The sequence below is a fragment of the Gammaproteobacteria bacterium genome (assembly GCA_013003425.1).
Lineage (GTDB): Bacteria > Pseudomonadota > Gammaproteobacteria > Steroidobacterales > JABDKV01 > JABDJB01.
This window is the reverse complement of the sequence record JABDJB010000017.1, coordinates 1-56,161: the sequence shown is the minus strand read 5'-3', so window position 1 is coordinate 56,161 and position 56,161 is coordinate 1. Positions and strand designations below refer to the sequence as shown.

General features: G+C 60.1%; 58 protein-coding genes (1 of these 58 cut by a window edge). 27 read left to right on the top strand and 31 right to left on the bottom strand.

Features of this window, described 5'->3' with window-relative positions; all coding sequences use genetic code 11:
- The 3 genes in view from HKN06_03460 to HKN06_03450 are tightly spaced (each overlapping or abutting the next) and all read right to left on the bottom strand, a layout consistent with a single transcriptional unit that may run on beyond the window.
- Nucleotides 1-125 carry the 5' portion of an NUDIX hydrolase gene (locus HKN06_03460; protein NNF60371.1) on the bottom strand. 397 nt of this gene lie to the left of the window's left edge, so the window shows 125 of its 522 coding nt (coding positions 1-125); the start codon lies at nucleotides 123-125; the stop codon falls past the left edge of the window.
- Nucleotides 122-1,006 (bottom strand): fused MFS/spermidine synthase, encoded by an 885-nt coding sequence (locus HKN06_03455; GenBank protein ID NNF60370.1) that lies wholly within the window; start codon nucleotides 1,004-1,006, stop codon nucleotides 122-124. The genes HKN06_03460 and HKN06_03455 overlap by 4 nt, the downstream gene beginning before the upstream one ends.
- The gene (locus HKN06_03450) at nucleotides 1,003-1,605 is read right to left on the bottom strand and encodes a fused MFS/spermidine synthase (protein NNF60369.1); all 603 of its coding nucleotides are present in this window, start codon (nucleotides 1,603-1,605) and stop codon (nucleotides 1,003-1,005) included. The genes HKN06_03455 and HKN06_03450 overlap by 4 nt, the downstream gene beginning before the upstream one ends.
- Before the next feature lie 526 nt (nucleotides 1,606-2,131).
- Between HKN06_03450 and HKN06_03445 the strand changes: the two genes are divergently transcribed.
- Nucleotides 2,132-2,656 carry a gamma carbonic anhydrase family protein gene (locus tag HKN06_03445; GenBank protein ID NNF60368.1) on the top strand — a complete coding sequence of 175 codons (525 nt, stop codon included), beginning with the start codon at nucleotides 2,132-2,134 and terminating at the stop codon, nucleotides 2,654-2,656.
- A gap of 195 nt (nucleotides 2,657-2,851) precedes the next feature.
- Here the strand turns inward: HKN06_03445 and aroE are convergent, their stop codons facing one another.
- Both aroE and hemB read right to left on the bottom strand, forming a co-directional pair.
- Entirely contained in the window at nucleotides 2,852-3,661 is an 810-nt protein-coding gene (gene aroE, locus HKN06_03440) for a shikimate dehydrogenase (protein ID NNF60367.1), read from the bottom strand.
- 2 nt (nucleotides 3,662-3,663) lie between these two features.
- Complete coding sequence (hemB, locus tag HKN06_03435; GenBank protein ID NNF60366.1) at nucleotides 3,664-4,665, bottom strand: porphobilinogen synthase; 1,002 nt, start codon at nucleotides 4,663-4,665, stop codon at nucleotides 3,664-3,666.
- A 98-nt stretch (nucleotides 4,666-4,763) separates the two neighbouring features.
- Between hemB and HKN06_03430 the strand changes: the two genes are divergently transcribed.
- Genes HKN06_03430 through HKN06_03420 form a run of 3 tightly spaced genes read left to right on the top strand, consistent with a single transcriptional unit; the run spans nucleotide 4,764 to nucleotide 6,424 of the window.
- On the top strand, nucleotides 4,764-5,267 hold the full coding sequence (locus HKN06_03430) for a sigma-70 family RNA polymerase sigma factor (protein NNF60365.1): 504 nt from the start codon (nucleotides 4,764-4,766) through the stop codon (nucleotides 5,265-5,267).
- Complete coding sequence (locus tag HKN06_03425; protein NNF60364.1) at nucleotides 5,264-5,956, top strand: DUF3379 family protein; 693 nt, start codon at nucleotides 5,264-5,266, stop codon at nucleotides 5,954-5,956. Before HKN06_03430 ends, HKN06_03425 begins: the two co-directional genes overlap by 4 nt.
- A 54-nt stretch (nucleotides 5,957-6,010) precedes the next feature.
- The gene (locus tag HKN06_03420; protein NNF60363.1) at nucleotides 6,011-6,424 is read left to right on the top strand and encodes a hypothetical protein; all 414 of its coding nucleotides are present in this window, start codon (nucleotides 6,011-6,013) and stop codon (nucleotides 6,422-6,424) included.
- A gap of 128 nt (nucleotides 6,425-6,552) precedes the next feature.
- On the opposite strand, the gene HKN06_03415 is transcribed toward HKN06_03420, so the two are convergent.
- The 8 genes from HKN06_03415 to dprA form a co-directional block, all read right to left on the bottom strand.
- Nucleotides 6,553-7,137 (bottom strand): DNA-3-methyladenine glycosylase I, encoded by a 585-nt coding sequence (locus tag HKN06_03415; GenBank protein NNF60362.1) that lies wholly within the window; start codon nucleotides 7,135-7,137, stop codon nucleotides 6,553-6,555.
- 561 nt (nucleotides 7,138-7,698) lie between these two features.
- Complete coding sequence (locus HKN06_03410) at nucleotides 7,699-8,253, bottom strand: peroxidase-related enzyme (GenBank protein ID NNF60361.1); 555 nt, start codon at nucleotides 8,251-8,253, stop codon at nucleotides 7,699-7,701.
- Nucleotides 8,254-8,257: 4 nt separating this feature from the next.
- Complete coding sequence (locus HKN06_03405; protein NNF60360.1) at nucleotides 8,258-8,698, bottom strand: VOC family protein; 441 nt, start codon at nucleotides 8,696-8,698, stop codon at nucleotides 8,258-8,260.
- Nucleotides 8,680-9,603, bottom strand: coding sequence for an oxygen-dependent coproporphyrinogen oxidase (gene hemF, locus HKN06_03400; protein ID NNF60359.1), 924 nt, complete (start codon nucleotides 9,601-9,603; stop codon nucleotides 8,680-8,682). Before hemF ends, HKN06_03405 begins: the two co-directional genes overlap by 19 nt.
- The gene (locus tag HKN06_03395; GenBank protein ID NNF60358.1) at nucleotides 9,604-10,161 is read right to left on the bottom strand and encodes a threonylcarbamoyl-AMP synthase; all 558 of its coding nucleotides are present in this window, start codon (nucleotides 10,159-10,161) and stop codon (nucleotides 9,604-9,606) included. It abuts the gene before it with no gap.
- 19 nt (nucleotides 10,162-10,180) lie between these two features.
- Nucleotides 10,181-12,706 (bottom strand): DNA topoisomerase I, encoded by a 2,526-nt coding sequence (locus HKN06_03390; protein NNF60357.1) that lies wholly within the window; start codon nucleotides 12,704-12,706, stop codon nucleotides 10,181-10,183.
- Between the two features lie 27 nt (nucleotides 12,707-12,733).
- Entirely contained in the window at nucleotides 12,734-13,201 is a 468-nt protein-coding gene (locus tag HKN06_03385; GenBank protein ID NNF60356.1) for a DUF494 domain-containing protein, read from the bottom strand.
- Nucleotides 13,198-14,313, bottom strand: a complete 1,116-nt coding sequence (gene dprA, locus HKN06_03380; protein NNF60355.1) for a DNA-protecting protein DprA — start codon at nucleotides 14,311-14,313, stop codon at nucleotides 13,198-13,200. Before dprA ends, HKN06_03385 begins: the two co-directional genes overlap by 4 nt.
- Nucleotides 14,314-14,495: 182 nt before the next feature.
- Between dprA and HKN06_03375 the strand changes: the two genes are divergently transcribed.
- Nucleotides 14,496-15,047, top strand: coding sequence for a class I SAM-dependent methyltransferase (locus HKN06_03375; protein NNF60354.1), 552 nt, complete (start codon nucleotides 14,496-14,498; stop codon nucleotides 15,045-15,047).
- Nucleotides 15,048-15,051: 4 nt separating this feature from the next.
- The gene (locus HKN06_03370; GenBank protein NNF60353.1) at nucleotides 15,052-15,429 is read left to right on the top strand and encodes a hypothetical protein; all 378 of its coding nucleotides are present in this window, start codon (nucleotides 15,052-15,054) and stop codon (nucleotides 15,427-15,429) included.
- Nucleotides 15,430-15,437: 8 nt separating this feature from the next.
- Here HKN06_03370 and HKN06_03365 read toward each other — a convergent pair whose 3' ends face one another.
- Complete coding sequence (locus HKN06_03365) at nucleotides 15,438-16,670, bottom strand: LysM peptidoglycan-binding domain-containing protein (protein ID NNF60352.1); 1,233 nt, start codon at nucleotides 16,668-16,670, stop codon at nucleotides 15,438-15,440.
- 218 nt (nucleotides 16,671-16,888) lie between these two features.
- Between HKN06_03365 and def the strand changes: the two genes are divergently transcribed.
- Genes def through HKN06_03335 form a run of 6 tightly spaced genes read left to right on the top strand, consistent with a single transcriptional unit; the run spans nucleotide 16,889 to nucleotide 23,859 of the window.
- Nucleotides 16,889-17,425, top strand: a complete 537-nt coding sequence (def, locus tag HKN06_03360; protein NNF60351.1) for a peptide deformylase — start codon at nucleotides 16,889-16,891, stop codon at nucleotides 17,423-17,425.
- Nucleotides 17,422-18,402: a methionyl-tRNA formyltransferase gene (locus HKN06_03355; protein NNF60350.1), complete on the top strand. Its 981-nt coding sequence runs from the start codon at nucleotides 17,422-17,424 to the stop codon at nucleotides 18,400-18,402. The genes def and HKN06_03355 overlap by 4 nt, the downstream gene beginning before the upstream one ends.
- Nucleotides 18,395-19,684 (top strand): 16S rRNA (cytosine(967)-C(5))-methyltransferase RsmB, encoded by a 1,290-nt coding sequence (gene rsmB / locus HKN06_03350; protein ID NNF60349.1) that lies wholly within the window; start codon nucleotides 18,395-18,397, stop codon nucleotides 19,682-19,684. Before HKN06_03355 ends, rsmB begins: the two co-directional genes overlap by 8 nt.
- A gap of 16 nt (nucleotides 19,685-19,700) precedes the next feature.
- Nucleotides 19,701-20,297, top strand: a complete 597-nt coding sequence (locus HKN06_03345; GenBank protein ID NNF60348.1) for a DUF4390 domain-containing protein — start codon at nucleotides 19,701-19,703, stop codon at nucleotides 20,295-20,297.
- Nucleotides 20,270-22,501: a HAMP domain-containing protein gene (locus tag HKN06_03340; protein ID NNF60347.1), complete on the top strand. Its 2,232-nt coding sequence runs from the start codon at nucleotides 20,270-20,272 to the stop codon at nucleotides 22,499-22,501. Before HKN06_03345 ends, HKN06_03340 begins: the two co-directional genes overlap by 28 nt.
- The gene (locus tag HKN06_03335) at nucleotides 22,498-23,859 is read left to right on the top strand and encodes a sigma-54-dependent Fis family transcriptional regulator (GenBank protein NNF60346.1); all 1,362 of its coding nucleotides are present in this window, start codon (nucleotides 22,498-22,500) and stop codon (nucleotides 23,857-23,859) included. Before HKN06_03340 ends, HKN06_03335 begins: the two co-directional genes overlap by 4 nt.
- 8 nt (nucleotides 23,860-23,867) lie before the next feature.
- Here the strand turns inward: HKN06_03335 and HKN06_03330 are convergent, their stop codons facing one another.
- From HKN06_03330 to HKN06_03315, 4 genes are read right to left on the bottom strand one after another with little or no spacing between them, the layout of a single operon-like run.
- Nucleotides 23,868-24,674 carry an alpha/beta hydrolase gene (locus HKN06_03330; GenBank protein NNF60345.1) on the bottom strand — a complete coding sequence of 269 codons (807 nt, stop codon included), beginning with the start codon at nucleotides 24,672-24,674 and terminating at the stop codon, nucleotides 23,868-23,870.
- On the bottom strand, nucleotides 24,674-25,231 hold the full coding sequence (locus tag HKN06_03325) for an SPOR domain-containing protein (protein ID NNF60344.1): 558 nt from the start codon (nucleotides 25,229-25,231) through the stop codon (nucleotides 24,674-24,676). Before HKN06_03325 ends, HKN06_03330 begins: the two co-directional genes overlap by 1 nt.
- Before the next feature lie 2 nt (nucleotides 25,232-25,233).
- A complete protein-coding gene (locus tag HKN06_03320; protein NNF60343.1) occupies nucleotides 25,234-26,994 on the bottom strand; it encodes an arginine--tRNA ligase in 1,761 nt (586 codons plus the stop codon).
- A gap of 56 nt (nucleotides 26,995-27,050) precedes the next feature.
- Nucleotides 27,051-29,246 carry a primosomal protein N' gene (locus tag HKN06_03315; protein ID NNF60342.1) on the bottom strand — a complete coding sequence of 732 codons (2,196 nt, stop codon included), beginning with the start codon at nucleotides 29,244-29,246 and terminating at the stop codon, nucleotides 27,051-27,053.
- Nucleotides 29,247-29,531: 285 nt separating this feature from the next.
- Between HKN06_03315 and HKN06_03310 the strand changes: the two genes are divergently transcribed.
- The 8 genes from HKN06_03310 (at nucleotide 29,532) to HKN06_03275 (ending at nucleotide 34,140) form a co-directional block, all read left to right on the top strand.
- Nucleotides 29,532-29,897, top strand: a complete 366-nt coding sequence (locus HKN06_03310; GenBank protein NNF60341.1) for a hypothetical protein — start codon at nucleotides 29,532-29,534, stop codon at nucleotides 29,895-29,897.
- Between the two features lie 54 nt (nucleotides 29,898-29,951).
- The gene (locus tag HKN06_03305; GenBank protein NNF60340.1) at nucleotides 29,952-30,491 is read left to right on the top strand and encodes an RNA polymerase sigma factor; all 540 of its coding nucleotides are present in this window, start codon (nucleotides 29,952-29,954) and stop codon (nucleotides 30,489-30,491) included.
- Complete coding sequence (locus HKN06_03300) at nucleotides 30,488-30,832, top strand: hypothetical protein (GenBank protein ID NNF60339.1); 345 nt, start codon at nucleotides 30,488-30,490, stop codon at nucleotides 30,830-30,832. Before HKN06_03305 ends, HKN06_03300 begins: the two co-directional genes overlap by 4 nt.
- Nucleotides 30,819-31,046: a hypothetical protein gene (locus tag HKN06_03295; GenBank protein NNF60338.1), complete on the top strand. Its 228-nt coding sequence runs from the start codon at nucleotides 30,819-30,821 to the stop codon at nucleotides 31,044-31,046. The genes HKN06_03300 and HKN06_03295 overlap by 14 nt, the downstream gene beginning before the upstream one ends.
- Entirely contained in the window at nucleotides 31,036-31,632 is a 597-nt protein-coding gene (locus HKN06_03290) for a DUF3106 domain-containing protein (protein ID NNF60337.1), read from the top strand. The genes HKN06_03295 and HKN06_03290 overlap by 11 nt, the downstream gene beginning before the upstream one ends.
- A gap of 115 nt (nucleotides 31,633-31,747) precedes the next feature.
- Nucleotides 31,748-32,356, top strand: a complete 609-nt coding sequence (locus HKN06_03285) for an HNH endonuclease (protein ID NNF60336.1) — start codon at nucleotides 31,748-31,750, stop codon at nucleotides 32,354-32,356.
- A 19-nt stretch (nucleotides 32,357-32,375) separates the two neighbouring features.
- On the top strand, nucleotides 32,376-33,275 hold the full coding sequence (locus tag HKN06_03280; GenBank protein ID NNF60335.1) for an exodeoxyribonuclease IX: 900 nt from the start codon (nucleotides 32,376-32,378) through the stop codon (nucleotides 33,273-33,275).
- Between the two features lie 13 nt (nucleotides 33,276-33,288).
- Nucleotides 33,289-34,140: a phosphotransferase gene (locus HKN06_03275; GenBank protein NNF60334.1), complete on the top strand. Its 852-nt coding sequence runs from the start codon at nucleotides 33,289-33,291 to the stop codon at nucleotides 34,138-34,140.
- On the opposite strand, the gene HKN06_03270 is transcribed toward HKN06_03275, so the two are convergent.
- A complete protein-coding gene (locus HKN06_03270) occupies nucleotides 34,137-34,376 on the bottom strand; it encodes an EF-hand domain-containing protein (protein NNF60333.1) in 240 nt (79 codons plus the stop codon). The genes HKN06_03275 and HKN06_03270 overlap by 4 nt on opposite strands.
- Between HKN06_03270 and HKN06_03265 the strand changes: the two genes are divergently transcribed.
- The 4 genes from HKN06_03265 to HKN06_03250 are packed head-to-tail and all read left to right on the top strand — an operon-like array spanning nucleotide 34,375 to nucleotide 39,123.
- Nucleotides 34,375-35,433 carry an ATP-binding cassette domain-containing protein gene (locus tag HKN06_03265; protein NNF60332.1) on the top strand — a complete coding sequence of 353 codons (1,059 nt, stop codon included), beginning with the start codon at nucleotides 34,375-34,377 and terminating at the stop codon, nucleotides 35,431-35,433. The two genes, HKN06_03270 and HKN06_03265, sit on opposite strands and share 2 nt — an antisense overlap.
- Nucleotides 35,430-36,164: an ABC transporter permease subunit gene (locus HKN06_03260; protein ID NNF60331.1), complete on the top strand. Its 735-nt coding sequence runs from the start codon at nucleotides 35,430-35,432 to the stop codon at nucleotides 36,162-36,164. The genes HKN06_03265 and HKN06_03260 overlap by 4 nt, the downstream gene beginning before the upstream one ends.
- Nucleotides 36,164-38,035: a hypothetical protein gene (locus HKN06_03255; GenBank protein ID NNF60330.1), complete on the top strand. Its 1,872-nt coding sequence runs from the start codon at nucleotides 36,164-36,166 to the stop codon at nucleotides 38,033-38,035. Before HKN06_03260 ends, HKN06_03255 begins: the two co-directional genes overlap by 1 nt.
- The gene (locus tag HKN06_03250) at nucleotides 38,032-39,123 is read left to right on the top strand and encodes a DUF4340 domain-containing protein (GenBank protein ID NNF60329.1); all 1,092 of its coding nucleotides are present in this window, start codon (nucleotides 38,032-38,034) and stop codon (nucleotides 39,121-39,123) included. Before HKN06_03255 ends, HKN06_03250 begins: the two co-directional genes overlap by 4 nt.
- Nucleotides 39,124-39,142: 19 nt before the next feature.
- On the opposite strand, the gene HKN06_03245 is transcribed toward HKN06_03250, so the two are convergent.
- The 12 genes from HKN06_03245 to HKN06_03190 form a co-directional block, all read right to left on the bottom strand.
- The gene (locus HKN06_03245; protein NNF60328.1) at nucleotides 39,143-39,754 is read right to left on the bottom strand and encodes a DUF2238 domain-containing protein; all 612 of its coding nucleotides are present in this window, start codon (nucleotides 39,752-39,754) and stop codon (nucleotides 39,143-39,145) included.
- Nucleotides 39,755-39,780: 26 nt separating this feature from the next.
- The gene (locus HKN06_03240; GenBank protein NNF60327.1) at nucleotides 39,781-40,476 is read right to left on the bottom strand and encodes a hypothetical protein; all 696 of its coding nucleotides are present in this window, start codon (nucleotides 40,474-40,476) and stop codon (nucleotides 39,781-39,783) included.
- Complete coding sequence (gene hemH, locus HKN06_03235) at nucleotides 40,473-41,549, bottom strand: ferrochelatase (GenBank protein ID NNF60326.1); 1,077 nt, start codon at nucleotides 41,547-41,549, stop codon at nucleotides 40,473-40,475. The genes HKN06_03240 and hemH overlap by 4 nt, the downstream gene beginning before the upstream one ends.
- Nucleotides 41,550-41,553: 4 nt before the next feature.
- Nucleotides 41,554-41,979, bottom strand: coding sequence for a nuclear transport factor 2 family protein (locus HKN06_03230; GenBank protein NNF60325.1), 426 nt, complete (start codon nucleotides 41,977-41,979; stop codon nucleotides 41,554-41,556).
- Nucleotides 41,980-42,014: 35 nt separating this feature from the next.
- The gene (locus HKN06_03225; GenBank protein NNF60324.1) at nucleotides 42,015-42,458 is read right to left on the bottom strand and encodes a DUF3291 domain-containing protein; all 444 of its coding nucleotides are present in this window, start codon (nucleotides 42,456-42,458) and stop codon (nucleotides 42,015-42,017) included.
- Nucleotides 42,451-43,785, bottom strand: a complete 1,335-nt coding sequence (locus HKN06_03220) for a hypothetical protein (GenBank protein ID NNF60323.1) — start codon at nucleotides 43,783-43,785, stop codon at nucleotides 42,451-42,453. The genes HKN06_03225 and HKN06_03220 overlap by 8 nt, the downstream gene beginning before the upstream one ends.
- A gap of 235 nt (nucleotides 43,786-44,020) precedes the next feature.
- The gene (locus tag HKN06_03215) at nucleotides 44,021-45,226 is read right to left on the bottom strand and encodes a hypothetical protein (GenBank protein NNF60322.1); all 1,206 of its coding nucleotides are present in this window, start codon (nucleotides 45,224-45,226) and stop codon (nucleotides 44,021-44,023) included.
- A 12-nt stretch (nucleotides 45,227-45,238) separates the two neighbouring features.
- The gene (locus HKN06_03210) at nucleotides 45,239-46,042 is read right to left on the bottom strand and encodes an outer membrane lipoprotein-sorting protein (protein ID NNF60321.1); all 804 of its coding nucleotides are present in this window, start codon (nucleotides 46,040-46,042) and stop codon (nucleotides 45,239-45,241) included.
- The gene (locus HKN06_03205) at nucleotides 46,032-48,401 is read right to left on the bottom strand and encodes an MMPL family transporter (protein NNF60320.1); all 2,370 of its coding nucleotides are present in this window, start codon (nucleotides 48,399-48,401) and stop codon (nucleotides 46,032-46,034) included. Before HKN06_03205 ends, HKN06_03210 begins: the two co-directional genes overlap by 11 nt.
- On the bottom strand, nucleotides 48,398-49,006 hold the full coding sequence (locus HKN06_03200) for a TetR/AcrR family transcriptional regulator (GenBank protein ID NNF60319.1): 609 nt from the start codon (nucleotides 49,004-49,006) through the stop codon (nucleotides 48,398-48,400). Before HKN06_03200 ends, HKN06_03205 begins: the two co-directional genes overlap by 4 nt.
- Before the next feature lie 233 nt (nucleotides 49,007-49,239).
- Nucleotides 49,240-50,967, bottom strand: a complete 1,728-nt coding sequence (locus tag HKN06_03195; protein NNF60318.1) for an alanine:cation symporter family protein — start codon at nucleotides 50,965-50,967, stop codon at nucleotides 49,240-49,242.
- A 105-nt stretch (nucleotides 50,968-51,072) separates the two neighbouring features.
- On the bottom strand, nucleotides 51,073-52,350 hold the full coding sequence (locus HKN06_03190) for an acetyl-CoA C-acetyltransferase (GenBank protein ID NNF60317.1): 1,278 nt from the start codon (nucleotides 52,348-52,350) through the stop codon (nucleotides 51,073-51,075).
- 60 nt (nucleotides 52,351-52,410) lie between these two features.
- Between HKN06_03190 and HKN06_03185 the strand changes: the two genes are divergently transcribed.
- The 3 genes from HKN06_03185 to HKN06_03175 form a co-directional block, all read left to right on the top strand.
- A complete protein-coding gene (locus HKN06_03185) occupies nucleotides 52,411-53,784 on the top strand; it encodes an MATE family efflux transporter (protein NNF60316.1) in 1,374 nt (457 codons plus the stop codon).
- Between the two features lie 561 nt (nucleotides 53,785-54,345).
- On the top strand, nucleotides 54,346-55,677 hold the full coding sequence (locus tag HKN06_03180) for an insulinase family protein (GenBank protein NNF60315.1): 1,332 nt from the start codon (nucleotides 54,346-54,348) through the stop codon (nucleotides 55,675-55,677).
- On the top strand, nucleotides 55,674-56,161 hold a 488-nt coding region (locus HKN06_03175), incomplete at its 3' end, for an insulinase family protein (protein NNF60314.1). The genes HKN06_03180 and HKN06_03175, both read left to right, overlap by 4 nt.

Here is a 56,161-nt window from a genome sequence, read left to right as displayed (position 1 = left end):
ACCGCGGCCCCGCCGGGGTGGCTGACGATCTCCATTTCCAGTTCGGTGCCATTAGGCAGCGTTACGCTTTCGACATCCAGCCCAATAATGCGGCCGCGGAATATTTTGCGTTTCCTGTCACTCATCGCGCTGCGTCCCGCATCAGGTTGGCCGGAGCGTACTGGTCGGTAAGTATCCGCGCCTTGCGGCGCCAGTCGATCCCGCGGTCCAGTGAAAGTAGTCGTGGCAGATCGATGCCAAAGCGTGCCAGGTCGGCATCGACGCGATTGATATTCAGACGCAACCAGTCCGCCGGCGGGAGGCCGTCGCGCCCGGCTACGATCACGCGGTTTCCGTGCGGCCGACGCAGGTTCAGGTACTCGCCAAACACGCTGGCGTAGGTCGCCGACTCGCTGTTGTACAGTCGGCTCGACGAAAAAGTGTTGGCAACCAATACGCCCTTTTCGGCCAGCAACTCCTTGCATTCCAGCAGAAACTCACGCGTCATCAGGTGCTCGGGAATATAGTCACCGTTAAAGGCGTCGATGATGATGTAATCGTAGCGCTCGCCGCGTCGATTTGCCCGCCGTGCGAATACCCTGCCGTCACGCACATGAACGGCCGTGCCGGCTGGGTCGCTGTAGCTGAAGTATTTACGGGCAACATCGACAACTGCAGGATCGATCTCGACGGCGTCAATCTCGATGCCCGGAAATAACCCGGTAAACACCTCAACCAGCGTGCCGCCACCCAGACCGATCAGCAGCACTCGCTGTGGCGCCGGGTTTACCAGCAGGCCGCCAAACATCAGGTGCGTGTAGGGCAGCACCAGCCGATCCGGATTATTTACGTCAATACACGACTGCCGGCTGTTGCGTCTTTTTACCGTAAAGCGCAGGCATCGAACGCCGTCTTCCTCCACAACAGAAATATTCTGGTACAGCGATTTTTCCGTGTGGAGCGTCACTTCGGCGGCCGCGACGGCGCCGCCGAAAAGTGAAAGAAGAGTAATAGCGATGATTCTCATGCCGTGGCCCGTGTGCGCTGGTCACTGCCAAGGGCGATCAGCCCACAAAGAATCAGGGCGGCAACCACAGCAATCAGTATCTGGTTTACCTCGAAGTGCAACACCAGGTAAAACGAGGTCAGTAATGTGCCAAGCGCGCTGCCGATAGTTGAAACAAAGTACAGTTTGCCGGCAATGTGACCGCTGTGTTCGCGATGCTCCACCAATAGCCGTACCGCGTACGGAGAAATCATTCCCAGGGCAATAGTTGGCAGGAAAAACAGCATCATCGAAGCCGCCAGTGAACCGTAACGTGGATCTTCGATGTATTCGAACACAAAATCCATCAGCTGGTTCCCGACCAGCAGCAACGGCATGACGGCTGCCGCAGCCACCAGGAACAGCGCGCCAAAGCGCGTTACGCTGGGGTTATTGAGTGAGAAGCGTCCGCCCAGCAGGTAGCCGATGGACAAGGCCAGCATGAATACAGTGATCAGGCTGCCCCACACATAGATACTGCTGCCAAAATAGGGCGCGAGAATGCGCCCGCCAAGCAGTTCGATCGACATGATGCTGAAACCACCACAGAACACCAGCAACAAGAGCAACCCGGCAGCCATATCTGTAACCCCGAAAAAACCTGCCGCGAACCCTACCACGCCCTTGTGCCCCCCTGTAGGAGCGGCTTCAGCCGCGAATGGAGTGCAATCATCCTTCGTCAACGCGGTCAGCGTCGCGACTGATGGTGGGTTGGCAGGGTAAAAGGAGTCGAACCGGCCGGGCCGGTTCGGCAATTGTCGATGATGCATCCTGGGGAACGACTCTGTGGGAGCGGCTTCCAGCCGCGACTGCCTGGAACGATGATTAGCGGCGGTCGTTCGCAATGCATTGTGGGAGCGGCTTCCAGCCGCGACTGCCTGGAACGATGATTAGCGGCGGTCGTTCGCGATGCATTGTGGGAGCGGCTTCCAGCCGCGACTGCCTGGAACGATGATTAGCGGCGGTCGTTCGCAATGCATTGTGGGAGCGGCTTCCAGCCGCGAATAGATCCCGCGAAATTTAAACATCTCCCTTGCGGGAGCGACTTTACTGAAAAGAATCCGGGTGTGATTCGCGCCAGATAGCTTACGCCCGTAAAATTCACCCATGATCAGAAAATTTGACAGCCACCAGCCGCAGCTGGGCCAGCGCGTTTACATTGACGAAAGCGCCCGGGTAATTGGTCGGGTACGGTGTGGCGACGACGTTTCTTTCTGGCCGATGGCCGTCGCGCGCGGCGACGTGAACGAAATTGTCATCGGCGCCGCCACCAATATCCAGGATGGCTGCGTCCTGCATGTCACTCATGATGGCCCGTATTCGCCGGGTGGCATGCCGCTGCTGATCGGTGCGGAAGTTACCGTGGGTCACAACGTGACGCTGCATGCGTGCACCATCGGCGATCGCTGTCTGATCGGTATGGGTGCGATCATCATGGACGGGGTGGAGCTGGAGCCGGAGGTTATGGTCGCTGCCGGCAGCCTGGTGAGCCCGGGTAAACGGCTGGAGGCCGGCTCGTTGTATCGCGGCAGCCCGGCAAGACGGGTGCGCGCGCTGACCGGGCAGGAGATTGAAATGCTGGCTTACTCGGCGCGGCACTACGTCAAGCTAAAAGAGGTTTATCGCGAATAATGCAGATGGAGCAGACATCGCCTGCGGCGATGCAGCTCATCTGCCACTCATTGGGTACCGTGCCACCAGCACCATCGTGCGTGTTCTCCACTGTGTTTCGTGGGAACGACTTTAGCGCTGGGTTTGTTCGCGGCTGAAGCCGCTCCTACACGTGGTTTGAGACGGCGCGGGGTTTGTTCGCGGCTGAAGCCGCTCCTACATGCGCTTGCGGTTGAGCAGGTCGGTGGTGTCCGGCCAGACTCTGCGCCAGATGTAAAAGGACTCGGCCGCCTGTTCTACCAGCATGCCCCAGCCGTCGTGCACTGATGCGGCGTTGCTGTTGCGCGCCCACGCCATGAACGGCGTGTCTTCGCTGGTATAGGTCAGGTCGTAGCAGTGTGCAGAGGTTGCCGCAACCGGATCGATCGCCGGACCGGCATCGTCCGGGCCGCTGGCAATGGCGTTCAGGATCAGGTCAAAGCCCTCCGTCAGCCGCTCCAGCCGGCCGGCGCTTACGTTTCCCATGCCGCTGAAGGTCTCAGCGAGCTTCAGTGCTTTTTCATGCGTCCGGTTGGCGATGACCAGCGCGGCCGGGCGCTGCCCCAGCAGCTGCGCCAGTATTCCTCGTGCGGCACCACCGGCACCGAGCAGCAGGATGCGCCGACCCGACAGCGCCAGACCGAGGTTTTGCGCCAGGTCACGTATCAGACCGGTACCGTCGGTATTGTCACCGCTTATCTGGCCGTCGGCTTCCAGCTTGAGCGTGTTTGCGGCGCCGGCAACCCGCGCGCGCATTGCGATCAGGTCTGCCAGCAGGAAGGCTGACTGTTTGTGCGGCGCAGTAATGTTCAGGCCCTTGCCGCCGGCGGAAAAAAACCGGCCCACTGTTGCGTTGAGTTCCGCTGGAGCGCAGTCGATCAATTCGTAGGAAAGCTGCTGACCGGTTTGCTTCGCAAAGTGTTCGTGTATCTCGGGCGAACGGCTGTGCGCCACCGGGTGGCCAATTACAGCGTAGCGATCAGTCATGTTTAACGTTGTAGCTGGCGGGCAATGTCGCCGGCGAAATAAGTCAGGATCGCATCTGCGCCGGCCCGCTTGATGCAAAGCAGTGCTTCGGCAATGGCCGTCTCGTTCAGCATGCCCCCATCCACGGCTGCGCGCAGCATCGCGTATTCACCGCTGACCTGGTAGACCATTGTCGGCATGCCGAAAGTTTCCTTTACACGCTGCACGATATCGAGATACGGCAGGCCCGGCTTGATCATCACCATGTCGGCGCCTTCTGCAATATCCATCGCCACTTCGCGCAATGCCTCGTCGCTGTTGGCCGGGTCCATCTGGTAAGTTTTTTTGTCGGCGGCGCCCAGCTTGCCGGCCGAGCCTACCGCATCGCGAAACGGCCCATAAAAACTCGATGCATACTTGGCTGCATAGGCAAGGATGCGGGTGCGGCGAAAACCGCCTTTTTCCAGCGCGCTGCGAATAGCGCCGACACGTCCGTCCATCATGTCGGACGGTGCGACCACATCGACACCGGCTTCGGCCAGTGACAACGCCTGTTTTACCAACAGCTCGACCGTTTCGTCGTTGAGGATCGAGCCCTTGTCGTCAATAATTCCGTCCTGGCCGTGACTGGTAAACGGGTCGAGCGCCACATCGGCGATCACGCCGATCTGCGGCACGTGCTTTTTCAGTGCCCGAATGCTGCGCTGGACCAGTCCATCCGGATTCCATGCCTCACGGCCATCGGCGGTTTTTTGCCCGTCGGGAATGGAGGGGAACAGGGCCAGCGCCGGGATGCCCAGCTCACAGGCTGTTTTTGCCGTCTCCAGCAGTTCGTCGGGGCCCAGGCGGGCCACACCCGGCATGGTCGTAACGGGGCTGGTCCCGGCCTCGTACTGGATAAACAATGGCCAGATCAGGTCATCGGTGGACAGGGTTGTTTCTGCTGCCAGCCGCCGGGAAAACTCGTCCTGTCGCAGGCGGCGCGGCCGTGTAGCAGGGAACCTCTGCGGCGGAAGATCGGTCATGTTATGTAACCCGGCTGGAATCTGGTGGGCTGCTATTGTAGGCCAAAGCTGCCGTGGCGGTAATAAATCGGGCTGTCGCCCGGTCTGGTAAGGCAGAGATGTCGAAGCATTTCCAATTTGAGGCGCTGGTACGCAGCGTTTTGCCCGAGCTGCACAGCTATGCACTGTGGCTGGCTCGTGATCCGCACCTGGCCGAAGACCTGGTGCAGGAAGCCCTGTTGCGTGGCTGGCGCTCGCTGCATACGCTGCGGGAGCCTGCCGCCGCCAAGGGCTGGCTGATGCGCATCATCCGCCGCGAGCATGCCCGTTATTATGAGCGGCAGCGGCCGGAGCCGGTGGACCTGCAGGCGAAGGATTTTCCCGAAGCGCTGCTTAGCTGCCGCGACGAGGCAGCAGAAATTGGTGAGCTGCGGCAATTGATTTTCGAACTGGATAACGACTATCGCGAACCGCTGGTGCTGCAGGTCCTGCTGGGCTACAGCACGGCGGAAATCGCAGAGCTCATGGACCTGAGCCAGGGTGCGGTTCTTACGCGTTTGTTCCGCGCGCGCAAGAAACTGCAGAAGAGTCTGAACAGAGACAGCGTTAAGGCACAACAATGAACTGCATCGATTATCGCAGACTGATTACCAGCGAACCATCCCATATCGGCGCCGACGCTATGCGTCATCGCATGGCTTGTCGTGCCTGCGCTGATTTCACCCGTGAAACGCAGCAGCTCGATTCCCACCTGCGCGATGCCATGATGGTGGAAACGCCGGCTGATCTGGAAGCCCGGGTCATGCTGGCAGCAACTGGTCAGTCTCGTCGACGCGGGCGCCGGGTAGCGCTCGCTGCCAGTGTTGTCGTCGTATTCGCAGCGGCGTTTACAGTTTTCAATAGCTACAGTCCCGAGCGGCTGCCACGTCATGTAATCAAGCACCTCTACCACGAGGCTGCTCTACTGGTGCCGAGCGAGACGGAACTGGTGCCGCGCAAGCGGTTGGTGCAGGTGCTGGAGAGAACCGGCGTCCGCCTGACGCAGGATATCGATCACGTAGTGCACGCGGGTATCTGTTACTTCCGCGGCCACCTGGTGTCACACCTGGTGGTCAACAGCGAACAAGGGCCGGTAACCGTACTGCTGCTGCCTGATGAGCAGGTCAGCAAGACCATGCCAATCGACGAAGACGGTTTTCTTGGGCTGATCGTGCCGGTAAAGGGCGGCAGCATTGCCGTGATCGGTTCGGGCGCGACTTATCCCCGGCCGGTCGAACAGAAATTTATTGAGGCGGTGGAGTGGTCAACCTGACCGCCCATCTTTAATGAGGTCCCGTTCGGGGACGAACCACTGAGGAGAGAGCAGATGTCAGATAAAATGAGTGTAAAACCCCTGAGCCTGGCAGTGGGCGCTGCACTGGCAGCGTCCATGGCCGTTGGTGCGGCCGCCAAAGCTGATGCATCACCGTTCAGCATGACGACCCTGTCGAGCGGCTACATGGTTGATGTCGGCGAGGGCAAGTGTGGTGAAGGAAAGTGTGGCGGCGACAAGGGCCATGACCGCAAGGACAAGAACAAGGGCGACTGCGAAGGCAAATGCGGCGGCGACAAACATGCCGAAGGCAAATGCGGCGGCGATAAAGATGCCGAGGGCAAATGCGGTGAAGGCAAGTGCGGCGGCGATAAAGATGCCGAGGGCAAATGCGGTGAAGGCAAGTGCGGCGGCGATAAAGACGCCGAGGGCAAATGCGGCGAAGGCAAGTGTGGCGGTTCTGCCTGATCTGACTCGTTACCTGTGAAGGATGCCTCCTTCACACAGCCTCTTGTCGTGAGGTTCAGGGTCCGCAGCGGAAACGTTGCGGGCCTTTTTCATTTTTTGCAGTTATTTTTTTCGGCTGAAGCCGCTTTTTACACGATTTCGCGGTAACGGAAACAGCTCACCACGTGGTCATTGACCATACCGGTTGCCTGCATGTGAGCATAGATAATGGTGCTGCCGACAAATTTGAAGCCACGTGATTTCAGATCCTTGCTCAGCGCATCAGATTCTTTTGACGTTGCCGGAACCTGTTTGTCGGAGCGCCATTTGTTCCGGATCGGCTTGCCGTCCACAAAGCCCCAGATGTAGTCGCAGAAACTGCCAAATTCTTCCTGTATTTCCAGGCAGCGTTTGGCATTGTTGATGGCGCTCTCGATTTTCAGCCGGTTGCGGACAATGGAAGCATCATTAACGAGCCGCTCCACGCTGCGCTTGTTGAAGCGCGCAACCTTTTCGGGATCAAAGCCGGCAAATGCCTTGCGGTATCCGTCGCGCTTGTTGAGTATCGTCGACCAGCTCAGGCCTGCCTGGGCGCTCTCCAGAACGAGGAACTCAAACTGCGTGCAGTCGTCGCGTGCCGGTACGCCCCATTCCTTGTCGTGATAGTCGATGTACGCCTGGTTTACACCCAGTGCCCATTTACAGCGTTTTATCTTGTCAGTGTTTGTGGTCATGCGAAGCATGGTAGCGGCCTGGAAAATCGCGGCAGGATGCCGCTCCTACGAAGCGGGAAAAACCGTGGGAGCGCCTTCCAGGCGCGACAAAATCACCCGCAGAGATCATTTGGAAGAATCGCGGCAGGATGCCGCTCCTACGAAGCATGGTTTCGGCCTGGAAAATCGCGGCAGGATGCCGCTCCCACGAAGCAGGGTCGCGGCCTGGAAGAATCGCGGCAGGATGCCGCTCCCACGAAGCAGGGTTGCGGCCTGGAAGAATCGCGGCAGGATGCCGCTCCCACGAAGCATGGTCGCGGCCTGGAAAATCGCGGCAGGATGCCGCTCCTACGAAGCAGGGTTGCGGCCTGGAAGAATCGCGGCAGGATGCCGCTCCTACGAAGCATGGTTGCGGCCTGGAAAATCGCGGCAGGATGCCGCTCCCACGAAGCAGGGTTGCGGCCTGGAAGAATCGCGGCAGGATGCAGCTCCCACGAAGCAGGGTTGCGGCCTGGAAGAATCGCGGCAGGATGCCGCTCCCACGCGGCCTTCCCGTAGGAGCGCCTTCCAGGCGCGATAAGATCATGTCTTGTAGCCCGTCATCTCATCAGAGGAGAAAGTCACGCCAAGCCCCAGCGCAATGCGGTTGACGAAATTGAAGTAAGCGGCAATGAGGTTTACGTCGAGTATGTCACGATCGCTTAGCCCGGCATCACGCAGCTCGTCGATGTCCGTGGTGCCGACGTTGCTGGGCTTGTAGGTCAGCTTGACGGCATAGCTGAGGATACGCGCGGTCCTGTCCGGCAGGTCGAGGAAACGCAGGCCTTTCAGCATGTCGCTGATCTTCGCGTCTTTTTCGTAACGGGCCAGCGCCTCGGCATGATGCGTAACACAGTAGGCACAATCATTGGCCGCCGAAACCGCTACCGCTATGGCTTCACGATCGGCCCGACTCAGCCCGGACTTGCCAAACATCAGGTGCATGTATAAATCCAGATGCTTTTGCATCGCGCCCGGGTTGAGGCTGTGCACCTTCATTATGTTGGCGACCTTGCCGCGCTGCTTTGTCAGCTGCTCGTAGACTTCCTTCAGTTCGTCGGTCGCTTCCTGCGGTTCTATTTCTTCTATCCATGCCATTCGCTTAGCCCTCGGTGGCAAAAATGCGGCCCGGATCAGCAAAAGCCTTGAATTCAAGCGCGTTGCCACTCGGGTCGCGTATAAACATTGTGGCCTGCTCGCCGGCCTGACCTGCAAAACGGGTTTGCGGCCGGATCAGAAAATTCACGCCGGCCTGTTCCAGTCGCTGGGCCAGTTCGCGCCACACCGGCAGTTCCAGAATGGCGCCAAAATGACGTACCGGAACAGATTCACCATCGACCGGGTTGGTTGCGACTGCCCCGGCAGACTCGGTCAGGTGCGCCGTTATCTGGTGACCGAAGAAGTCGAAGTCAATCCAGCGTTTCGACTGCCGGCCGATCGGGCAGCGCAACAGGCCGTTATAAAAATCTCGCGCCTGCTTGAGGTCGGTGACGGGGAATGCGAGATGGAAAGGCGTCACTGGCGTTAACTCTGCGGCAGCCAGTCCTTTGGTTTGAGAAACTCATCGTACAGCGCCGCTTCGGCGCTACCTGCCTCGGGATGGTAATCGTATTCCCAGCGTACCAGCGGCGGCAGGCTCATCAGGATGGACTCTGTGCGCCCGCCGGACTGCAGGCCAAACAGCGTGCCGCGATCGTAAACCAGGTTGAACTCCACATACCGGCCGCGACGATAAAGCTGGAACTGCCGCTCGCGCTCGCCATAGTCGTGGTGGCGGCGGCGTTCGCATATCGGAACGTAGGCAGGCAGGTAGTGCTCACCGACAGAGCGCGTGAAGGCAAACGCCGTCTCAAAATCGGGCTCGTTCCAGTCATCGAAAAAAAGACCGCCGATACCGCGTGGCTCATCCCGGTGACGCAGATAGAAGTACCTGTCGCACCAGTCCTTGAGCTGCGGGTAGACCTGTTCACCAAACGGTGCACACGCTGCGTGTGCCGTTTCGTGCCAGTGCCGGGCGTCTTCAGCAAAGCCGTAGTAGGGCGTCAGGTCAAAGCCGCCGCCAAACCACCAGACCGGATCGGCGTTTTCTTTCTCCGCAACAAAAAAACGAACGTTGGCATGTGAGGTGGGTACATACGGATTGCGCGGATGCATTACCAGCGAAACCCCCATGGCCTGGAAGCTGCGACCGGCCAGCTCCTGACGGTGGGCTGTAGCCGAAGCCGGCAGAGAATCGCCGGTAACCTTGGAGTAATTGATGCCGGCCTTTTCGAACAGCGCCCCGTCAGTCAGAACCCGGCTGTCACCGCCGCCGCCGGCTGGCCGTTGCCAGCTGTCGCGGTGGAATTTCGCGCCGCCGTCCAGCTGTTCCAGCGTGGCGGTAATGTCGTCGTGCAGGGAACAAAGCCATTGCTCCACTGCCGCAACCTGTTTTTCACCTGCCGTCATCTATGCCCTGATCAATTGTCCACTGCGAAGGTCGCGAATGGGCGTCGCTCCGCCCAGCCGGCCAACCGGGCCGCTGAGTATATAGTCCAGCTGCTCCCCCATCATCCGACGAACGGCATGGGCGCTGCGTGCCGGCGGGTGGCCGGTGATATTGGCGCTGGTTGAGACCAGCGCGTGGCCGCAGCTTGCGCACAATGCGCTTGCCACCGGGTGGTCAGTGACCCGTACCGCGATGGTGGTGTGCCTGCCGGTAATCCACTCAGGCGCGCTGTCAGCCGCCGGCACCAGCCACGTCTGTGGCCCGGGCCAGCTGTCCTCCAGCTGCTGACGCGCCGGTTCAGGCAAAGGCGCGAAGTAGTTGTTGAGCAGATCGATGTGTGCGGCGATGAGTATCAAACCCTGTTCTGCCGGACGCTGTTTGATATCGAGCAGTCGCGCAACGGCGTCTTCGTTTTCCGGGTCACAGCCCAGCCCGTAAACACCTTCGGTCGGGTAGGCAATAACACCACCCGCCGCAACGGCTGCAGCGGCGCGTCGAATCAGGAACGAGCCAGGCATGGAACGACGACCCGTTTAATCAGCCCTTGTCAGAAGCGGCAGTGCTGCCGGTCTTCTTCGCGGTCTTTTTGCGCGTCGTCTTCTTTTTGGCTGTTTTCTTTTTAGCCGTTTTTTTCTTCGCGGCCTTTTTCTTCTTTTTCTTTTTCTTCTTTTTCGCGGCAGCTTTCTTCCGTGGCACCTTCTTCGCTGCCTGTTTCAGTTCGGTCGTGCTCTCGGCCTTGCCGGTTTTCTTTTTCTTTTTCTTCCGGCGGCCGCGTACCGGTGCTTTCTCCAGCAGCTCCTGGCACTCTGCCAGCGTCAGGCTCTCCGGCTCACGATCTTTAGGTACGCGGGCGTTCTTTTCCTTGTTGGTTACGTAGGGGCCGTAACGGCCACGCAGTATCTGGATGCCCTCGTCGGGAAAATCCTTTATCAGCCGGTTGGCGTCCTCAATCTTTTTCTCTTCGATAAGCTCGAGGGCGCGCTTGAGCTGGATTGTGTAAGGGTCGTCTTCGCCGCGTATCGACACAAACTTGTTGCCATAGCGAACATACGGCCCGAAGCGGCCAATCGAAGCCGAGACCGGATCACCGTCGGCAGTTTCGCCCAGCTTGCGTGGCAGCTTGAACAGGTCTATGGCTTCTTCAAAAGTAATCGAATCCATGCGCTGGCCGGGACGCAGCCCGGCAAACTTCGGCTTGTCCTCATCGTCACGGGTGCCGATCTGCACAAATGGCCCGTAGCGGCCCATGCGCACCGACATTGGTTTACCGGATTTCGGGTCAGTGCCAAGCTCGCGTGCATTTACGGCTTCGTCGCGCGAGACGTTTTCTTCGGTGTGGGCGACCAGTTTGGCGAACGGGCCCCAGAATCTTTCCAGCAGAGGCTGCCAGTCTTCCTCGCCACGTGATACGGCGTCCAGCTCGTCTTCCATGTTGGCGGTGAAGTCGTAGTCGACGTACTGGGTAAAGAAGTTGGTCAGGAAGTTGTTCACCACGCGGCCGATGTCGGTTGGCGTGAACCGCTTGCGGTCCAGCTCGACATACTCGCGATTGACCAGCGTCGAGATAATGCTGGCGTAGGTGGACGGCCGGCCGATGCCAAATTCTTCCAGCGCCTTGACCAGACTGGCTTCGGTGTAGCGCGGCGGCGGCTCGGTGAAGTGCTGGTCCGGCAGAACTTCCTTCAGATTGACACGATCGCCTTCTTCCATTGGCGGCAGGATGCGGTCCTTGTCGTCGGTTTTCTTGTCGTCCTGGCCTTCCTGGTAGACGCTCATGAAGCCGGGCTCAACCAGCACCGAGCCATTGGCGCGGAAGCGGTGACGTTTCGGGCCATCCTCGCCCGCGACCAGATCAGCGGCGACGGTATCGAATATCGCACTGGTCATCTGGCACGCCATGGTGCGTTTCCAGATCAGTCCATAAAGCTTTAGCTGATCGCTGTCGAGTGACCCTTTTAGAGAATCCGGCGTTCGCTCCACGGAGGTTGGGCGGATGGCTTCATGCGCCTCCTGTGCGTTTTTGGCCTTTGTCTTGTAGGCACGGGGCTCATCGGGGAGCTTGTCCTTGCCGTAGCGGTCGACAATGACAGCGCGAATTTCCTCGATGGCATCGGCCGCCAGCGAGACTGAGTCGGTTCGCATATAAGTAATGAGACCAACTGGCCCGGACCCGGTATCCAGGCCTTCGTACAGTTTTTGTGCTGTACGCATCGTGCGCTGAGCGCCAAAGCCAAGCTTGCGTGAAGCTTCCTGCTGCAGCGTCGATGTAGTGAATGGTGCCGTCGGGTTACGCCGGCGTTGTTTCTTGGTGATTTTGGCAACGAGCAACTTGCCTTTGGCCGCATCTTTGAGCGTCTTTTCGACGCGGTTGGCATGGTCTTCATCGCCAATGGTGAACTGCTCGATCTTCTCGCCGTCAAATTCTGCCAGCCGGGCGGTGAATTCGGTCTTGTCTTTTTCAACCTGGGCGTCGACGGTCCAGTATTCGCGTGGATTGAACGCTTCGATTTCGAGTTCGCGCTCGACAATAAGGCGTAAAGCCGGGCTCTGCACCCGGCCGGCCGACAATCCGCGGCGGATCTTCTTCCACAGCAGCGGCGACAGGTTAAAGCCGACCAGGTAATCCAGCGCACGGCGTGCCTGCTGTGCATTGACCAGGTGGTCGGACAAATCCTTGGGATTCGCTATCGCCTCGCGCACCGCGTTTTTTGTGATCTCGTAAAACACGACGCGGTAGACCGGTTTGCCGTTAAGCGCTTTGCGTTCGCGCAACAGCTCGGTCAGGTGCCACGAAATAGCCTCGCCTTCACGGTCGGGGTCAGTGGCCAGGTACAGCGCATCGGCTTTTTTCAGCGCTCGGGAAATGGCATCAACGTGCTTGCTGTTTTTGTCGATCACGTCGTACTTCATCGCGAAGTTGTTTTCCGGATCGACAGCACCTTCCTTTGGCACGAGGTCACGCACGTGACCATACGAGGCCAGTACCTGGAATTCCTTGCCAAGATACTTCTCGATGGTTTTCGCCTTGGCCGGCGATTCCACGATGACGAGGTTTTTACTCATTTATATAGCTTGCGCCGCTGGTGGGGGTCAGTGGAGTACGGCAGGGCCGTCCTCGAATACCAGGTTCTCCATGCGCGCATATTCTTCATGCTGGTCGGACTGGCTGTAAAGCACTATGAGCACAATCCACTTGATTTGTTCCATATCAATGTCGGTGTCGCCCAGCGCCATCAGGCGGTCCATGACGATTTCCAGCTGAGCCGCCCGCAGGATGCCGATGTGCTGCAGGTGCATCAGGTAGCCGACCGCATCCACGCCAAGCTGCGCGGTCTCGGCGCCGGAAAATACCCGCAGGGCATCGGCGTCTGGCGTATCGGAGGAGTCGGTGTCGTTCAGTTCGTCGAGCCATGCGAATGCGCGGTCGACGTTGGGCTCGTCAAAACCGGCCTGCAATAACTCCCCGCGCAACACGTTGCGGTCCGACTCGGGCTCGATATCAGCGTCGGCAAATGCTTCGAACAGGTACATCAGTACGTCGAGCACGCTTTCTTTCATTCAGTAGATCTCTTTTTTCCTGTCCTGGAGAAACCGCCACCGGCGACCTGGCTTACATAGCCGCGGAGCTCCAGGATCAGCAGCATGGATGAAACCTCATTCGCCGTCAATCCGCTGCGTTGGACCATTGTGTCGATTTGCGTAGGCTCATAACCGATACAATCCAATAACTTGGCGTAATCCTCATCGAGCCTGTCATGGTCCGCAACGGCGCTCTGAGCGGGCTCGATTTCGTGTGCAGCCTGAAACACTGGCGCGAGCTCGTCGAGGATGTCGGTTGACGATTCGACCAGCTTGGCGCCTTCGCGAATAAGGCGGTGGCAGCCGCGTGACAGCGGATTGTGAATGGACCCGGGGATGGCAAACACTTCGCGGCCAAATTCGATGGCGCGATGTGCCGTAATCAGCGAGCCACTGCGGTGTGCTGCCTCGACCACCAGCGTACCCATCGCCATGCCCGCGATTATCCGGTTGCGCTGCGGGAAATGTGCACGACGCGGGGGTGTTCCGGGTGGGAATTCGCTGACCAGGGCACCGTTCTGGCGGATGCGATCGGCCAGGCCGGCACGGTCGGCCGGATAGACCTGGTCCAGCCCGGTGCCGCAGACGGCGATAGTCCGGCCCGTTCCGTCCAGCGCGCCGGCGTGGGCGCAGGAGTCGATGCCGGTCGCCAGTCCGCTGGTGATCGCCAGGCCGCAGCCGGCCAGGTGACGGGCGAATGCAGTTGCGTTGTCGCGGCCGGTCGCCGTCGGGTTACGGCTGCCGACTATTGCCAGCTGCGGCAGCGCCAAAGTCAGCGGATCGCCATCGACAAACAGGGCTAGCGGAGCACCGGGTGTAGCAGCGAGCAAAACGGGATAGTTGTCGGCTCCACGCGGGATCAGTTCACGGCCGGGTTTTGCCAGCCACGCAAGATCAGCGTCAACAAGCGCATTATCAGGGTGTAGTAATGCGCTGATAGTCTTTTCTTGCAGACCGGCCTGCCGCAGGCCGGAGCGGCCAGAGGCAATGACTGTTGCGGCGTCGCCGTATGTTTCGAGCAGCTGATCGACAATAGTGCTGTTCAGGCCAGGTGCCCGGAGCAGGATCAGCCAGCTGCGTAAATCAGTCATCGACACCCATGCTACGCGCCAGCGATTATTCGGCAAGCCAGGATAATGTGTCAAAAAGTAAGCTTTCTTGCTGCGCCGCTATATGTTGCGCTGATGTTATGCTGTTTTGAACTGTTGGTATTTCAAGTAACAGCATCGTCAAATTCCTCAAAAAACTACCAATCGACCTTGGCCAGGGAGAGTTGCGCAACACCACCAAGGGCAAGCTGATTGCGCTCGAGCTGGTGCCGGAAGGTGACGGCCACAGTGCGCTGGATGTTGGCTGTCGCGAAGGTACCCAGAGCCGCTGGCTTGAGCGGCACGGTTACCATGTCGCGTCGATCGATATCGAGAAGCACTATGAGAATGCCCTGATCGCCGATGTAAATGACGGCCTGCCGTTCGCAGACGCGTCGTATGATCTGGTCTGGTGCAGCGAAGTCATCGAGCACCTGCAATCACCGGAGCAGTTCGTTGCCGAATGTGAGCGGGTGCTGAAACCGGGCGGGAAGCTTATTCTGACAACGCCTAACAGCGCGTTCTGGTTGTATCCACTTGCCAGGCTGTTCGGCAAGACGCCGCGCGATCTGCAGCATGACGGACACCTGCATTTCTTTTCGCTGCGGGACATCAGGCAGCTGTTTCCCGCCGCGCATATCTACGGCTTTTTCCCTTACGCAATTTTCCGATTCAGGATAACCAGGGCCATCGGGTTGCTGTCTCCGACGTTCGTCATTGAAATGGAGCGGCCATAGCACGATGGCCACTGATCACGCCCGGTTGTTTACGCGCTTCGCCGCAGTTGGCGGTATTTTCTATATTGCTGCCGTGTTGCTCAATGCCTATGCGATTGATGTCGCTGGTTTTGACTCCACCATCTCTTCACTGGTGGTGCTCGGCGTGTTGTTTATCGCCAAATACCAGGTTTACCGGATGACCGATATCGTTAACCCGGGGTTCTGGCGTTATTGTTTGGTCAACATCCTGATAACGTTGGCAGCCAGCCTGATAATCGGCTACCTCGTGAAGTCCGGTCTACTGAATGGCACGTTGGCCACCGCAACGGCGCTGGCGTTTTTCTTCGTGCTGCGTTACGTCGTGCTGTTCATGACGCGGGTAATAAGAAATCCAGCCTGAGTGCCAGGCTATTCCGGGTTGCGCACGGTATCGAGCACGTTGATTTCGCTGGTCGCGTGCATTATCAGGCCGTAGCTGATCTCCTCAGCCACACGAAATACCATCATTTCGCCGGCATGCTTGTCTGGCAGCTGCAATTTCTTGCGGCGGAACAGGCTGCTGAAGCCACCGGCTTGTGCGAAACGGTCGTGTATGACCTCGCCGGTTTCGTACACCGACAGCACGTGGCCTGTGGCTATACCGTGATTGGATCCGCGATTTATTGACACGATCTGGTAGGTGCCGATCAGGGAAACGCCGTCTACTACGGAGATGATGCGGCCCTCGACCGGCTGCTCGGGAGCGCGCGGAAAAAAGCTCAGCGGCAGCTTTGGATCTTCCAGGATCAGGATGTCGCCTTTCAGCGCTTCACGTCGTGTTTCGGTCAGGAACAGCGTCGACGGGTCGCCGGTTTCTTCGATACGGCCTTCGCCGACATACAGCCCTTCGAAACCGAGCAGCCTGCCGCTGTCCGGGTCGAACAGCTCGTCACCGACGTTGTAAACATGAAAACGTGTGCCGGCCGGCGCATCAGTGCCACGCACGTAGACATGAAAACCGGAGCCGGCAATCAGGTGGCTTTCGCGTATATCCACGATGTAGGGCGAACGCCGCACTGTTTTCTTGTCGAGGACAGTGGGCTTTGACAAAAAGCCGGCAATCGCGTCGTAGGGAATGGTCGGTATCGCATCTTCCAGTGACTGGTAGCGGACTTCCGGCGAAAGGCGCACATCGGCCGAGACCCCGCCACGGTCGATGCGGATCTGCGGTCGGCCATCGACCCAGACCAGGCTGAGCACATCACCGGGATAAATCAGGTGCGGGTTATCGATTTGCGGATTGACATACCAGATCTCCGGCCACAACCAGGGATCCTCGAGAAACAACCCGGAGATGTCCCACAGCGTGTCGCCCCTGACGACGGTGTAACGATCCGGAGCGCCGGGCTTGATCGGCACGGCAACAGGGTTGCTGTCATATTCGGTGCCATAGCCGCGATTGCTGTCTGTGGCAGGCCGCAGCTGCGGATGCGATTGCGGCGCCGGGGCAGCGGGAGCCGGGCTGTACACCGACGGCGCGCTGGCAGCAGTCTGCTCTGCAGCCTCACCCGATTGGGGCATGTAGGACTTGATCGTGGAGCAGGCGCCGGTAAGGGCGACCAGGCTCAGAACTGCCAGTCGGGCGGAAATTGGGTATGCCATGTGCGATGTGCTCCGCTAAAAATGCCGTTTTGCGCGGTATACTGGTTTCAGGTGCTCGAGAAGCCGGACCGAAGGGAACATTTGTGCAGTGCAGCGGGTCACTATCAGTGACCTGTTTCCCGGCGCCGGAGGCCCTGTTTCTCGACTTGTCATAACTTTATCAGCTTCTTGTGTCATTTTGCACGAAGTAGCTTGCTAAATTGCGGCACAGTTCACACATGAACAAGCTCACAATATTGGAATTTCCTGATTCGAGGCTTCGGACCCGTGCCGAGCCGGTATCGGCCGTGGATGACGACCTGCGGGCCCTGATCGACGCCATGCTCGTGACCATGTACGAGGCCCCCGGAATCGGTCTTGCCGCCACCCAGGTCGATGTCCACAAGCGCCTCCTGGTCACCGATGTGTCGTCCGATCAGAGTGAGCCGCTGTGTTTTATTAATCCTGAAATCCTCGAGCGTGCAGGCACCGTTATCACCGAGGAGGGCTGTCTGTCCGTGCCCGATATATTCGCAAAGGTCGAGCGATCCGAGCAGATTCGCGTCACGGCACTCAACCGCGATGGCGAGCAGTTCGAGATGGACGCAGAAGGTATCCTGGCGGTGTGCATCCAGCATGAAATGGATCACCTCGAAGGCAAGCTGTTTGTCGATTACCTGTCAGAGCTGAAGCGTCAGCGCATCCGCAAACAATTGGAAAAATCGCGGCGGCTGCGTGTCGATCATCCGGTGCCGTCAAACGTACCGGTGATTTGAGCGCCGCCACGACCACTGACAACAAAACCCTCCGCGTAGTTTTTGCCGGCACCCCGGATTTCGCCGTGCCGTCGCTGCGTGCGCTGGCTGATGCCGGCAGCCCGGCGTGCGAGATTATCGCGGTGTATACCCAGCCGGATCGGCCGGCGGGTCGTGGACGGCGTGTCCGTTACAGCGACATCAAGCAGCTGGCGTTGCACCTCGGGCTGCCTTTGCAGCAGCCGGAATCGTTGCGTGATGACCAGGCACAGGAAACCCTGCGCCAGCTCGATCCGGACCTGATGATCGTCGCGGCCTATGGTCTGATCCTGCCGCAGGCCGTGCTCGACATTCCGCGCCTGGGTTGTGTCAATGTGCACGCGTCATTATTGCCACGCTGGCGCGGCGCCGCCCCGGTGCAGCGGGCCATGCTCGCCGGTGACCCGGTGACCGGTGTCACCCTGATGCAGATGGATGCGGGGCTCGATACCGGCGCCATGCTGGCAAAAAGCGAGACGCTCATCGGCGCTGACGAGACCGGCGGTGAGCTGACCGACCGGCTGGCCACGCTCGGTGCGGAACTGTTGCTTGCCCGGCTTGCAGACATTGCCGCCGGTGCGTTGACCGCGGTGCCACAGGACGACAGCCAGGCAACCTATGCACCGAAGCTGAAAAAAAGCGAAGCACGAATCGATTGGCAGCAAGCCGCAGCACAGATTGCATCTCAGGTTCGCGCGTTCAACCCATGGCCGGTTGCCGAGACGCGCTGGCGTGGCCGCCAGCTGCGCCTGTGGACTGCGCAGGCGCTCGATGAAGCTGCATCGGGTGTGCCCGGGACGGTCAGCGTGACCGGGCCGGCGCTGAAGGTTGCCACCGGCGCTGGCACGCTGCAGGTCACCGAGCTGCAGCCGGCGGGCAAACGAGTGATGCCGGCTGCGGCATTTCTCAACGCCCACGAAATGGCTGGCGCCGTGCTTGGCGATGGTTGTGATGCCTGATACAGCAAGGACAGCGGCGGCGCGCGCTATTGCCAGAATGCTTGGTGGCGCGACGCTCGACAGCGTGCTGCCGCCGCTGCAGGGTTCGCTGGCAGACGAACGGGAGCGTGGCCTGGCCGGCGAAATCAGCTTTGGCGTCGCGCGCTGGTATTTTCAGCTCGCCGCAATTGTCGACGAGTTAGTCGACCGCCCGGTGAAGGACAAGCTCATGTTGGCAGTACTGCTGGCAGGCCTGTACCAGTTGCGTTTCATGCGGGTACCACCGCATGCGGCGATTTCGGAAAGCGTCAATACAGTGCGACGCGTCGGCCGCCCGCGTGGTGCCGGCATGGTCAATGCAGTATTGCGGCGTTACCAGCGTGAGACGGACAAGATTGATGAAAAACTGGCTGGCACTGCGGCGACCCGCCACGCTTATCCGCAATGGCTGGTCGACCGGCTCGCCGCTGACTGGCCTGAGGCAACCGGTCTGTTGCAGGCCGGCAACGAGCGACCGCCGATGTGGTTGCGTGTAAACCGGCGGCGCAGCGATATCGACAGCTGGTGCGCGGCGTTCGTTGATCAGCACGATGCAGAGCCGCAGCGGTCGCAGTGGGCCGCCGATGCCGTGGCGTTACCGCAGCCGTTGCCGGTGGAACAGATCCCCGGTTTCACTGCCGGCGAGGTTTCGGTCCAGGATGCCGGCGCGCAACTCGCCGCGACCATGCTCGACCTGCGTGATGGTATGCGCGTGCTCGATGCGTGCGCCGCACCGGGCGGCAAGACCTGCCATATTCTTGAGAGCGCGGATGTGCAGGTAACGGCTGTCGACCACGATGAGCGGCGACTGGGAAAAGTACAGCAAAACCTGGAGCGGCTCGGGCTGGAGGCAAGCGTTACCGTCGGCGATGCCGCGATGCCGGAGCAATGGTGGGACGGTCGGCCTTTTGACCGCATTCTGCTCGATGTACCGTGCTCGGCTACCGGGGTTATCCGCCGGCACCCCGACATAAAGCTGTTGCGCCGTGCCGGCGATATCGACGCTTTCGCGGCCCGCCAGCTGGCGATGCTGGTTGCAACCTGGCCGTTGCTGGCGCCTGGCGGGCGCCTGCTGTACGCCACCTGCTCGTTGCTGGCAGCGGAAAACTCACGCGTCGTTGAGGCCTTCATGGCGCGTGAATCCGGCGCACAGACGCGCGTTCTCACTCCCGGCTGTGGCCTGGCGGGCGGCTTCGGCGTACAGATACTCACCGGAGAGGCAGGGATGGACGGCTTCTATTATTCTTGTCTGGAAGCGGCCTGACGGGCCGGATTAATTAATGATTAAAGCGGCGGCAACAGACTGGCGGCAGCGCACCGGGTGGCTTTTGGCCAGCCTGGCAGCAGCCCTGAGCTTGCTCGCCACAGACGTTCACGCGATCAAGAACGGCGACTTTGTCATCGTGGCGGCATACGCCGACGAAATTGACGGCGTTTACTATCTCAACGCGACGATTGATTACGACCTGAACGATGTTGCGCTGGAAGCGCTGGCGCGCGGTGTCGCGCTTACTTTCGAGCTCCGCATCGACGTGCGTCGCACGCTGAAGTGGCGACCGGATAAAAACGTCGCCGAGCTGCTGCAGTTGTACGAGCTGCGGTATCACGCCCTGAGCGAACGCTACATTGTGCGGAATCTTAACAGTGGCGAACAGGAGTCCTTCCTGACGCTCGCTGCGGCACTGTTGCGGCTCGGTGAAGTGCGCGAGTTGCCGGTGCTCGACAGTGCACTGCTGCGGGATGAGCGCGAATACGTGCTACGCCTGAAAACGGTTCTGGACATTCGCTCGTTCCCGGGCCCGTTGCGCGTACTCGATGTGTTCTTTGGTGACTGGCGTCTCGCCAGTGAATGGTACGACTGGAGGCTGCCGCACTGATGCGCCTGGTATATACGCTGCTGGGAATCGCGGGTGCAGTTCTGATGCTGATCTCGCTCGGGCTGCTGATACGCAGCACCAGTGACGCAAGCAGCTTTAACCAGATGCACGAGACCATCCTGATCATGAACGTTGCCGGCGTTGCGGTCCTGCTGCTGCTGGTAATCGGCAACATGATCCGGCTGGCACGGGAATACCGCCGTCACCTGCCAGGTTCGCGGCTCAAGGCACGCATGGTTGCCATGTTTGTCGTGCTGGCAGTGCTGCCCGTGGTTGTGGTCTATTACTTTTCGCTGCAGTTCCTGCAGCAGGGTATCGACAGCTATTTCGATGTGCAGATCGAGACCGGTCTCGATGATGCGTTGCGGCTCAGCCGCGGTGCGCTGGATCTGCGCATGAATGATTACCTGGAACAAACCAGGAACATGGTCGATGCAGTTGCGAGCGCAGAGCAGGTTGAACTGGTGGCGACGCTGAGCCGGCTGCGCCGCAGCAGCGGCGCCAGCGAGCTGACCGTGATCGGCCAGAACAGCCGCATCATCGCGACCAGCACAGAGGGAGACTCGATCACGCTGCCGTCGCTGCCCGGCGATGAAGTGCAGTTGCAGCTGCGCCAGGGAAACGCATTCGTCGGCCTCGATCCGCTTGGTGGTGGTGGATTTATGGTTCGCACTGCCGTGTCTGTACCGCGGCGCAGTCCCGCCGATGAAGTACGTATGCTGCAGGGGCTTTACCCGGTTACCGGCCGTCTCAGCGGGCTGGCCGAATCGGTGCAGCAGGCCTACACCCGCTATGGCGAGGCCGCCTATCTGCGCAAGCCACTCAAATACAGCCTGACGCTGACGCTTACACTGATCCTGCTGGTTTCGCTGCTGGCCGCCGTGTGGGGTGCGTTCCTGTGGTCAAGACGGCTGGTAGCGCCAATCCAGTCGCTGGTTGCCGGCACCCGCGCCGTTGCTGAAGGCGATTTCGACACGCGGCTGCAGACCCGTAACCGCGACGAGATTGGTTTTCTTGTTAACTCCTTTAATGACATGACCCGGCGCCTGGCTGAAGCCCGTGAGAGTGCCCGTCGCAGTCAGCAGGCGGTGGAGAATGAACGTGCCAATCTCGCGGCGGTGCTGGCAGGGCTGTCCAGTGGCGTAATTGCACTGGAGCCGGATCTCACGTTGCGTGTAACCAACCGCGCGGCGGCAGCAATACTCGGTGCTGACCTGCAGTCGCATGTGGGCGCGCCGCTGACCATGACCGGTCTCAATGCACCGCTGCTGGATCAGTTTGCTGCCGTTATCCGCAAGCACATCGAGGATGGCGAACCGGACTGGCGTGACGAAGTGGTGCTGCGCGGACCGGGCGGCCGAACCGTGCTGAATACAGCGTGCACTGCCTTGCCTGGTGAAGACGAAATTCCGCTGGGATATGTCGTGGTGTTCGACGACGTCACCGAGCTGCTGCAGGCGCAGCGTGACGCTGCCTGGGGCGAGGTGGCACGCCGCCTGGCGCACGAAATAAAAAACCCGCTCACGCCAATCCAGCTGTCGGCCGAGCGCATGCGGCGGCGCTATCTCGACACCATGAATGACACCGATGCAAAGGTGCTTGACCGATCGACCCACACCATCGTGCAGCAGGTCGAGGCTATGAAGGCAATGGTCGATGCATTCAGCGAATACGCCCGTGCCCCTGCGCTGGAGATTGACCACATTGATCTGAATCGCATCGTTACAGAAGTTGCGGAGCTGTACCGCAGCCGCGAGCTCAGGATGGATTTGTCTCTCCAGCTGGATCAGTCGCTCGGCACCATCGAGGCCGATGCTGGTCGCATGCGGCAGATGCTGCACAACCTGTTGCGCAATGCCGGTGAAGCGCTTACCGATGATGGCAAAGTCAGCCTGTTCACGCGGCGGCGTCGCGATGAAGGTGCTGAGCTGGCCGAGATAGTCGTTGAGGACAACGGTCCGGGGTTTGCAATGCCGGCAGAACAAATTTTTGAACCGTACGTAACCAGCAAAAGTAAGGGTACCGGGCTTGGCCTGGCTATCGTCAAGAAGCTGGTCGAAGAACACGGCGGCCGTATCACCGCGGAGAATCCCGCATCGGGCGGCGCCCGGGTGACGGTTTTGTTGCCGGTTGATGAAGAGGGTCGCGCATTGCTGGCGCATGGCCGGACATCGTCGTTTGCATCTGGCGGAGGCATCGCATGAGTGCTGCACACATATTGGTAGTTGACGACGAAGCGGATATCCGTGAGCTGCTCGAGGAGATCCTGCGCGAGGAGGGTTACACGGTCAGTATCGCGGCAGACGCTGCGGCAGCGCGCGAACGGCGTAAACAGCACGAACCTGACCTGGTGCTGCTGGATATCTGGATGCCCGATACCGATGGCATTACCTTGCTGCGCGAGTGGGCAGAGTCAGGAAATCCGTCAAACGTCGTGATGATGTCCGGTCACGGCACGGTTGAAACGGCCGTCGAGGCAACCCGGCTGGGAGCGCTGGATTTCATCGAGAAACCCGTCTCGCTGGCAAAGCTGCTGAAGACGGTGGAGCGGGCGCTGACCCGGCAGCCACGCAAGGTCAGCCGCGGCATCGTACCGAAAATGGTCGCGCCGCTAGGCAAAAGCCAGGTCATGCAGGACCTGCGCGAGCAGATAAAGCGCATTGCCGGGCATGACAGTAACGTGCTGCTGGTCGGGGAGGTCGGCACCGGTCGTGAAGCCTTTGCCCGCTTTCTGCATTCGTTAAGCGATCGCGCCGGTGAGCCGATGGTAACTGTAGTAGCCGGTTCGCTTACCGAGGACAATGCCGAAGAGCTGCTGTTTGGCAGCATCAAAGATGGCGACTCCAAGCCCGGTTACCTCGAGCAGGCGCGTGGCGGGACGCTGTTCCTGAACGAAATAGAAGACCTGCCACCACATGCGCAGACACTGCTGCTGAGCGCACTCGAGTCAGGCGGCTACCGCCAGCACGGCAGCAGCGATGTAACACCGCTGGAAGTCCGCATCATTACCTCGTCCGGAACCGGCGTAGAGTCCAGCATGCAGCGTGGCAAGCTGCGACGTGATTTGCTGGCCCATCTGAATGTAATCCGGTTACGCATCCCGCCACTGCGCGATTACAGTGAAGACGTGCCAGACCTGTTGCGTTATTACGTCGACAAACTGGTCGACAAGCAGGGCCTGCCACTGCGCCGTTTCAGTGTTGCCGCGCAGAACCGGCTGCGCAACTATCCCTGGCCGGGCAATATCAACGATCTGAAAAATATGGTGCATCGCCTGCTTGTGCTTGGCGGTGCCGAAGATATTTCACTGGCCGAAGTAGAGCAGGCGCTGGAAGTTGAATCAGCACCCGCGGAGTCACTGGTCAAGCAGGACTTGCTGGCGCTGCCGCTGCGTGAAGCGCGCGAGCAATTTGAGCGCGCCTACCTGCAGCAGCAGCTCGACATCTGCGGCGGAAAAGTAGGGCTCCTGGCAAAGCGTGTCGGCATGGAGCGCACCCACCTGTATCGCAAGCTGCGTTCACTGGGGGTGGAGTTTGGCAGCAGCAGCGCGGCGGATGATTGACGGGCGCTTCAGCGACTGACCGCGTCGAGAAAAGAAACAAGCTGTCGGTTGACTACATCCGGCGCCTCGAGGCAACAGTTGTGGCCGACCTCCGGGATGACGACCAGTTTCGAGCCATCGATGCGTTCGTGCATCTGGCGTGAATGTTCTGCCGGCACAGCTTCGTCTTCGGCGCCGGCGATAATCAGTGTTGGCACCTGCACCGCGTGGATTTGGTCCAGAACGGCGGGCCGCCGACGCACGCCGATTGCGGCGCGCACAATGCCGCTGCGACGGTTGGCCAGCAACTCCTTGCGCCAGATGCGGCGCTCCTCGCGGCGCTGCGGGTCGTTGAGGAACCGGCGACTGAAGATCAGCCGCATGGCGCGACCCGCAACCGGGCGCACACCGAACAACCGCACCACCGCCGTCATCGACATGCTGCGCAGCCGGTCAGCAGGACCGTCGGCTGCGGCGCCGGTATTTATCAGCGTCAGCGACCGGATGAATTGCGGCTCCTGCAGCGCCAGCCGCAGGCCTACAAACCCGCCCATCGACAGGCCGACATAGTGGCAGGGCGCGGCATCAAGCTTACGCAGCAGCGCCTTGACGTCACGACCCAGCGTGTTCATGTCATAGCCGGTCCTGGCTGTTGCGCTGCGGCCCTGACCGCGGAAGTCCATAGTGATACAGCGAAAACGTTCGCGTAACGGCAATACCTGGTGGTGGTACATGCGGCCGCTCAGCGTCAGCCCGTGGGCGAGAAACACGGTTTGCTTACCGGTACCGTGCTCTTCGTAGAAGATCTCCGTGCCATTTATTCTGGCTAGCGGCATTATTCCCCGACTCTCAATACCAGCACTTCGACATCGGCTTCGCGCAGCTGGCGCCGCGTCGTTTGCAGTTCGTCCAGGTCGGTAAACGGTCCCAGCCGCACGCGGTGCCAGCGCTTGTCATCGATAGTTACGCGCTGAATCTGCGATTGCAGCCCCTGCAGCGCCAGTCGTGCTTTCATGCGATCAGCATCTTCGAAAGCCTGGAACGAGCCGGCCTGCAGCACGTAGATACCGGCTTTTGCCACCGGTGCAGGGTTGTTACCGGTTTTGCTGACCGTGCTCTCCGTTTCGGGTATTACGACCTCGAAGTTTTTCAGCATCTCGTAAAAATCGAAGCGCGATGCTGGTTCTTCTTCTTCGGCCATGGCCGCTTCGCTGGCTGACGAGGGAATGGCCGACGTGTTTGCCACCGGCGCGGCAGGTCGCATTTGCCGCCGATCCTGCAGGTGTACCGCCAGCGCTACCGCCAGGCCTACAGCCAGCCCACCGAGACCCCAGACCCATCCGGGCGTGGCGTCTTTCTTGCGACTGCGCCGATTTTTGTAGTCGCGGGTCATCGTTACATGGTTTCCGGCGCGCTGACGCCGAGCAGCGCAAGCCCGTTGCAAATGACACGCTGTGCCGCACACGCCAGCACCAGGCGTGCGTTACGCAACCCGGCATCATCATCGACAATGAACCTTGCGGCGTTGTACCAGGTGTGGAACAGGTTGGCGAGTGAACGCAGGTAGTGCACCAGATGGTGCGGCGCACGGTTTGCTGCTGCCAGCTCGACAACATCGGCGTAACGATCGAGCTCTGCGATCAGCTCGGTTTCCTGCTTGCTTTCCAGCTTTGCAAGGCTGTCCAGCCCCATCTGCATATCAATTTCGTAGTCACGTTCTGCCAGCGTGCGCAGGACACTGCATACCCGCGCGTTGGCGTACTGGATGTAATAGACCGGATTCTCTTCTGTTTTTGATTTGGCAAGGTCAAGGTCAAAGTTCAGATGCTGATCGTTCGAGCGCATGACATAGAACAGCCGTGCCGCATCATTGCCTACTTCACGGCGCAGCTCGCGCAGCGTTATGAATTGCCCCGAGCGAGTCGACATCTGCACTTTCTCCCCGCCGCGATACAGGGAAACGAACTGCACCAGCCGGACCTCCAGCGAATCGGCGGGTTGGTCGAGTGCTTCCAGCCCGGCGCGAACGCGGGCCACATAGCCATGATGATCGGCGCCGAGCACATCAAGCAGCAAGTCACTGCCGCGTTGTCTCTTGTTGAGGTGGTATGCGATGTCCGGGGTAACATATGTGCGCTGCCCGTTCTCGCGGATTACAACGCGATCTTTTTCGTCCCCATAAGCACTGGAACGAAACCAGGTGGCGCCATCTTTCTCGTACAGGTCACCGTGCTTTTGCAGCTGCTCCAGCGCCTGTTCGACCATTCCCTGCTCAACCAGCTGACGTTCCGAAAACCAGTTGTCGAACTCGACGCCGAATTCTGCAAGGTCGTCGCGGATATCGTCGAGCACCGCGTCGAGCGCAACGCCGGCCACGAGGGCATAGTCATCGCCGAGCAGGTCTTTTGTCCGCGCAATCAGCGCATCGATATGGCGTTCCCTGGCATCGCCGTCGCCGTCAGCCGGAACGTCATTGAATACGTCAGCAGCCGGGCGCACGAAGTCATTCCCATGCTCACGTGCGAGGACGCCGGCAATATCCAGCAGGTAGTCGCCGCGATAACCGTTGCCGGGAAAGTCCAGCTGCTCACCGGCCTGCTCAAGGTAACGCAGCCACAGGCTGACCGTCAGGATATCAATCTGGCGGCCCGCGTCGTTCACGTAGTACTCACGGTGAACGTCATGGCCGGTGGCCGTCAGTAGGTTTGCGATGCTGTCCCCGTATGCTGCGTGGCGACCATGACCAACATGTAATGGGCCGGTCGGGTTGGCCGAGATGAACTCGACCAGCACCGGTCGACCGTTGCCGATGTCACTGCAGCCAAACTGTTCGCCCCGCTCGACGATGCGCCGGATTACTGCGAACCTCGCATCACGGCTCAGGTGAAAATTAATAAAACCTGGTCCGGCAATCTCGATGCGATCCACCAGCTCCGACGCAGGTAATGCAGCCACCAGGCGCTCGGCCAGCTGGCGCGGATTGCTGCGTGCCGCCCTGGCCATGACCATCGCAATATTGCTGGCAAAGTCGCCATGCCGGGCATCGCGCGCTCGTTCGATGTTTATGGCAGGCAATTCCGTATCGGCGGGCAGGCTGTCATCAGCAACCAGTGCCTGCAGCGCGGTCGTAACCAGTTGTGCGATGTGGTCTTTCATGGCGACGGAAGTCTATCACCAAGCGTGCATATGCAGCGGGGTCGAAAGGTTACGTTTTAGAACAGCTCAACCGGGTCAATATCCAGCGACCAGCGGATCCGGCGCGCATCAGGAAGCCCGGTGAGCTTTGTTTTCCAACCCTGCAAAAAAATGTGCAGCGGCTTGCGCGCGCCCTGGATCAGCAGTTGCGACCGGTAACGCCCCGCGCGACGGGGCATCGGTGCGGCAGCAGGGCCGAGCAGGCGCACACCTGCAGGCGGGTTAGCCAGCTCACGGGCGGCTGCCAGGAAGCGAAGCGGAAGCTGCTCATCACTGGCGTCGGCGCGCAGCAATGCCAGCGCTGCATACGGTGGCCAGCCGGTGGCTTCGCGTTCAGCCAGGGCGGCAGCGGCGAAACACGTGTAACCCTCCGTAGCCAGCATGTTCAGCAGCGGGTGTTCCGGGTATTGCGTCTGGACCAGGACCTCGCCTGGTTTTTCCGCGCGCCCGGCACGACCGGCAACCTGGATTACAAGCTGCGCCAGCCGCTCGTTGCTGCGTGGGTCCGTGCCAAACAGCCCCTGGTCAGCGTCGACAATGCCGACCAGCGTCACGCCGGGAAAATGATGCCCCTTTGTGAGCATCTGTGTGCCGATGAGTATCTGTCGCTGGCCGGCATGGATTTCGCCGAGCATCTGCTCGAGCGTGCCACGGCGTCGTGTGCTGTCACGATCGATGCGCGCAATAGCGTGTTCGGGAAACAGGCGCGCCATTGTCTCCTCCACGCGCTGCGTGCCGAGCCCGACCGGCTGGGGTTCGCTGTCGCATTCGGGGCACGTTTTTTCGGGCGCTCTTTCGCTGCCACAGTGATGGCAACGCAGCCGGTTGATGGCGCGGTGCAGGGTCATGCGCGCATCGCAACGCCGGCAATCCGATATCCAGCCGCATTCAGGGCAAAACCAGGCGGGTGCAAAACCACGCCTGTTGAGGAACAGCAGCACCTGGTCTCCCGCGGCCAGGTGTTCGCGCATTGCGGCGACCAGCGATGCCGAAAAGCCGGCGTCGACCGGTTCGCGTCGCATGTCGATCAGCCGCATCTTTGGCATGGCCACGGCGCCGGGTCGCGCTGGAAGCTCAAGCTGGCGATAGCGGTCCTGGCTGACGTTGTGCAGACTTTCCAGTGACGGCGTTGCCGAGCCGAGCACAACCCGGATGCCATGGCGCTGCGCGCGCAACACGGCCAGGTCACGGGCCGAATAACGAAACCCCTCCTGTTGCTTGTAAGACGTATCGTGTTCTTCATCGACCACGATCAGCTTTGGCCTGGCCAGCGGCACGAATACTGCCGAGCGTGTGCCTACCACGACATCGGCACTGCCGTCGGCGGCCGCACGCCACGCCGCCAGCCGCTCGGACTCGTTAAGCCCCGAATGCATTACCGCAATCGTGCCGCCGAGCCGTCGGCGGAAGCGCTCGACCAGCTGTGGCGTCAGGCCGATCTCCGGCACCAGCACCAGAGCCTGGCCGCCGGCGCCAACCAGTTCATCGATTAACTGCAAATAGACTTCAGTCTTGCCACTGCCGGTTACGCCGTACAACAGAAACGCTGCAAAACCATTGGCAGCGCGGATCTCGTTGACGGCGGTCTGCTGGTGCCGGGTGAGCTTCCGCCCCGTTTCGCTGGCCGGGATGGCAGCCAGCGTATTGGCAATTGGTACCTCGACGCGCCGCACCCAGCCTTTTTTTTCCAGGTTCCTGACAATCGGTCGCCAGCCGCGACCGAGCTCAGCGTCGAGCGTTGCGGCAGTTACCGGCCTGTCGATTGCTCCCAGCAGGGTCAGCGCGGCAGCCTGCCGCGGCGCGCGGCGTTGCAGGGCATCGTGGTCGATATCCGGGCCGGCCTCGCTGCAGCGCCATGCATCGGTGGTTTCGTCCAGGGCGCGGCCCTGTCGCAACAGGGCGGGCAGAGCGGCAGCGAATACTTCGCCCGGCGGGTGCTGGTAGTAGTCCGCCGCCCAGCGCAGCAGGCTGATCAGCGTCTCATCAAGAAGGGGTTTTTCGTCCAGCACCGCAGTGACTGGCCGCAGCTTTTCAGGCGCGACGCTGCTGTGGGCGTCAGTCTCGACGACGACACCGATGCTGTTGCCACGGCCAAACGGCACGCGTACGCGGGTGCCCGCTGCCGTTGGCCCGCTTGCTGGTGCCGTGTAATCGAACAAGTGATCGACAGGCGTCTTTAATGCCACCCGCACAATGTGGTTTGGTCGCGTCATGTGCCGCCGACTTTTCCACAATAGCTGTGGATAGCGCTGTGGATTATCTGGGGCAAAGGGCCCTGCGAGCGGTGCTCACGGGGTACTTTGTACGACTTGCTCAATTTTTGATCTGCCCGGCTTGTGATTAAGAATCAGATAGTTAGAGATCATTACCAGACATAACGACTGAGGCAATCAGCGTAATGCCATGTAAACGCTGGCGTTGTGCATAAAGCGCGCGTGTCAACGCATTTGCTGCCCGTGCGTTATACCCACACGACGTTTGAAAACGGGAGTTTAGCAATGAAAAGCAACTGGATTTTAGCCGCCGCTGCGGTCGCGCTTCTGGCCGTCGGTACCGCTGCAGCACATGAGGGTCCCGACCTGGACCGGCTTGGCGACAGGATTGACCGCAAGCTCGACCGGCGTGGTGATCGTATCGAGCATCACGCGGACCGCCGTGGCGATCGTATCGACCGGCGACTGGACCGGGCCGCCAATCGCGCCGAGCGCAACGATCGTCCGCACCTGGCCAAGCAGCTGGACCGTCGCGGCGACCGCATCGACCGGCAACTGGACCGGCGCGGGCATCGCGCCGAGCGTCGCCTGGACCGGCGCGGGGACCGCATTAACCAGCGGCTCGATCGCCACAGCCGCCGGCAGCAGTGAGCGGGCTAGAATGATGCGGCCTGCGGGGAACAGGGCCGCGCAAGGGAGGCGTGACTGGACAACCGAGCCGAACTGGAGCGATTTCTTGCGGGAGTCGAGACCCGTGCCTACCGCATTGCCTTGTACCGACTCGGTAATCGCGATGATGCGCTCGACGTGGTGCAGGATGCGATGATGCAGCTGGTACGTCGTTACGCTGACAAGCCTGCCGAGCAATGGCAGCCGCTGTTTTACCGTGTTCTTACAAACAGGGTGCGTGACGTGCAGCGTCGCAGCACCGTGCGCAACCGCTTCCTGTCGTGGCTGCAGCAGAACGACGATGATTCGCGCGAAGAACCGATGGCGGCGTTGGCCGATCCGGCATCACGTCGCCCTGAAGAAGAGGTGGCGCTGGATCGGGCCATGGACGCTCTGGATGCTGCAATAATGACGCTGGCGCCGCGACAGGCCGAAGCACTGCTGTTGCGTATGGTCGAAGGGCTGAGTGTCGCTGCTACGGCGGCCGCGATGGGCTGTTCGCAGGGCAGCGTCAAGACGCATTATTCACGCGCAGTGCATGCATTGCGCGAACAACTCGGAGAACACTGGCCGTGACAGACAGGTTTGAACAAGACCTCAGCAAGAAACTGAAGCGTGGCACAACACAGGTCGATCAGCAGACACGTAACGAGCTGGCGCGCCGGCGCCGTGCCGTACTGGATGCGGCGGAGCATGGCGGCGGGCGGAGTTACTGGTTGCCGGCCACAGGCGCAGCGGCGGCGCTGCTGGCAGCCGTGTTGCTGCTGCAGCAGCTGCCGGGCGATGGCGCATTGCCGGTCGCGGCAGCGGATGACAGCGAGCTGGACATGGAAATCCTGCTGGCGGAGGAGAGTTTCGAGCTGTACGAAGAGCTGGAGTTTTACCAATGGCTGGATGCCGCTGGTGATGCGGGCTAACAGCCTCGCCGCAATAGCGATTGTCGCCTGCGTCGTGCTGTTGCCGGCCGGGCTGGTGGCAGACGAGGACTTGCCGGATGACGAGTTCCTGGAGTTCCTCGGCGCCTGGGATGAGGCATGGAGCGAGGCCTGTGATCCGGAAGGGGGTCTGCCGGGCGACGACGCGTGTGAAACAGATGAAGACGAGCAACGAGACGATGGCAATGAAGATTAGGCGCATGCTGGCGACAGTTTGTCTGGTGTCAGCACTGCTGCTGGCAGCGGCAGTTCATGCCGCGCCCGACTGGGACGACCTGGAGCACCCGGAGCAGCAGGTGCTGAAGCGGCATGCAGATACCTGGGATGACATGGCCGACGAGCAGCGCGACCGCCTGCTGGCCGGAGCACGTCGCTGGTCCGGGATGACAGCGGATGAAAAACGCCAGGCACGCAAGCGGTTCAACAAATGGCGCAGACTGACACCCGAGCAGCGCAAGAGGATTCGTGACCGGTTCCGGGAATTTCGTGATCTCACTCCGGAGCAGCAGGAAAAACTGAAACAGAATTTCCGCAAATTCAAGGCAATGAATCCCGAACAGCGCCGCCGGCTGCGCGACCAGTACCAGGGCATGTCGCCCGAAGAGCGGCGCAAGTTCATGCGCGAGCTACAGCAACGCCGTGAACTGGAACGGCGCCGGCAGCTGGAACGGCGCCGGCAGCTGGATCGTCGCCGCCAGATCGAGCGACAAAGGCAACTTGAGCGCCGTCGGCAAATGGACCGCGGCGACCGCCGGCCACCGCCAGACCTCCCGGAGCGGTAATAGCCTGAGGGTGCGACATAACTACCGGCCGGACGCGGTGCCTGTTTGATTTTCTGACGAGATTTCAGGAACATAAGCCTGTCGTCGGTCCTATGACCGGCGCAGAGAACGATTAATGGATCTCGGACAGCAGGTTCTGCGACTCGACATATCCGGCATGCCGCTGGAATGGATCGATTACCGCGATGCCGTGCGTCTCTATCACACGCGGCAGGTTGCCTACTCCTGTGGGTCGCTGCTCTATCGCCTGCGTGGCGGCGTCAACGCCAACACCGGCCGCCGCAGCACCATCGACGTCAACTCCATCATTGCCACCCAGGGCAATACGCACGTGCTGGGCAAAGCACGCAGCAACTACACACCGCCACTGAATAACCACACGCTGTTCAAGCGTGACGCCTACCTGTGCATGTACTGTGGCGAGCATTTCCTGTCGTCAAAGCTGTCACGCGATCACGTGACACCCTTGATTGCCGGAGGCCGGGATACCTGGACCAATGTTGTTACGGCGTGCCGCCGCTGCAACAACCACAAGGCCGGGCGTACACCGGAGCAGGCCAACATGAAACTGCTGGCTGTGCCGTTTACCCCCAGCTATGCCGAGTACATCTATCTCAAGGGCCGGCGGGTGCTGGCCGACCAGATGGAATATCTGCTGGCCCACATCCCGCGGCGCAGCCCGTTGCGCGCCCGTATCCTGGAAAAAGTCGCCGCGCTGGTCTGAGCTTGCCGCAGCGGCAGTGATGCCGCATCCTGCCACCGTGATCTATCTAGTCGATGCCAGCGTTTATGTGTTCCGGGCGTACTACTCGATCCCTGCCGACATGGTTGATGGCGCCGGAAACCTGATCAATGCGGTGTATGGCTACGCGCGGTTCCTGGGTGACCTGCTGGAACGGGCACAGCCGACGCATATCGTCGTCGCGTTCGACGAAAGCATCAACACGTCCTTTCGCAACGATATTTACCCGGAGTACAAGGCTAACCGGGAGGACCCGCCGGAAGACCTGATGTGGCAGTTTCGCCAGTGCAAGCGGGTCACGGCAGCGATGGGTGTTACCAGCTATGCAGATGAGCGCTTTGAGGCCGATGACATCATTGGCACCCTGGCGTACAGCCTGCGAGAGCGCGCAAAAAACTTTGTTGTGGTTACCCGCGACAAGGACCTGGCCCAGCTGATTCGCAGCGGCGACGAATACTGGGATTACGCCGCAAACCGCCGCTATGGATACGACGATATCGTCGACAAGATCGGGGTGCGGGCCGAGCAGATTCCTGATTTTCTAGCGCTTGCCGGCGACAGTGTCGACAATATCCCGGGTGTGCCCGGAGTGGGGCCGAAGACGGCAATTGCACTGCTGCAATACTTCGATACGCTCGATTCGGTTTATGAAAACCTCGACGAGGTGGCGAAAGTGCCGGTGCGCGGCGCGAAAAAACTCGGCGCACGGCTGGCGCAACACGAGGAAAAGGCGCGTTTGTCGCGCCAGCTTACCGGCGTAGCGCGCGACGCACCGGTCGAGAATACGATGCGCAGCATGCGCTGGAGCAAGCCGGATCTGGCGATGCTCGAGTCTCTTTACGACGAACTGGATATAGGCGACGCGCTGCGACTGCAGGCAAAGCGGTTGGTGAACGGCTGAAATGTGGGCCGGTGTGCGGCACGCGGCGGGCCAGCGTGGCATTGAGGTCCACCCCGGCAGCGCACGCCGCGTGGCGGGCGGCAGCATAAACGAAGCATGGCGCATCGATACCAGCGCCGGGTGGTGGTTCGTCAAGTTCAACACTGCCGATCGCTACGACATGTTTCTTGCCGAGGCCGAGGGCATGGCGGAGCTGCACGAGGCCAATGCGGTGCGGGTGCCGCGGGTGGAATGCAGCGGCCGTGATCAGGATCGCGCATTTCTCGCGCTGGAATTTGTCGAGCTGAGCGGCGGCAATAACGCTGCTGCGACCCGCCTGGGCGGTGCGCTGGCGCAACTGCACAACCTGCAACGCGACTACTTCGGCTGGCATCGCGACAACACCATCGGCAGCACCCCGCAGATCAATACGCGATGCACCGACTGGGTCGAATTTTTCCGCCGCCACCGGCTGGATTTTCAGCTGCAGCTGGCGGCACGGCGCGGGGCAACGCGGCTGGCACAATCCGGCGCCCGCCTGAGCGCGCAGCTGGAGCGTTTTTTTGACGGCGCGACCATTCGGCCTGCGCTGCTGCACGGCGACCTGTGGGGTGGCAACTGGGGCGCCTGCGGTGATGAGCCGGTGCTGTTCGACCCGGCGGTATTTTACGGTGACGCCGAGAGCGACATCGCCATGACGGAGTTATTCGGAGGATTCCCGCGCGAGTTCTACGCGGCGTACCGGCAGCAGCGGCCGGACCAGCCCGGCGGGGCACAGCGGCGCGAGCTATACCGGCTTTATCACGTGCTGAATCACTACAACCTGTTCGGCGGCGGCTATGGCGCCCAGGCCGGGGGGATGATCGAGGCCCTGACGGTGGCCTAGAACTCCCACCAGGTGGTTTGCCACCATTCGACGAACTCTTCGAGATCGACGTGACCATCGCTGTTGGTGTCGATAATCGAGAACCCCTCGGCAGCCTGCTTTACGGTTGATTCCGGGGAGATCACTTTCAGCAGCTCGGTGAACTCGTCGAAATCGATATGGCCGTTGTTGTCACGGTCGAAATATTCGAAGCTTTCACGGATTTCGCGTAGCTTGTCGGCAGGCATTTGATTCATGCCGGGCATTATACGGCCGAGCGGCGGCCGGAGACAGTGCGACGATCTTGAAAATCGCTATTCCACCCGGTATAAAAAGCCCCCTCGCGATCCTCGGCAACTGCAGCAACAGCGGAAAAAAGCGGTGATAAAGGCCAACGGACTGTCAAAACATTACGGCAATCTCACGGCGGTGGATAACCTGTCGTTTGAGGTCAGGCCGGGCGAGGTGCTGGGCTTTCTCGGCCCGAACGGCGCGGGCAAGTCCACGACCATGAGAATGATCGCCGGATTCCTGACCCCGTCGGCGGGCAGCGCCAGCATTTGCGGGCACGATATCCAGGCGGAGCCCATTGCGGCCAAGCAGGTGATCGGCTATCTGCCGGAAGGCGCGCCAAACTATCCCGAGATGACTTGTCGCAAGTTTCTCGAATTTATCGCGGATGTGCGCCAGCTCGGGGGCGCCACCCGTCGTGCCCGCCTCGACGATGTTATTGCGCGCCTGCACCTCGAGCCGGTGCTACACCAGCCAATCGATACCTTGTCCAAGGGTTTCAAGCGACGGGTCGGGCTGGCGCAGGCAATCATGCACGACCCGCAGGTGCTGATTCTCGACGAGCCGACCGACGGCCTCGACCCCAACCAGAAGTTTGAGGTGCGCGAGCTTATTCGCAGGATGGCGTCGGACAAGATCATTGTAATTTCCACGCACATTCTCGAAGAAGTGCATGCGGTCTGCAGTCGCGCGATCATCATCGCCCACGGCAAGCTGCTGGCTGATGATACGCCGCAGTCACTCGAAGCACGCTCGCGTTATCACAACGCAGTGTCGCTGCGTGTTGCTGCCGGTACCGCGGCTGATGCCGTGCGCGATATTTTGCGTGGCCAGCAACAGGTTGCGCGAATCGAGGGTGAAGGCGACTCGATCACCGCATTTCCAGCCGACGGTGCCCTGCTGTTACCACGAATAACCGGGTTGGCTAATGAGCACGGCTGGAAGCTTGACGAGCTGCATCTCGAAAGCGGGCGACTCGATGAGGTCTTCCGCGATATTACCGCCGGCGGGGTACAGGAATGAACCAGGTGCGGACAATTTTTCGCCGTGAGCTGGCCAGTTATTTTTCGACACCGGTCGCTTACGTGTTCATCGTTATTTTCCTGGTGCTGACCGGGGCGTTTACCTTCCAGATCGGGAATCTTTACGAGCGAGGCCAGGCTGACCTGGTGCCGTTTTTTACTTTTCACCCCTGGTTGTACCTGTTCCTGGTACCGGCCCTGTCGATGCGGCTGTGGGCTGAAGAACGCAAGACCGGAACCATCGAGCTGCTGATGACGCTGCCGGTGACCCTGTGGCAGGCGGTGCTTGGCAAGTTCCTTGCGGCCTGGTGTTTTACCGGCATCGCGCTGGCACTGACCTTCCCGGTCTGGCTGACGGTCAACTACCTGGGCAATCCGGATAACGGCGTCATTGTGGCGGCCTATTTTGGTTCGTTCCTGCTGGCCGGCGGGTTTCTGGCAATCGGTGCCTGTCTTTCGGCAGTAACGCGCAACCAGGTTATCGCATTCATTATTACCGTGACGGTTTGCTTCCTGTTCCTGCTGTCCGGCTACGACCTGGTGCTCAACGCTGTGCAGGGCTGGTTGCCGCAGCCGCTGGTCGATGCTGTCGCATCGCTGAGTTTTCTCACTCACTACTCATCGATCGTCAAGGGCGTGATCGACCTGCGTGACCTGGTCTATTTCGCCATGGTCATAGCCTTTTTCCTGGTGGCAAACGCCGTTGTGCTTGATATGAAGAAGGCGAGCTGATGGGCGACTGGCGTAACAAACTGTTCAGCGTATCCGGCCTGGCCATGCTCGCCGTGCTCTTTATCGCGCTCGTAACGTTGAGCAACGTGCTGCTGCGGGGCCAGCGGCTCGATTTGACCGAAAACAGGCTGTACACAATCAGCGAGGGCACCCGCAATGTCCTGCGCAAGATCGATGAGCCCATCAACGTATATTTTTTCTATTCCGAGACTGAAGCGCGCGCAGCACCGTCGCTGCGACCCTACGCGGTAAGAGTGCGTGAAATGCTGGAAGAGTTTTCGCAGCACGCGGGCGACAAGCTGCGGCTGCGGGTGATTGATCCGTTGCCGTTCAGTGAAGAAGAAGACGAGGCTTCGCAATTCGGTCTGCAGGCGTTGCCAACCGCCAGCGGTGCTTCCATCTATATGGGCCTTGCCGCAACCAATTCGGTTGGTGACGAACAGATTATTCCGTTCTTTGATCCGAGCAAGGAGGCCACACTCGAATACGATCTGGCCAAGCTAATCTACACGCTGGCGAATCCGAAAAAACCGGTTGTCGGCCTGATGAGCAGCCTGCCGATGGGCGGCGATTTCAATCCGCAGACGCGTCAGCCCAGCCCGCCCTGGGTGATTGACGAGCAAATCGATTCGCTGTTCGAAATGCGTGACCTGAGCCCGACGGTAACGGCGATCGACGAAGAGATTGACGTCCTGATGCTGGTGCATCCCAAAGGGCTGAGCGACGAGACGCTTTACGGTATCGACCAGTTCATCCTGCGCGGTGGAAAAGCACTTGTTTTTGTCGACCCGCATGCCGAGATCGATCAGCCGGCGCAGGACCCGAACAACCCCGCCGCAGCGTTTGCTGCCAGCCGCAGCTCATCGCTGGAGCGGCTGTTCGGCGCCTGGGGCATTGCGGTGCCGGCAGCTGAAGTGCTCGGCGACGACGTTCTGGCATTGCAGGTCAGCACCCGGCCCGGCATGCCGCCGGCGCGGCACCTGGCGCTGCTTGGTCTTACGACCGACGAGCTGAACCAGGACGATGTGGTAACCAGCGGGATGACCAGCGTTAACCTGGGCCTGGCCGGTTATATAAGCGCCCGCGAGGATGCGCCGGTGGAGTTGCTGCCACTGATGCAGACAACCGACCAGGCCGGCACGATCCCGGTTGACCGCGTACGTTTCCTCGCCGACCCCGGAACGCTGCGCGATGCATTCAGTATCAGCGGTGAGAAATACACCATTGCCGCGCGCGTTTCCGGCACTGTGCCAAGCGCGTTCGCCGATGGCGCCCCGGGAGACGGTGATACCGAAGGCCATCTTGCTGCATCTGATGGCCCGATCAATGTCGTTGTTGTTGCCGACGTCGACTTGCTTGGGGACCAGTTCTGGGCGCGCGTACAGAGCTTCTTTGGCCAGCGCATCATAACGGCATGGGCCGGCAACGGTGATTTCGTAATCAACGCGCTGGACAACCTCACCGGCAGCAGCGACCTGATCGGCATCCGCAGTCGCGCTACGTATCGCCGGCCGTTTGACCGCGTTGAAGAACTGGAGCGCAGGGCCGACGAGCGGTTTCGCGCCAAAGAGCAGGAGCTGCAGGACCAGCTGACTGTAACCGAAGACAAGCTGGCCGAACTGCAGTCCGGCCGCACCGACGACAACGTGCTCATCATGACCGACGAGCAAAGCGCGGAGATCCAGCGCTTTCTCGACGAGCGTGTACGCGTGCGCAAGGAACTGCGCCGCGTCCGGCGTGACCTCGACAAGGACATTGAGCGACTGGGCACGATGGTCAAGGTGATCAATATCGGGCTGGTTCCGGCAGTTATAGTGATATTTGCAGTAGCGGCCGCAGTTGCTCGTCGCCGCAAGGCAGGCGCTGCATGAAGGGGCATCATCTCAGTGTGCTGGTTGTTGTTGCCGTGGTCGCGATTGTCGCTGCGTTGTGGACCAGCAGTATTCGCGAACCGTCCGGCATGGCCGCTTCTGCCGGAGCGCAACTGGTGCCTGGTCTGGCAGACAGCCTGAATGACGTAACCACGGTGCGCCTGACCGGCCCGGGCGGCCAGAGCATCGCGACGTTGAGCAGGGCAGGTGAGCACTGGACGCTGGCGGAAAAGCATGGCTATTACGCTGACGTCGCCGGCTTGCGTGAATTACTGCTGAAACTGGCGCAGTCCGAACTGGTGGAAGAAAAGACCTCCAATGCCGAGTACTACGACCGTCTCGGTGTGCAGGACATAGAGTCTGCAGATGCCGGTGGTGTGCTGATCGAGCTGGAAGGTGTCGAGGCGCCGGCGCTGATCATCGGCAACCAGGCAGGCAGCCGTCAGGGTGTCTACGCGCGCCAGGCCGGCGAAGCGACCAGCTGGCTGGCCAGCGGTGACATCACGATCGCCGACGAAACCGATCAGTGGCTCGACAAGCAGCTCATAGACATCAATGCTGCCCGCATCGCCGAAGTCGAGATCATCCACCCGGACGGCGACCGGCTGAGAATTTACAAATCGACTTTCGGCCAGCCAGACTTCGAGGTGGCTGAAATACCGTCGGGCAGGGAGCTGGAGCGGGACAATATCGCCAATCCCGTCGGCAGCGTCATTCAAGACCTGCGTTTTGACGATGTGTCACCGGCTGCTGAGGCTGGCGAAGCTCCGGCTGCTGCGATACAGGCAATATTCCGCACTTTCGACGGCCTGGTAATCAACACTGCGGTCGAGGCTCGCGACGACAAGCACTACGTGAATTTGTCAGCGGCGGCAGACGCCGAGCTGGCGCGGCGCTATCAGTCGCAGCCGGAAGCCGCCGAGGGTGAGGAACCGCCACCGTTGCCACCCGCGCCTGACGTCAGCGCTATTGCCGGGGAAGCCGAGGCGATAAACCAGCGGTTGGGCGGCTGGGTGTACGAGATACCAAAATTCAAGTACGACTACTTTGCACGCCGCATGGAAGAGCTGCTGAAAGACAGCAGTTAGCCTGGCCGCTACGGATTGGTCAGTTTGGCGGTTCCGGCAGGCGCTCGAGCATGCGGTCGTGCCAGCGCGATAATGTCAGCAGTGCAATACTCGCGCCGAGTAACGCGAAACCCATGTCGGACTGGGTGTCCCACACATACCCCTGGGTGCCCAGGAAAGCATCGGCGGCCTCATCGCTCAGCAGGGCAACCCCCCATTCGAGCAGTTCGTAAGCCGCGCTGATCGCCAGGCAGACGCACAGGATCAGGAACACCATCCAGCTCCGGCCATTGATTACCTGCAGCCGCAGGACAATTTCACGGGCAATCAGCGCCGGCACGAATCCCTGGGCAAAATGACCAAGCTTGTCGTAGTTGTTGCGCTCGAAACCGAACCAGTCCCTGAAGTAGTCAAACAGAGGCACTTCCGCGTAGGTGTAGTGCCCGCCGACCATCAGGATTACCGCATGGATAAGTATCAGGGTGTAAACCAGCGGCGTGAGCGGGAATTTTCCTGCCGTCAGCGCGAGGACAACCAGGCCGATGACGGCGGGCGCGACTTCCAGTCCCCAGGTGACATAGTCCTTCGGGTTTATCCCCGACCACACCAGCGTCACGAAAAAAATACCCAGCCACACGCTTTTGCGAATCATCCGACCGGAATCAATGACGGTTGCGGTCACAGGCCGTGCAGATAGATTGCCACTGCCTCGGGTGTTGCCAGGGCAGCGACGCCGATCGGCGCATCAGTCGTGGTTTCGATGCCAATATGGCGTAGCGCTGCGAGCTGTTTTGACAGGTTTTCAGACTGGAAACTCAGTGCCGGCTGCTTCATCGCAGCAGACTGGTGCAGGCCGATAACAATTCCGTCGCCGCGCAACCAGACGTGCGGGTGCGGCTCGTCGGCCGAGCCGAGCTCATCCAGCCCCAGCCGTTGCCAGTAGGCGGCTGCCATTTCCAGGTCGCGGACCGGCAGGGTGATTTCACGAAAGCGGCCACATTTGGACTCGACCTGTTCGAAGTGAGCCGGGGAAAAAGTCCGCGCCTCGATGATACGCACGTGGTTGCCGTCGGGGTCGGCAAAAACCAGCTCATTGAACTGATCGTCACTGGTTTGGGCGGTGATGAAGTCAATTCCGCGAGAGCGAAATTCGATGATTTCACTGGCCAGATCCGGCAGAACAAAGGTCAGCATCGGTGCCGCCAGCGGCGCGTCGTGCAGGCCGATGTTGATCCGGCCGTCACTCAACACCGCATAAGGGTACTGCCAGATATCACCGGTATTGAGCTGGCGAAAGCCGAGCTCCTCGTAGAATCCGATGGAGTCGAGAACGCTGGCGCTGGGCAGCCCAAGCTCGAGAAAACGGCCGATCATCCTGGTGCTCCCTGGCTGCGTGCCCGTTCCAGAGTGAACTGCGGGTCAGCAGCGGGGCTTTCACCGAAGCCGTGCAGACCGGCAGCGACAATGTCGTGCAGGCAGCGCATGTGATCGTCGCGATAGTTGAGCGCCGGAATATAGCTGAGAGTGTTGCCACCCTTGTCGACAAAAAGGTTGCGATACTGGATACCGACTTCTTCCAGTGTCTCCAGGCAGTCCGCGGCAAAGCCGGGGCAAACGACATCGACATCGCTGGTGCCGGATTGTGCCCACTGCTCCAGCACTTCGTCGGTATAGGGCCGCAGCCATTCCTCGCGCCCGAGGCGTGACTGGAAGGCGATGCCCCACTCATCGTCAGCGAGCCCCAGTTGCTCTACAACCAGACGCGTCGTCTTGTGGCAGAAACACGGGTAAGGATCCCCGGCCAGGCGGTAACGCTGTGGGATGCCGTGATAGCTGAACAGTAGCCGGACCTGGCGTCCACGCGTATCCCAGTGTTCGCGGATGCTGTTGGCCAGCGCATTGATATAGGCGGGGTTGTCATGATAGCTGTCGACAAAGTGCAGCGCCGGTATCTTGCGCATGCGCTGCAGCTGAGCGGCCAGCTCGTCGAAGGTCGAAGCTGTGGTAGTCGCGCTGTACTGCGGATAGAGCGGCAACACCAGCAGCCGGCTGCAGTTGAGCTCTTCCAGCTTTGCCAGGGCGCTGGCTATGGAGGGCTGTCCGTAACGCATGCCGACAACGACGTTGACATCAGCGGGCAGCAACTTCTGCAGTGCGTCACGTTGTTTGAGTGTATTGACCAGCAGCGGCGAGCCGGCATCGCTCCAGACCTTGCGATAGGCTGCGGCCGAGCGGGCCGGCCTGGTGCGTAGAATGATTCCGTGCAGCACCAGCCACCACAGTGGTCGCGGTACCTCGACGACTCGCGGATCCCACAGGAACTCGGCGAGGTAGCGTCGCACAGCCGCTGTGGTTGGCGCCACCGGTGTGCCAAGGTTGTTGAGCAGCACGCCGGTCGTCGGTGTGCTGTCGTGACGGTAATCTGGCTGGCCGCGATATCGTGACATGAGCTTAAAGCGAACTGCCGTCTTTCAGGTCCCACAGCACGTTGACTATCAGCCAGCGCCCGTCGATACGAACCATGTGCAGGTAGTCGATCCAGCCGTGCATGATCGCCTTCACGCTGGCCGTATCTCCATGAACGTCGAGGATAATTATTTCTTTCGCCTGCTTTTCTTTCGGTGTGCGGGTGCCGACACCCGAGCGGGTCAGCTGGACCAGGCGCATGGCACCCATGTGCCTGACTCGTGCGCGACCATGCTCGTCAGTGCTTATGTGTCTTTTTGCCAGGTCCGGATGCAGTGAGCGCTCCATCTGCGCTGCATTACCAGTGTACCAGCCTTGCATGTAGTCGAATGCGGTCAGCGCGATGGCATCTTCGTCGCTGGCGTTAGCGTTGGCGCATGCCAGCAGCAGGAGTAACAGGTAGAGCCGCATGGCGACCTCTGGAGTGTATGCCTGGCTGCATGATATCAACCAGCGGGCAAAGTGCCGAAAGTAAATGCCTCGGCGGACGGGCCGGCACTTGCCAGCTTTTCGAGACGCTCTTTCGCCTCGTCGGCATCGGGCCGATGGCCGGCATCCAGCCACCATAAGGCCAGATGCGGTCCGGATGAGGGGAGGAACCAGTCGCGCCGGCCCTGCAGCAGCTGGCGGTGGTCACTGCGATATACAAAGGAGCGGAGAGAGTCGACATCGCGCCAGACCGAGAGATTGATCAGCACCAGCGGGTCGTTGAATACGCGTAATGCGGTTGCGTCGCCGTCGTCGGTCTGCAGCCGCCAGATGAAACCGGGGCTGCGGTCGGCCAGAGCATTGATCTCGTCAAGGCGGCTGCTGAAGCCATGCATCAGCGGATCTTCGAGCGGGGCGCGCATGCGCCCGATATTTACCTGCGCCAGCTGGCGATCAGGCATCCGGGGCAATGAAACTGCGAGCCTGTTCGATCCATCGATCGCGCTTCAGCCTTTGTGGCAGTGATTTGTCATACCTGCCGAGAGCGGCGACTTCGTCTTCGCTGAGCGTCGCCAGCTGATCGAAACAGACGATCCCCAGCTCATTCAGCGTGCTTTCAAGCACCGGGCCTATTCCCCGAACCTGCTTCAGGTCATCCTGCCGGGCTGGCGCGGTTGCACCGCTGCTGTGTTGCTGACTCGTTGCGGCTGGCCGGCTGGCCGGGTTGTTATCGGGCTGTGCACGCGTTGTAGCCCGCTGTTTCCAGTCATCGGGTTCGTTCTCTACCGCCGAGATACGTTGCGCGGCACTATCATGGCGGCCGAGATGGCGCGCCACGGCGTCGGTTCTTAAGTGCGGGCGCAGGTTGATTACCTTGGCGTGCCGTACAGGAGGAGATATCTCGGGCGCTGCGTCATTTTGGGTGCGTTCCTGCTGTAGCTGCCTGTTCTTCTTGCGTTCCCTGGAAAGTTCGGCGATCAGGTCCTCGATCGAGGCTTCGCGTTCCCGCAGTGCGTCGTTGAGCGCAGGAAGTCTGCGGCGCATCTCATCGAACTCAAGGCTTATCGTTGCGATGCGCGCATCGCGCGCCGCCAGCTCGGCCCGGTAGTCGGGCGCATTCTGCTCTGCTGCCCGCTCCCTTGTGTGCAGGCGCTCCAGTTCCTTTTGTGCTTCTCGCAAAGCCAGCGTTTCCTGCTCCAGGCGCTCGCGGAATGCCGTTTCCATGGCCTGGCGCTGCTGCCTCTCGGTCTCCAGTTGGCCGGACAAGCCGGCGTAGCGCCGTTCCTGTTCGGCGTTGAGCTCTTTCAGGCCCGAGAACTCGGCGTTACGCATCAGCAGCTCGTCTATCCGGGTGTCTTTCGCGGCAAGTTCTGCCCGCAGTCTGTCAACTTCGCGTCGGTCAGTGGCTTCCTGGTCTTTGGCATCTGCCAGTTCCGCCCGCTGGTGCGATAACTTGCGCTGCAACTCGGCCAGGCGTTCGTTTCGTTGCCTGATCTCATTTTCGTACGCCGGTACGTTTTCTTCGCTGAGCAACCGCACTGTTTCTTCACTCTCCCTCAGTGCGTTGCGCAGATTTAATTCTTTTTTCTCAGCGGCGCTGAGCGTCTGGCTGAAGCGGGTGAGCTCTTTTTCATGCTCGTGTTGTGTCTCGCGCAGCCGCCTCTCCCAGCGGACCAGTCCATTGCGATTATGCGTGCGCTGGATGCGGTGTGTGAGAAATGCCCCCAGCCCGCCTCCCATTATGAAAATGGCAGTGATTACGAGCCAGTGTTGAGCCAGGATAGCCATAGACCTCCGCGTGCTGGTGCCTGCGAGTCTGTGACGCGCTTCTTTAAGAGTAGTTATGCCAGCACATGCATGAGACTAGATGATTGCAAATCGTCAAGCAAATTCCCGGCATTACTAAACGCGACCGTAACTGCTCGTTGTACAAGTAACTTATGCACTGCTGTAGGGCGGTGCCTACAGCCGAAACGAAAATTTACACGCTATAACTGTAAATGTGTTTTTTTGCCCCAGCTGTTTAAAAAAACTTCGCCAGCGACAGCTGCAGATAATCTTCATCACGCAGGGTGTAAAGGGTGCTGTCAGGCCGGGTGTTGCTGAAAAAGCGCGCTTCGAGTTCCAGCTTCCAGCTCTGGCCGATGCGTCTGCTGCCTTCGACCGACGAAAACCTCTCATTCGTTTTGCGGTCGATGCCACTGAAGGCCAGCAGCTCGGTACTCTGCACATCGTTGAAGGCAACGCGGAAGCCGACCGCTATATCGTCATCGCCCAGCGTAGCCTGGCCGGCGCGGTTGTCGTGCAGGTACTCGGCAATCAGGCCGATATCGACCGATGTGTTGAACAGGCCAACGAGGGTGTACTCAAAGCCACCCGCCAGCGCCTGGAAGGATTGACCCTGGCCGCTGCGATTGAAGGCCTCCAGCTTCCACAGCCAGCTGCCCTTGGTGGCCTGCAGATCAATGCTGGTTTGCTCAATCAGGTCGTAAAAAGGAACAAATACCGGTAGCGGGCCCGGTGCAAAGAACATCAGCCGCGGCTCACGGCTGGTGCCGGAGAAATGGGCGATGCCAATGTCCCAGTCACCAAAGTAGTGACTCCAGCGCAACGCTACGTCGATGTGTTTCTCGGCAGCGGAAGACTCATAGCGTGCGCCACTCTCATCGACATAAAGCGGCGGCCGCAGCCGGCCTTCGCGACCGGGATAAGTGCGTTCGCGAAACCACGGCATGACATAGATATCGAGCGTGCCCCACTCGCGCAGCAGGGTGACATTGACCATCGGCTGGCCCAGTTTGTCTTCGGTATCGACGTTTTCCACCGCGTCAGTCTGGTTGATGACATCGATAGTGTGGGCCGACTCGGTAACGCCCCAGAAAACTTTCTTCAGGCCGACCGATAATTCTGCGCTGGCAAAACTCTTGCGCCAGTACAGCTCGCGCAGGTCAAAGTGCGAGCGTTCCGGATCACCCTGGTCGATGCGCACGAACGGCGTTATTACAAAGCGCTGATCGCCATCGTCCCAGTCATGGTAATACTCCGGCTGCAGGTAAACCGATGCATTGTTGTCGTGCTGTGCCGGGTCCGTCGCGTTACTGGTAAAAGCGCGCAGCTCCACGCCGGCATCACCGCCCCAGTCGCCAGCCGCGACCGGGTTGGCGGAAATGACAAACACAGCCGCGCCAAGCAGTCGAAACACGGATAGCAGCCTGATTCGGAAAAGCACAGCTGCCGATTCTTAGCGAGCTTTCGCAAGGCTGTTGCGATTGAAATCGGCATCAGTAAGGCCATTGCCGAAAACGTAGTCTTCGAAGAGCAGTGTTGTGCTTTTGCCGGTCTGATGGTTTTCCATGTCCATCCGTCCGGCTCGCCAGTGCCTGTCGAGGTACTGCTGGTAACCGCTGAATACGAGTGTTTTCAGCAGGGCATCCTTGCGGTCATAAAACTCGACCTTCCAGACCCGGTATGCGTCTTTATCCATCCACACGACCTGGCGCCGATAGCCGGATTTTTTATCGACCGGCACCCGTTCGAGCACAAAGTGATCGCGGCCATCAAAAGCCTCATCACGCAGGTATCGGTAGGTGTACTTCTCCACTTCCTGCGACGACAGGTCTTCATAGGAAAACTCGCTGCCCATGAACGGGCCCGACTTGTTACTGGAAGAAATCCGCTTTACGCGTTTGAGCGCCGGCAGGTACAGCCACTGGTCGTCATCACCAGTCTTGTGCGAAAAACTCAGAAATGCAGTGCCTTTGACGTCAGCCGGGTCGTCGAAAATCATCAGGCTCTTGTCGCCGTCGTCGGCCACTTCCAGCGAGCGACTGCGCATTTGCCGCGTAGTCTGGTCACCGTGACGGTTACGCAGGATCATTTGCAGCGTGGCGCTGGCATCGCCGAAGCCTATATCGCGCTGATCCGCCTCGATGGCAATGGCGAGCCCTTTGTCGACCGCCTCTTCGGCAGCCGCGGCACCACCTGCGGCCAGCATGACCGTCAGGACAGACAACAGGACAGACAACAGGACAGAATTACGAAGCATAAACAGGTTCCTCTGAGCTTTCTGATTTGGGAGTGCGACGCCGGTCGAGCTTGATCAACAGCGGCGGCAATAGCAGGAAGTCGACAATCAGCGCAATACCGATACCGATTGCGGTCAGCGCACCCATGGTGCCGTTGATCACGAATTCGGACAGGCTGAGCACACCAAAGCCGGCAATCAGGATAAGCGTGGTTACGGTCAGCGCCAGGCCCACGGTATGGAAGGCATAACGTACCGCGCCGGACGGGTCGAGATTGCGTTCGCGGCGCGCGCGCAGGTACTTGGACAGAAAATGCACGGTGTCGTCGACAATAATGCCCAGGATCATGCCCGACACCACCGACGCCGCGACGTTTACCTGGCCGACAAATATTCCCCACGCTCCAAATGCCAGCCCGATCGGCAGCAGGTTTGGCAGCAGGCTCAGCAGCCCGATCCGCACGCTGCGCAATGCGATGAGCAGCAGGCCCGAGATCAGCACCAGGCCCAGTATCGCGCCGCCGAGCATGCTGCGGATATTGCGCTCTGAAATATGGGCAAACATCACCGAGATGCCGATGCCGGTCGTGGCCAGCTCAGGCGCATTGTCGGCGAACCATTGTTCGCTGTCGGCGATCAGTGCGCGCAGCTTGACTGAACTGAGGTTTTCCGTCGTGGCTATAAACTGCGTCGCCGACTTGTCGATATTGAGCTGGTTGTTGAGGTCCAGCCCGAATGGCAGCGACAGCTCGTACAGTAGCAGGTACTGCGCGGCCAGCTCACGATTATCCGGCAGCCGGTACCAGGCCGGGTCGTCACCGTGGAGCACGCGGTTGAGGCGCCTGAACGTGTCGCTGAGCGTGTTGACATGCACGACGCCGGGCTGTGCGCGGTACCAGTCGGCAAATCCATCGAGCTTGAGCAGGAACTGCGGGTCACTCACGCCATTGCTCTCCCCGGTGGCGAGCGAGTAGTGCACCTGGCTGATGCCGGTGAGGTTTTCCAGGGTGAAATCGGTATCACGGCGGAACTCGATTTCTTCACCGAAATACTTGACGAACTCATCGTCGAGCTCGTTAGCAGGAATAAATGCCAGCACTGTCAGGCTTGCGAGCGCCATTACTACCAGTAGCGCGTTACTGCGCTCAACCACAAAGTCGGCGAAGCGATCGATCCACACCGTGGTGGCGTGCTCGGCCGGAGTCTTGCGGCAGGGCAGTAGCGACAGCATCGGTGGCAGCAGCACTACTGAAAACACGAAGGCCGCCATGACGCCCATTGCGGCGATATTGCCAAGGTCGCGAAACGGTGGCACATCGCTGAAATTCATGGTGAGAAAGCCGATCGCAGTCGTCGCGCTGGTGAGGAAAACCGGCTGCATGTTGATACGCAGCGACTCGACAATTGCCTGCTGCTTGTTCATGCCGCGTCGCATGGCGTTGAACATGGAGACGATAACGTGAATCGCGTCGGCAACCGCCAGCGTCATGATGACGGTAGGTGCCGATGCGGACGGGCTGGTGAGCTTGATGCCCAGCCAGCCGGCCAGCCCCATGCCCGTGACGATAGAGACGGCAATGACAATTACCGTGGCAAGGGTCGAGCTGATACAGCGCACCAGCAGCAGCATCGCAATGATGATGCCGAGGTACATCAGTGGCACGAGCGTTCTCAGGTCATTGATTGCAGCCTCAAAAAAGGCGTTGTTCATCGCCACCGAGCCGGTCATACGCAGGTCTATACCCGGGTATTTCGCCTCGTAGTCGCTAATAAGGCCACGCGCGAGACTGGCCAGTTCAGTTACGGCAGCCTGCGCCTGTGCGGCGTCTTCCTCCGGGTCGGGCAGCTGAAAGCTGACAAAAACCGCCGTAGTACGGCCGTCCGGCGCCACCAGCCGATCGCGCAGCACCGGCTCGGCCAGCGCAACTTCACGCGCAGCCGCGATCTCGGCATCGCTCATACCCGCGGGGTCGGCGAACAGGTCAGCGACAATCAGGTCGTCAAGTTCGGCGCGCGTGTGCTGAAAGTTTGTAATCGAGTCAACGCGCAGCGCAAACGGTAGCTGCCAGCCGGCGTCTGTCAGTTCGGCGACTGCTGTCAGTGTTTCTCGATCGAAAACGTTTTCATTGTCCGGCGCCACCGTAATGAACAGCGTGTCGTTACGGGTGTAAGTATCCTGGATGCGGTCGAAAGCCTGACGCTGCGGGTTATCTTCGCTGAAAAACACGCGATAGTTGTTGTTGAAACTGAGGTGCTGCGTGCCATAACCGGCGGCGGCAACCAGCATCAGCATTGCGATGATTACCGGCCAGCGCCAGCGCAGCAAACCTTGAGCATAAGCGACGACGGCGTGATCGGATCGGGTCCAGTTTGCGGTCATGAAGCAGCCCGTAATGAATTAACGTATGAGTTGAGCCCGTCGAGGCAGGTATCGAGTACATCCTGGCAGCCGGCGCATTTCGCCAGCCCGTAAGCGCCTTCGAACGCTGCAACCATGAAGGCCGCTACTTCGTGCGGCTTGATATCCGTTCGTACCTGGCCATTACGCTGGCCACGGCGCAATGCGTTTTCAATGACGTTACGCCAGCGATCCAGGAAGCCGTTCAGTCGCTGGCGAAAGCCTTCGTCCAGACCGGACATTTCCTGCGCAAGGTTGTTGATCGGGCAGCCGAGCGAAACATCGCGCTCGATGGGAAACGCTGACTCTTCACCAATTTCCAGCAACGTGTCGATGGGATTGAGGTCTTCCTGTTGCAGCCGCTGCCAGCGACTTTGCCCGTGCGGCACTATGATCTCGTCGACCACGGCGTAGCCAAGCGCCATCTTGTTGGGGAAGTGGTGATACAGCGCACCCTTGGTCATCCCGGTGCGTCGCAGGATGTTGTCGATACTGGCCTTGCGAAAACCCTGCTGGTAGATCTCTTCGAAGGCAGCGAGCAGGATGCTTTCGCGGGTCTGGTCGGGGTTACGTGCAGTCTCGTTCATTGTGTGCCGGCTCATTGCTCACGATGTATCGGCCTGAAACAGGCCCGGTGAATACCGTTGGCGGCAGAGCGGCTGCGCCAACATACCGACCAGTATGTATGTTGTAATACTAAAGTCAAGGAACCCTGTCGTGGTATCAAAAACAACGGGTTACCTGCAAATGGCGCACGAATGCGTGGACACCGCCGCTTATCGGAGCAGCTTCAGCCGCGAATACAGCCGCCCGGATGTTTCTACTTCTTCAGATCGCGGCCGGTGATGATGTCTTCAATGCTGGGCGCTTCATGCTCGGGCCCGAGCTGGTCGTTCTTGAGCCGGTGGATGTAGTGCTTGTAGGCACGCATCGCCTGGTAGCCGAATATCCACAGGATCGGGACGTTGACCACCAGCATCACACCGGTACCAAGGCTCGACAGGTTATCGAGCTCTTCTGAAGTCGTAACGATACCCAGCGTTGCAACAACTATCAGCATGCAGAAGACAACTTTGTAGGCAAGCACCGCTCTTTCGCCAAACAGGTAAACGATGCCCTGTTCGCCATAGTAACTCCACGAAATCATCGTCGAGATCGCGAACAACCAGGCGGCAATGGTGACCAGCCACTTGCCCAGGCCATCAACCACGCTGTCAAACGCGCGCGCCGTCAACGGCGCCCCGACATAGTCGGCATAAACCCCGTTTTCGTGCAGCCTTGGTCGCGTGGTGCTTGCATGATCACGCCAGCTGGCGATCATGCTGCCGTCTGCTCCGGCGAGCACGGTGCCGTTTATGCGGTGCAGGTTGTTACCGGTGTTGGCATTGTCATCGCCCTGTATCAGCATGAAAATATCTTCGCCTTCGATCCACTCACCAACGCTGCGCTTCGGCAGTTCGGTTTCTTCGATGCTCCATTGGCCGGCTTCGACCGGCACGATGGCCGGGGGCGTGATGAACTGCCCTTCTGCGCCGCGATTCCATACCCCGGTTACCAGGATGATCAAAGCGGTGAACGTGCAGACAACCAGCGTGTCGATGAAAGGCTCGAGGCCGGCAACCACCGCTTCGCGGACTGGTTCATCAGTCTTGGCCGCGGAATGCGCGATGGGCGAGGATCCCTGGCCCGCTTCATTGGAGAACAGCGCGCGCTTCATACCGAACAGGAACGCATAACCCGCGGTTCCACCGAGGAAAGCCCCGGTCGCCTCGGTTGAGGAAAAAGCGGAGCGAACTATCAAGGCAAGCGTCTCCGGAATTGCGCCTGCATGAAGTATGAGTACGTAAATGCCGGCGGTCAGGTACATACCGACCATCAGCGGCACCAGCCGACCGGCTACTGCACCGATGCGCTTGATACCGCCGATGATTACCATCGCGACGATAGCCGCGAGGAAAATGCCTGTCGCAACACCGGGAACACCGAAATAGGTTTCTGTCAGACCGGCGACGTTCCAGGCCTGGAACATATTGCCGCCGGTAACCGTTGATACCAGCAGCGTGCAGCAGAAAATGACACCGAGCGCGCGGCCGAGACCGGCCAGTTCCGGCTTGAGTCTTTTTAACCCTTTGTCGACGACCCACATCGGCCCGCCATGAGGATTATCCGGGTCGTCGGTGTTGCGGTAGATCATCGACAGCGTAACTTCGGTAAGCTTGATCGACATGCCGAAGAAACCGACGACCCACATCCAGAACACGGCGCCGGGCCCGCCCAGCGCAATTGCCAGTGCGACACCACCAATATTGCCGAGGCCCACGGTGGCAGAGAGTGCAGCAGACAGCGCCTGAAAGTGGTTGATGGCGCCGGGATCGTCGGGGTCGTCGTAGACGCCGCGCAATACCTTTGTGCCGTGGGTCAGGGCGCGGTACTGGCAGAAACCGCTCCAGAAGGTGAGCACGACACCGGTAAGCAGCAGCAAATACAGCACGTACTCGTGCCACAGCACTGAGCCGATTGCGGCCAGGATGGCGTTGAATTGTTCCACTGTATTCCCCCTTGCGGACTGGTTCTGCTGCCGTCGGGCAATAATGTCAGCCGGTGCGTACGCCGTGCAAGCGGCGCCGCACTGCAGCAGGAGTTAATCAGCCGGTCAGGCAGCTTCGAGTATCGCCGTTACACCCATGCCGCCGCCGGTGCAAACGGAGATAAGGCCGCGCCGCGCAGCGGTGCCATGCAGCGCTTTTGCGAGGATGCCGATCAGCCGCGATCCAGTGGCGCCAAAAGGATGCCCCGACGCGACACTGCCGCCATAGACATTCATCTTGTCGCGATCGATGTTGCCCAGTGCCTCGGGCCGGCCGAGGCGATCACGACAGAATTCAGACGATTCCCAGGCTGCCAGCGTGCACAGCACCTGCGCCGCAAAAGCTTCGTGGATTTCATAGAGGTCAAAATCCTGCAGCGACAGGTTGGCGTCTTTCAGCATTTCCGATACCGCATAGGCTGGCGCCATCAACAATCCTTCGCCGCCGACGAAATCCACCGCGGCTACCCTGGCGTAGGTCATATATGCCTGGACTTCGAGCCCGCGCTCGCGCGCCCAGTCTTCTGACGCCATAAGCACGCAGCCGGCGCCATCCGTCAGCGGCGTACTGTTGCCCGCGGTCAGCGTACCGCTTTCACTGCGATCGAACACGGGCTTCAGTTTTGCCAGCCGCTCCATTGACGTGTCACGACGCAGGTTGTTGTCCTGCTCGATGCCCATGAACGGTGTGACCAGGCCATCGTAGAAACCGGCCTCATACGCGCGGGCGAGATTCTTGTGGCTGGACAACGCGAGCTGGTCCTGTGCTTCACGGCTGATGTTCCATTCTTTTGCCATCAATTCGCAACTCTCACCCATCGACAAACCAGTTCTTGGTTCGGTCACGCCCGGTGTAACCGGTTTGAAATGCCGCGGCCGTACGCCGAGGAACGGTTTCAACCGGTCGACGGTGCTGCGCGCACGGTAACTTTTCATCAACAGCGAACGGTAATCATCCGGATAGACAATTGGTGCGTCACTGATCGTATCTACGCCGCCGGCGATACCGGCGTCGATCTGGCCCATGGCAATCTTGTTGCCGATGAGAACGGCCGACTCCAGGCTGGTGCCGCAGGCCCGCTGGATATCGAAAGCCGGTGTTTCGGCAGCAAGCCCCGAGCCTAGCGTTGACTCCCTCGCCAGGTTCCATTGTGCGGTGTGCTTGATGACTGCACCGAGCGACACGTCGCCGAGTTTTTCGCCCTTCAGCCCGTAGCGATCCACCAGCCCCTGCATTGCAGCGGTCATCATGTCCTGGTTGGACAGCTTGGCGTAAGCGGTGTGCGCGCGGCAAAAAGGGATGCGATTGGCGCCAATGATGGCGATGCGTCTGGGCGTGTTCATATCGTTTCTGATCTCCGGAGTCACGGGCGAGTCGGCTTATGCTAACTTGCTCGGCTCATTATGAACGACTCCGGCCAAACCCGCCCGCAGCGTATCCGCACCGAGGTCGTCGACCTGCTGCTGCTGGCTTCGCCGATCATTGCCAACAACCTGGCGCTGGCCGGGATGTCTTTTGTCGACACTGTGTTTGCCGGCAATATCAGCGCCCGCGACCTGGCTGCTGTCGGCGTGGGTAACGCCACCTGGTTTGTCGTGTTTCTGTTCGGGCTGGGCATCCTGATGGCGATGAGCCCGATGACCGCCCAGTCGCTTGGCAGTGGTCGCAGCGCACAGGTCGGCAGTTACCTGCGCCAGAGCCTGTGGCTGAGCCAGGCGCTGGCGCTGGCTGGCATCGCTTTATTGATGAAGGCCGGCGCGCTCATGAGTGCGATCGGCATCGCGGAAGAGTTCCGCCCGCTGGCACGTGACTACGTCAAGGCAGTGGCATGGGGGCTGCCGGCCATTTACGCGTACCTGGCCCTGCGCTTTACCAGCGAGGGCATCGGCCATACCCGGCCGATTGCGCTGGTGGCAATCCTGGGGCTGATGCTGAATGCATTCGGCGACTGGGTATTCATGTTCGGCAAGTTTGGTTTTCCCGCTATGGGCGCGGTCGGCTGCGGTTACGCTACCGCGCTGACGCAGTGGGTCATGCTGCTGATCATGTTGTGGTACATGACTCGCGGTAACCGCGCGCTGTACGCGCCCCTGCGGCTGTTCGAGCGCTTTGAGTGGCCCGACTTTGCACGATTGAATGAGCTGGTGCGGCTGGGGCTGCCGATTGGTATCGGCGTGCTGGCAGAGGTCGGCCTGTTCAGCGCGGCGGCACTGCTGATGGGGCGCATGGGCAGCGCGACTGCCGGTGCGCACCAGGTGGCAATTAACTATGCATCGACTGCGTTCATGATTCCGCTGGGAATAAACTCGGCAATCATGGCCCGTGTGGGTCAGAAGATCGGCCGCAACGATCATCATGGCGCACGCTTCACCGGACTGACCGGAATCACAGTTTCCGCCGCCCTGATGCTGGTCTCGGCCATCGTGCTGCTGTTGTTTGCCGATTCTGTTGTGGGCTTTTACACCAACGATGCTGCAGTCAGGCAGATTGCGCTTGGCCTGTTGTCGATGGCGGCAATTTTTCAGGTGTCCGATGGTGTGCAGGTTGCTGCGATGGGTGCGCTGCGCGGACTCAAGGACACGACCGTACCGATGGCGATAAGCGTGTTTTCCTATTGGGGCATAGGCTTCCCGCTGGCGTGGTACATGGTTGTGTGGCGTGAAAGCGGGCCAATCTGGGTGTGGGCATCATTGGTTGCCGGTTTGACGGTAGCCGCGGTGTTGCTGTCATCGCGTTTTCTTCGGATAACGCAGCACGTAGTTCAACCACAATCATAGGGGCGGCTTCAGCCGCGACTGCCTGCGACCTGTGGGAGCGGCTTTCCTGTGGGAGCGGCTTCCAGCCGCGACTGCCTGCGCCGGTGTCTGGCGGCAGGCATAGAAGCCGGCATTTGTTTGCCGCTCCGGCTCCCGGGCTCGCAGTCGCTCGCAAACAAACACCGTCTTCTCTCCCCGCCGCACCATTACCGGTTGCAACCTCTTGTAGCAGCGGCTTTAGCCGCGAACCGTTTGAGACGTCGAGATGTTCTGATTTGCGTCGCGGCTGATGGTGGGTTGGCAGGGGTAGAAGGACTCGAACCGGCCGGGCCGGTTCGACTATTGTCTATCGACAAGCCGCCACTGCCGGCGATGGGTTCTCGTGGGAGCGGCTTCCAGCCGCGATCAGTTGACATCAGCTAATGTGCGAGCGACCAGCCGCGAACTGGTTGGTCGCGCAGTTGCAGATGTGGGATTCAGCTGATTGGGCCAATTCGCTTAAGGGGAATCCCGGGTTGTCTGCGTGGTCCTATTGAATTAGCCTCGCGGCTTGCGCCTGGAACTGTAATGGATAAATCGCCAATGAATCAGCGACTTCTTTATGTATTGATGGCATTACTGCTGACGCTTGCGGTTCCTGCGCTGGCAGGCCCGCAAGCTGACCAGGTGCAGAGCCGCACGCTGGATAACGGCCTGAAGGTCATCATCTGGCCAGACTACGATATTCCGAATATCGCGCTGTACAACTGGGTACGCGCCGGCGCGCGCAATGAATACCCTGGAATTACCGGTATAGCGCATTACTTCGAGCATATGATGTTCAACGGCACTGCCAGCCGGGAAGCCGGCGAGTTCGATCGCATCATGTCTTCCAACGGCGGCAGCAATAATGCCTATACCAGCGATGATGTAACCGTTTACCAGGACTGGTTTCCACGCTCAGCGCTGGAAATCGTGCTGCAGCTTGAAGCCGACCGCATAGCCAACCTGGCGTTTGATCCGGAAGTAATCGAGAGTGAGCGCGGAGTGGTTTATTCCGAGCGGCGCCTGCGGGTCGATAACAACAACAGCGGAAAACTCAGTGAGCAGCTGCAGGCGACAGCTTTCGTCGCACACCCGTACCAGAACCCTGTGATCGGCTGGCCCTCTGATATTGAGAGCTGGACGATGGAAGACCTGCAGAGTTTCTACAAAACCTACTATGCGCCGAACAACCTGACGCTGTTGCTGGTCGGTGATATTGATCCGGCTGAGGGTTTTGCGCTGGTGGAGAAATACCTGGGTCCAATACCGTCACAGCCGCCGCCCGCGCCGCTGCGCACAGTTGAGCCGGAACAAAAAGGCGAGCGCCGTATCGAGCTCACGCTGCCGGCGCAAACCCCGCTACTGCAAATGGCCTGGCATTCCGGTGCGGCAAGTGATCCGCAGCTGCCGGCATTGCAGTTACTCATTAGTATATTGACGCGTGGCGACTCGTCCCGTCTGCACCGGCTGCTGGTCGAACAGGAGCAGGCTGCCATCAACGTTGGTGCCTATGTGCATGAAGGCTTCGATCCCAATCTGACCTGGATATTTGCCACGTTGCCCAACGGAGGCGATCCGGCACGTGTCGAGCAGCTCATCGATGCAGCCATTGCCGACGTGGTCGAAAACGGCGTGACCGGTGCCGAAGTGCAAAAAGCAAAGAACCGGTGGACCGCCGGCTTCTGGCGCAGCCTGTCGACTATCGACGGTAAGGCAGACCAGCTGGGCACCTATGAGGTATTCCATGGTGACTACCGCAAGTTGTTTGCCGCGCCTGACGTGGTTGCGGCGGTTACCGCCGAGGACATTCGTGCTGCCGCAGCAGCCGTGTTGCGCAAGAGCAATCGCACCGTCGGTGTGGTCATTCCGCAAAGCGGGGAGGGTGCATGAGGCGCTTGATATACGCAGTGGTGTGCCTGGCGCTGGCCGGGTGTGCCAGCACGGACAACATGCCGGTGACAAAATCTCTGGCGGGTGCGTCTGGCAGCGCAACAGCAGATTACTCGGTTTATCTCGATCGGCCACCGTTGCTGCCGCAATACCAGCGCGTGGTGCTGGACAACGGCGTCGTGCTGTTGCTGCTGGAGAAACCTGAAGTGCCGTTAGTCGGTTTCGAAGCGATCATTCGAGGCGGCGCGGTGGCCGACCCGGCCGGCAAGGCGGGCACCGCATCGCTGCTGGCAGAATTGCTTCGCAAGGGCGCCGGCGACCGAAGTGCAGCAGAGTTTGCAGAAAGTGTCGAAGGATTGGGTGGCGCGCTCAATACCGGTGCCGGTCTGGAGAACATGGCCGTCAGCGGCAGTTTTCTCAGCAAGGATGCCGCGACCGGCGTAGGCTTGCTCGCCGATTTGTTAATGCGCCCGGCGCTTGACGA

Coding starts and splice junctions, on each gene's coding strand:
- HKN06_03455 (NNF60370.1), bottom strand. CDS start 1,006: ATGAGAATCATCGCTATTACTCTTCTTTCACTTTTCGGCGGCGCCGTC.
- HKN06_03450 (NNF60369.1), bottom strand. CDS start 1,605: ATGGCTGCCGGGTTGCTCTTGTTGCTGGTGTTCTGTGGTGGTTTCAGC.
- HKN06_03445 (NNF60368.1), top strand. CDS start 2,132: ATGATCAGAAAATTTGACAGCCACCAGCCGCAGCTGGGCCAGCGCGTT.
- aroE (NNF60367.1), bottom strand. CDS start 3,661: ATGACTGATCGCTACGCTGTAATTGGCCACCCGGTGGCGCACAGCCGT.
- hemB (NNF60366.1), bottom strand. CDS start 4,665: ATGACCGATCTTCCGCCGCAGAGGTTCCCTGCTACACGGCCGCGCCGC.
- HKN06_03430 (NNF60365.1), top strand. CDS start 4,764: ATGTCGAAGCATTTCCAATTTGAGGCGCTGGTACGCAGCGTTTTGCCC.
- HKN06_03425 (NNF60364.1), top strand. CDS start 5,264: ATGAACTGCATCGATTATCGCAGACTGATTACCAGCGAACCATCCCAT.
- HKN06_03420 (NNF60363.1), top strand. CDS start 6,011: ATGTCAGATAAAATGAGTGTAAAACCCCTGAGCCTGGCAGTGGGCGCT.
- HKN06_03415 (NNF60362.1), bottom strand. CDS start 7,137: ATGACCACAAACACTGACAAGATAAAACGCTGTAAATGGGCACTGGGT.
- HKN06_03410 (NNF60361.1), bottom strand. CDS start 8,253: ATGGCATGGATAGAAGAAATAGAACCGCAGGAAGCGACCGACGAACTG.
- hemF (NNF60359.1), bottom strand. CDS start 9,603: ATGACGGCAGGTGAAAAACAGGTTGCGGCAGTGGAGCAATGGCTTTGT.
- HKN06_03395 (NNF60358.1), bottom strand. CDS start 10,161: ATGCCTGGCTCGTTCCTGATTCGACGCGCCGCTGCAGCCGTTGCGGCG.
- HKN06_03390 (NNF60357.1), bottom strand. CDS start 12,706: ATGAGTAAAAACCTCGTCATCGTGGAATCGCCGGCCAAGGCGAAAACC.
- HKN06_03385 (NNF60356.1), bottom strand. CDS start 13,201: ATGAAAGAAAGCGTGCTCGACGTACTGATGTACCTGTTCGAAGCATTT.
- dprA (NNF60355.1), bottom strand. CDS start 14,313: ATGACTGATTTACGCAGCTGGCTGATCCTGCTCCGGGCACCTGGCCTG.
- HKN06_03370 (NNF60353.1), top strand. CDS start 15,052: ATGGCCACTGATCACGCCCGGTTGTTTACGCGCTTCGCCGCAGTTGGC.
- HKN06_03365 (NNF60352.1), bottom strand. CDS start 16,670: ATGGCATACCCAATTTCCGCCCGACTGGCAGTTCTGAGCCTGGTCGCC.
- def (NNF60351.1), top strand. CDS start 16,889: ATGAACAAGCTCACAATATTGGAATTTCCTGATTCGAGGCTTCGGACC.
- rsmB (NNF60349.1), top strand. CDS start 18,395: ATGCCTGATACAGCAAGGACAGCGGCGGCGCGCGCTATTGCCAGAATG.
- HKN06_03345 (NNF60348.1), top strand. CDS start 19,701: ATGATTAAAGCGGCGGCAACAGACTGGCGGCAGCGCACCGGGTGGCTT.
- HKN06_03340 (NNF60347.1), top strand. CDS start 20,270: ATGGTACGACTGGAGGCTGCCGCACTGATGCGCCTGGTATATACGCTG.
- HKN06_03335 (NNF60346.1), top strand. CDS start 22,498: ATGAGTGCTGCACACATATTGGTAGTTGACGACGAAGCGGATATCCGT.
- HKN06_03330 (NNF60345.1), bottom strand. CDS start 24,674: ATGCCGCTAGCCAGAATAAATGGCACGGAGATCTTCTACGAAGAGCAC.
- HKN06_03325 (NNF60344.1), bottom strand. CDS start 25,231: ATGACCCGCGACTACAAAAATCGGCGCAGTCGCAAGAAAGACGCCACG.
- HKN06_03320 (NNF60343.1), bottom strand. CDS start 26,994: ATGAAAGACCACATCGCACAACTGGTTACGACCGCGCTGCAGGCACTG.
- HKN06_03315 (NNF60342.1), bottom strand. CDS start 29,246: ATGACGCGACCAAACCACATTGTGCGGGTGGCATTAAAGACGCCTGTC.
- HKN06_03310 (NNF60341.1), top strand. CDS start 29,532: ATGAAAAGCAACTGGATTTTAGCCGCCGCTGCGGTCGCGCTTCTGGCC.
- HKN06_03290 (NNF60337.1), top strand. CDS start 31,036: ATGAAGATTAGGCGCATGCTGGCGACAGTTTGTCTGGTGTCAGCACTG.
- HKN06_03285 (NNF60336.1), top strand. CDS start 31,748: ATGGATCTCGGACAGCAGGTTCTGCGACTCGACATATCCGGCATGCCG.
- HKN06_03280 (NNF60335.1), top strand. CDS start 32,376: ATGCCGCATCCTGCCACCGTGATCTATCTAGTCGATGCCAGCGTTTAT.
- HKN06_03265 (NNF60332.1), top strand. CDS start 34,375: ATGCCGGGCATTATACGGCCGAGCGGCGGCCGGAGACAGTGCGACGAT.
- HKN06_03270 (NNF60333.1), bottom strand. CDS start 34,376: ATGAATCAAATGCCTGCCGACAAGCTACGCGAAATCCGTGAAAGCTTC.
- HKN06_03260 (NNF60331.1), top strand. CDS start 35,430: ATGAACCAGGTGCGGACAATTTTTCGCCGTGAGCTGGCCAGTTATTTT.
- HKN06_03255 (NNF60330.1), top strand. CDS start 36,164: ATGGGCGACTGGCGTAACAAACTGTTCAGCGTATCCGGCCTGGCCATG.
- HKN06_03250 (NNF60329.1), top strand. CDS start 38,032: ATGAAGGGGCATCATCTCAGTGTGCTGGTTGTTGTTGCCGTGGTCGCG.
- HKN06_03245 (NNF60328.1), bottom strand. CDS start 39,754: ATGATTCGCAAAAGCGTGTGGCTGGGTATTTTTTTCGTGACGCTGGTG.
- HKN06_03240 (NNF60327.1), bottom strand. CDS start 40,476: ATGATCGGCCGTTTTCTCGAGCTTGGGCTGCCCAGCGCCAGCGTTCTC.
- hemH (NNF60326.1), bottom strand. CDS start 41,549: ATGTCACGATATCGCGGCCAGCCAGATTACCGTCACGACAGCACACCG.
- HKN06_03230 (NNF60325.1), bottom strand. CDS start 41,979: ATGCGGCTCTACCTGTTACTCCTGCTGCTGGCATGCGCCAACGCTAAC.
- HKN06_03225 (NNF60324.1), bottom strand. CDS start 42,458: ATGCCTGATCGCCAGCTGGCGCAGGTAAATATCGGGCGCATGCGCGCC.
- HKN06_03220 (NNF60323.1), bottom strand. CDS start 43,785: ATGGCTATCCTGGCTCAACACTGGCTCGTAATCACTGCCATTTTCATA.
- HKN06_03210 (NNF60321.1), bottom strand. CDS start 46,042: ATGCTTCGTAATTCTGTCCTGTTGTCTGTCCTGTTGTCTGTCCTGACG.
- HKN06_03205 (NNF60320.1), bottom strand. CDS start 48,401: ATGACCGCAAACTGGACCCGATCCGATCACGCCGTCGTCGCTTATGCT.
- HKN06_03200 (NNF60319.1), bottom strand. CDS start 49,006: ATGAACGAGACTGCACGTAACCCCGACCAGACCCGCGAAAGCATCCTG.
- HKN06_03190 (NNF60317.1), bottom strand. CDS start 52,350: ATGAACACGCCCAGACGCATCGCCATCATTGGCGCCAATCGCATCCCT.
- HKN06_03185 (NNF60316.1), top strand. CDS start 52,411: ATGAACGACTCCGGCCAAACCCGCCCGCAGCGTATCCGCACCGAGGTC.
- HKN06_03180 (NNF60315.1), top strand. CDS start 54,346: ATGAATCAGCGACTTCTTTATGTATTGATGGCATTACTGCTGACGCTT.